The organism is Variovorax sp. WS11, assembly GCF_010499245.1.
In the GTDB taxonomy this organism is placed as follows: Bacteria; Pseudomonadota; Gammaproteobacteria; order Burkholderiales; family Burkholderiaceae_C; genus Variovorax.
The window spans coordinates 564919-619714 of record NZ_JAAGOW010000005.1 but is presented as its reverse complement, the minus strand read 5'-3'; the positions used below and the strand labels follow the sequence as shown (position 1 = coordinate 619714).

Here is a 54796-nt window from a genome sequence, read left to right as displayed (position 1 = left end):
TGCCCGACGCGCCGCGACGCGGCTGTTCTTCGGCGATCTCGGCCATCTGCCATCCTCGCTGAGCGCAAAGCTGCTCGGCAAGACGGCGCGAAATGCCGGTGTACGAGTAGACGACAACCAGGACCCTGCTCATAGAACTCCTCCGGCGGTACGGTGTGTACGGAAGAATGGGGCTTGCGCTCGATCAAATGCTCGCGGGGAACCCGAAATGCTGGCGAGTTGCCCTGGCGCAAGTGCGCCAGAGTCAGAATCGCGTGGGGTCGCCGCTGAATCGGCTCTGTGCGAGGTGCCGTTTCGCTGGTGCACCTACGGGATTCACCGTGCCACTGCTTCTAGCGGCCACCGGGAGAAGCGTGTCATCGGCGGTGCCAACGACGCTCGCCCCATCGGTCAGTCGCGCGTGAGCCATAGGATCAAGACCTTGAACCCGAGCCACAGCAAGGCGGCTCCAAGAAGTGCCAGCGATGCGATGACTATCCAGAGTTTCTGCATGACGCGCTCAAGCCTTCTTCTGACACGTGCTGATCCCGAAGAGCCTGTAGGCCGGGCATGCGCCGAACACGCCAGTCAGCAATGGGACGATCCCAATGTAGCCCCAGGCGTCGACCACACCAGCCAGGGCCAGCGCGACGAACGTCGCGCCTGCGGCCACTCGGATCATCCTGTCGATGGTTCCCACATTGCGCACCATGATCAGCTCCTTGGGGCGTTGAACACACACTCATGATGTCACCCGCAAAGCGACACGCTATTGCGGCGGATCAAACTTCGGCTCGATGGGAGCGATCTGCCGGGTTGCGTACCAAGCTTGATGCAGGTCAACCGTCGCCCGGCCGAAATGCCTACCATCATCCTGGCCACGCAGGAGAAACCAGATGGAACGCAAAGTGATTCTTCGGGAAGTCGTGCTGATGCGGGGCGCCTGCCCCTCACCGTCCACGCGCGAACAAACCGGGATGATCGTGGGCGATATCACGGGTCGAGAGAGAGCGATGGAAGCCGGTGAGTGCAAGGCTGAAGCGGGGCGGAGTTGACCATGAACTTGTCTCTGGCCTGCTGCAGATTCGCGACGGTGCTCGCGGTGCTGGCATCGTCTTCTCCGGTCCTGGCCCAGTCGCGCGGCTCCTTGCTGTACCAAACGCACTGCATCGCTTGCCACACCGAGCAGGTTCACTGGCGCCAGAGACGACTCGCCACGGATTGGACCAGCCTCAGGGCCCAGGTCTGGCGCTGGCAGGCGGATGCGGCGCTCGGTTGGGGCGACGATGATGTGGCGGAAGTCGCGAGGTATCTCAACGAGGAGTTCTATCGCTTTCCTGGTGAAGCTGCGCCGGCAGGCCGGGGCGGATATGCATTTCGCCGGGAAGGCCCAAGCGAACGGTGGGTGCCTGTGGGCGAAAGCCTGCAGCCGCCAGCGCGCAGCGCAGGCGGGAGCTTTCTGCCCTGATGTGGGTGCGCCTTCGATGGCTAGGCCGGATGCGGGCCAGGGCCGCCGTTGGCTGACTCACGTGGGCGGGTTCCTCCGGCTGCGGCCTGGATGCGGTCTCCGGCGCCCGCACGAGCAGAACCGGGGAACCGGTGCATTCCGCAGGATGTGCTCCGCGCTACTGCCCATGACAACGCGTCCTACGCCGCGGCGGCCGTGCGTTCCGAGGACGATCAGATCCGCGGGCCACTTGGCGGCTTCGGCGGTGACCAGTTCGTGAACTTGTCCGGAACGCCTGTCGTACAGGACCGTGTCGGCTTCGACCCCGGCCGCCTTCGCGAGAGCCTTGGCTTGTGCGAGGACCCGCTCGCCGTCTTCGCGCAGCACACTCAGCCAGTCGCCCGCGTGGCCGGCATAAGCGTCCATGGCAAGAGCGAACGAGAGCTCGTCGATCACGTGGATGACCCGCAGTCGACCCTGCAACAGTTTCGCCAGGCGGATAGCCTCGTCCAGCCCGCGTCGCGCCGTCGAACTGCCGTCGGCGGGCACAAGAATTCTTTGGTACATGACAGCATCCCTTCAATCTCAGATTGAGAAACTGTCAGTATCGGAACGCTGGCGCGCCGTGCCTTGATGTGGCGCAAGGCAGGTTGGAGGCGTTGCGCAGAACATCATGGCGCATGGTTCGAGGTGAAGTTCGCCCAAGGAAATGCTGACAACTCTCTATGGCCGACCTCATGTTGCCATTTACCCGCGCCCAGTTCTTTGCTCTCTTTGGCGCGTACAACGATGCCGTTTGGCCGATTCAGATCCTTGGCTACCTGTTCGGCATGGTCATGGTTGCCATGGTCGTTCGACCGTCAAGCGCAGGCAACCGCTTCATTGGACTGGGCCTGGCGCTGATGTGGACCTGGACCGGAATCGCGTATCACGGGCTATTCTTCTCGACCATCAACAAGGCGGCATTGCTTTTCGGTGTCCTGTTCATCGTGCAGGGCGGGTTGCTGTTCTACATGGCCGTCTTGCGAGGCCGCATGGACTTCGGCACCAGCGGCAGGGCGGCCGCATGGTTGGGATGGGCGTTTGTCATCTATGCAGTGGTTCTCTATCCGCTGCTGGGGATGTGGACCGGCCATCGCTATCCCGAGATGCCGATGTTCGGCATCACGCCCTGCCCGGTCACGATCTTCACGTTCGGCTTGCTGTCGCTCACGACGACCCCCGTGTCGCGCTGGCTGCTCATCATCCCGCTCTTCTGGTCGCTGCTCGGCGGCAGCGCCGCCGCCTTGCTTGGCGTGACGCAGGACTGGCTCCTGCTCCTGAGCGGAATTGCTGTCCCGCTCATTGTCCTGCGCGATCGATACCCCCCTCCCGCCTCGACGGCGGCCGGACGCTCCGCATGATCACCGGGGTCGACATCTCTGGTTGGGGCCAGGTTGCACGGAAGACGGCTTTGCTCGCCCGGCCGGCGCATCGCGCGTTGATCTGCCGCAAGTCAGCACCACGGCCAAGAGAGGAGTATCAGCTTTGCTTACAGCTCGCGAGGCGCAGATGAAATCTCAATCGACCGGCCGGCATGCCGGCAAGGACCTTTCCGTTCTCGACGCCTGGTGGCGAGCAGCGAACTATCTCTCTGTCGGGCAGATCTACCTCATGGACAACCCGCTGCTTCGCGAGCCGCTGGTTCTGGAGCACATCAAGCCGCGCCTGCTCGGCCACTGGGGTACGACGCCGGGCCTGAACTTCATCTATGCGCATATGAACCGCGCCATCAGGGCGAGAGATCTGCAGGCCATCTTCATCGCCGGCCCCGGCCATGGCGGTCCAGGTATCGTGGCGAACGCGTGGCTCGAAGGCACCTACAGCGAGGTCTACCCGAACGTGGGGCAGGACGCCGAAGGAATCAAGCGCCTCTTCAAGCAGTTCTCCTTTCCCGGGGGCATATCGAGTCACGTGGGTGCCGAGACCCCCGGCTCGATCCACGAGGGTGGGGAACTCGGCTACTCGTTGCTGCACGCCTACGGCGCCGTCTTCGACAACCCGGACCTGCTGGCCTGTTGCGTGGTCGGCGACGGTGAAGCGGAAACCGCAGCGCTGGCGGCCAGCTGGCATTCGAACAAGTTCCTGAATCCCGCATCTGACGGCGCGGTCTTGCCGATCCTGCATCTCAACGGCTACAAGATCGCAGGCCCCACAGTACTCGCGCGGATCAGCGACGAGGAGTTGACCCAGCTGATGCGCGGCTATGGCTACGAGCCGCATTTTGTTTCGGGGCACGAGCCCGAGGCCATGCACCGGATGATGGCCACCGCACTTGACACGTCGCTGGATGTGATCAGCGCCATCCAGACGGAGGCTCGCGTGGACGGCTTCAGCCGGCGCCGACGCTGGCCGATGATCATCCTGCGCTCCCCCAAAGGCTGGACCGGTCCCAGGATCGTGGACGGAGTGCCGATCGAGGGCACCCAGCGGGCGCACCAGGTGCCTTTGACCGGCTTCCTGGACAGTCCTGCGCACGTTGGGCTGCTCGAGGATTGGTTGCGCAGCTACCGGCCGGAGCAGCTCTTTGACGAGGACGGCGCCTTGCGCGCGGACATCGCCGATCTCGCCCCCCTGGGGGAGCGACGCATGAGCGCCAATCCGCACGCCAACGGTGGCCTGCTTCTCAGGGACCTCCGGATGCCGGAGTTTCGCGACTATGCGGTCGCCGTCTCCACGCCGGGCGCGGTGAAAGCGGAAGCCACGCGCGTGGCCGGCGAGTTCCTGCGTGACGTGATGCGGCTCAATGCCCGCAACTTTCGCATGGTGGCCCCCGACGAAACCACCTCGAATCGCCTGGGCGCGGTGTTCGAGGTCAGCAAGCGGACCTCGACCGCCGAGATTCTCCCCGGCGACGACCATGTCGCGGCGGACGGCCGCGTGATGGAAGTCCTGAGCGAACACCTGTGCCAGGGCTGGCTCGAAGGCCATCTGCTTTCGGGGCGGCACGGCTTCTTCTCATGCTACGAAGCCTTCATCCACATCATCGACTCAATGTTCAACCAGCACGCGAAGTGGCTCAAGGTGTCCAGCCGGATTCCGTGGCACCGACCGATCGCGTCATTGAACTATCTGCTGACCAGCCACGTCTGGCGACAGGATCACAACGGCTTCAGCCATCAGGATCCGGGCTTCATCGATCACGTCGCCAGCAAGACGGGCCAGGTGGTGCGTGTCTACCTGCCGCCCGACGCGAACACATTGCTTTCCGTGGTCGATCACTGCTTGCGCAGTCGCAGTTATGTGAACGTGATCGTGGCCGGCAAGCAAGCGGAGCACCAGTGGCTGGACATGGAGTCCGCCGTGCGGCACTGCAGCGTCGGCGTGGGCATCTGGACCTGGGCCAGCAACGACGAGGGCGCAGCACCCGACGTGGTCATGGCTTGCGCCGGGGAGGTGCCGACGCTCGAAACGCTCGCTGCGGTCGATCTGCTGCGGCGCCAGGTACCGGACCTCAAGGTCCGCGTGGTCAATGTGGTCGACCTGATGAGCTTGCAGTCCCCGTCGGAACACTCGCACGGGCTGGCGGATGCGGAGTTCGATTCGATTTTTACCGCAGATAGGCCGGTGATTTTTGCGTTCCACGGATACCCTTCGTTGATTCACCGGCTGACATACAAACGCACCAACCATGGCAACTTTCATGTGCACGGGTATCGAGAAGAGGGCACGACCACGACGCCGTTCGACATGACCGTGCTGAATCGGCTGGACCGCTTCCATCTCGCGGCCGCTGCCATCGACCGCGTGCCGCGTATCCGTGAAGCCGCCGGCCACGTCGAACAGCACCTGCGCGACCAGCTGTTGGCGCATCGGGCATGGATCAGGTCGCGCGGCGAGGATATGCCCGAGATCCTGAACTGGCGCTGGGAAAGCCGGAGCGACCGTTGAATGCAGGGTGCATATGACCGTCTTGTTCGAGGGCTTCCTCCAAGAGCCGCGCATCGCATACTTTTCGATGGAGATCGCACTTCACGAAGAGACCGACCAGCCACCGGATGATGCGCCGCTATGCCAATGAGTCCTACTTGCGATGAGCCATGAAGGTCCGTGCGTCTCTGGCGGCGGGCCAATAGAGGGTGGCCTGCGTGGCTGCCTTGCCCACGCGAATGGTCTTGGAGCGCGTGAGTCCCGCGTAGCTCGCGACGACGCGGTAGACGCCGGGGCTCAGCGCGACGTGGAACAGGGGACCGCAGTCCGTGAACGGACCCAATGGGGCGCTCTTGTCCGCGGGCTCGATCGTGACGGTCACGCCCGCGAGATAGGCGCCTGTCTGGGCCTCGGCGAAGGTCAGGCGCAGGTTGTACAACTCCTGGTTCGCCTGCATTTCCTGCTGGCCCTCGTAACTGACGCCTCCGCTGGCATGCGCGCCCGGTGCGAGCACGGGTAACGGGATGGGGAGCGCGGGTCCCGATGCGCCTTGCAGGGCAAGCAGCGCGGCGGCGCGCCGAGGACTGGACGTTCCCCTCGGTGTGCCTTGATCAAACGCAAGGCATCGCGCTCGGCGCCGCGCCTGCAAGGGCCCTCTACGACACACCGGCCAAGTCGAGGTCTGCGAGCATCGAAATCGCGGCGCTGGTCGAGAGCGATAGGTCGACGATCAGATCGCGGCGGCGACGAGGTCAAGGCCGTTGCGGGCGCAGGTAGATCGTCCAATAGACCAGGGCGACCAGCACACTGCCGCCCACCAGGTTGCCGGCGATCACCGGCCCCAGGTTGCGCAGCAGATCCAGCGTGGACAGCGGTGCGCCCAGCAGCATCGCAAGCGGGAAGAAGTACATGTTGGCAATGGAGTGCTCGAAGCCGGCGGCGACGAACGCAGTGATCGGAAAGACGATCGCAACCGCCTTGTCGGCGACGCTGCGGCCGGCCATCGCCATCCACGCCGCCATGCAAACGAGAACGTTGCACAGCACGCCGCGAAAGAACAACTCGACGATTGGCGTCTCGGCCTTGGCAGTGGCGATTCGAACCGCGGCGGCGGCCACTGCACCGCCGTTCATCGAAGCGTGGCCGGACCAGAACACTAGCAACGCGAGCCCGGCCGCCCCAACCAGGTTGGCCAGGCAGACCACCACCCAGTTGCGCAGCAGCTCCGCGCTGCCGACGGCGCCGCTTGCCCACGCCATCGCTATCAGGTGGTTGCCGGTGAACAGCTCCGCGCCGGCCACCATCACCAGCAGCAGCCCGAGCGAAAAGGCGAGCCCGCCGAGGAGCCGCGAGACGGCGAAGCCGAGGGATGCGTCGCTGGCCACCAGCGTGAACATCAGCGCGCCGAAGCCGATGAAGGCGCCGGCCAGAACGCCCAGCATCGCCTGCGTCGCCCATGGCAGGCGCGCCTTGGTCACGCCGAGGTCGCGTACGCGCGCGGCGATCTCCGTGGGGGCATAGGCATCGGCACCGAACGTGGCATGACGATGGACTGTCTGCGTTCTCTGCGCCGCCGTGTCGGGAGTTGCGCCGTCGACGTGAGGGGCAGGGGTCAGGAGTGCGGTCATCGCAGGTCTTTCGTTCCGAGGCGCTGCGCCCATTCCTTTGCCTTGGCGATGCCGATCCGGATCGCCTTGCCGTCGTCGCAGCCCTCGGCGAGCAGTGCATTCGCGATCTCGATCGCCTTGAGACGCACCTCGACGGCCAGCCCGCGCATCGACACAGGGCAATGATCGGTTGTCCAAGGCATCGAAGGCGCCGGTTGATGTTCAGACCAGGTTGAATTGATCAATACAGATCGGGCTCAAGACCCGGGCGGGCGTCTGCCGGCGCCGATCTGGGGCGCGCCGTAGTCGCTGTCCATGATCACGGTGCGTCCCCGGGGGCCGAGGGTGACCTTGACCGCGTCGGCGAGCGTATCGACGCCGCGGCGGATCTTCTCGCGCGCGTCTTCCCGGAAGAGCAACTTCTTGGTTGTCATGGTGGCGAATCTCCTTTGGCTGCGACGAAAGCATCGCTCTGGGAGCAACACAGTAGACGGGAGGACGGTGGCGCCGTTTGATGGTGCGCAAACCCAGAGCACACCGAAGCGCTTCTTGCGATGAATCGTGGTCGGTTGCGCTGGATCAAGGTACCGGCAGCGGCAGACGGCGCAGGCCGGCACGCGCAGGCGAAGCTCGCCCGCGTCCGGTTCCGGCAGCGGACGGCTTTCCATCCGCAGCGCTTGGCCTGGGCCGGGGAGCACCATCGCCTGCATCATGGCGTCACCATGCGATCGCCGTCAGCCCTCCACGAGCAGGTTGTTCACCACGTTGGCGACGCCAGGAGCGGACCACGCGGCGCCCTGAGCGGCCTTGCGTTCCGCCCAGGAATGCACCTTGCCCTTCAGGGTCACATCACCGCCGTTGACGAGGACCTGGATCTGGCGGGTCTCCCGGTCAGCCTGCCGGTCCAGGGCTTCCCGAATCCGTTCTTCGACGTCGGCAGGCGTGAATTTAGGCTTCACGATGACCCGGTTCGTGACGCCGGTAACGCCGAGCAGGCCGCGCACGGCGACTTCCGCTGCCCTGCCCTGGTACTCCCATTCGACCTCGCCGTTCAGCGTGATCCAGCCTTTTTCGACCATCGGGCGGATCTTGTCGTCGGGGACGAGCACGTTCCACTCGAGGGCCCGCTCGGCTGCCAGGGCGATGTCGGCATCGGTGCGCTCATGGCCGGAGGGAAGCTTCACCTGCATCTCGATTGCCAGCGCCTTCACGCCCCTGACGCGCTGCACGGCACGCTCGATGGCGTGCTTCTCGGCGTGACTGCGGGGATGGCCGGTCAGGGTGACCACCCCGTCCTTGACGATCACGCCGACGTCGGTGGCCGTGATGACCGGATCGAAGTTCAGTTCGGCGACGATATCGCTGCGCAGCATGGCATCTGGTTTCATGAGCTGTCCTTGATAGGTCGATTGAGGTGAGATCGCCATCGCGTGCGGCTCCCAGCCCGCGATGCCGATGGGCTTACTGTATGGGCCGCGGGGAGCTTGCAACTTGCGTTGGATCAAACGGTGATCTTGAAGGACCAGTAGGGTGGCAGAAGCCTTTATGAACACGCGCAGAGTGGAGAGCTCAGTGCGCCCCGATCCGGAATTCCCATGCACAAGTCCGACGAAGTTGCCGCGAAGCTTTTTGGCGTCTCCTACGAGGCCCTCGATGACGTGGCCAAGAAGGTTGCTCGGCACATTTCGGAACGAACTCACATAGCGCGCAACCTTTCGAAGGAATTCGACGCCGAACCCAACTTCGGGCAGCGGGCAGCAGATGCGGTCGCCTCGTTCGGCGGATCCTGGACCTTCGTAGGGCTCTTTGCCGCCACCATGCTCCTTTGGATGGCGCTCAACACCGTGCTTCTGGCCAGAGGCGGCAGCACGTTCGACCCCTATCCCTATATCCTGCTCAATCTCTTTCTCTCCATGCTTGCGGCTATCCAGGCCCCCATCATCCTGATGTCGCAGAAGCGGCAGGCCGAAAAGGACCGCATCAGCGCGGAACACGATTACGAGGTCAACCTGAAGGCCGAGTTGGAGATCATGTTGCTCCACGAAAAGGTCGATCTGCTGCGGAACAAGCAATGGGGGGAGTTGCTGGAAATCCAGAAGGAGCAGTTGAAGCTGCTTTCGGTACTGATGCCCGAGAGGCCAATGGGCGAGCGCTGCCCGGTATGCGCTTCGGCGTCGCGAACGGCGAACGTGATTTAGTGCGGCGGGTCGTGCATGGCCCGACCCGCACGTCGTGCGAGCCGCCGGCCTCTGCGTCACTCGATTCTTCGCGATTGCCTGGCCGTACGGGTTCTGCGGCGTGCCAGGTTTCCCAGGTCATCGAATGCCGGAATCATCGCAAGCACGAGCAATACGAGGGCGAGAGGAACGGTCGATACGTATCCGACATGCTTGAAGCCGACCGCGCCGAGCAGGCCGCCGAGAAAGAAGGAGACAACGAGGAGTGCGAGAACGCGAAGCCGCTCGCGGTTGGCCACTACGCGCAAATGTGAAGGCGGGCCGGCAGCATTCCGATAGAGCAGCTTCCCAAGCTCGATGCCGATGTCAGTCACGATGCCGGTCAAGTGCGTGGTTCGAATCTCGGCGTGCGACAGCTTGGTGATCACCGCGTTCTGCAATCCCATGATGAAGCAAAGGAGCATGACTGTTGCCGGCACAAAGAGACCTTGGATGCTGGAAAGCCGGGCGCCCAGGACTCCGAAGCAGATCAGCAGAGAGGCCTCCACCAACAGTGGCAGCGCGTACTCGCTGTGCATCCGTCGCCGGCGTGCGTAGTTGACAAGCATCGCGGAGCTTGCCGCACCCGCCACGAACGACACAAGTCCACCGGCCCCGCCAAGCACCACGTCATAGGCGCCCAACACGAGACTGTCGGCCATCGACGAGACGATGCCCGTCATGTGAGAGGTGTACTGCTGGACAGCCAGAAACCCGCCGGCGTTGATGGCCCCGGCCACGAATGCCAACGCAAATCCAAGGTGGCGATTCGCACTCGCGGTTCGCTTTCGGCCTGTAAGACGCCTGACGTAGTTGATGGGCATGGGCACGGTGGTGAAGAGATCCGAATGCTACGCGTCTGGAATGGTCCGTGCTGGCGGATCCCTCTGCCTTGACGAACATCAAGGCCCGCGGCTTCGTTCGCCGTGAAGATCGGTGTACCGTGCCATCCGGCCGGTGCATACACGAAGAGGCTCGAGCCATGAACATCAAGACCATTCTTGTTCACCTGCACCACACGGACAGGTGCAACGCCCGTGTGGACCTCGCTAACCGTATCGCGAGAACGCAGGGTGCCCATCTGATCGGGCTGCTGCCCAGCGGCCTGCTCGAGGGCACGATCCCGGCGGACGTGCTTCCCACCGGCATGACCGACTACATCGCCGAATCCGCCCGCTACCTGCGGCAACGCGCGGACGCGATCGGCAAAAGCTTCAGGGCCAGGCTGGGCGACGGGGGCGCAGCGGGCAGGGTATCCAGCGAGGTCCGCGAAACCGACGGCACGTCGATCGACGCGCTCGTGGCGCACGGCCGCTCCAGCGACCTCATCGTCGTGGGCCAGGAGGACAGCGCAGGCGAATGGGATGCGCCGGCCCGCGGCCTCGTTGCCGAGGTGATGCTCAACGGGGGCCGGCCGGTGCTGGTTGTGCCCTACGCCGGCGAGTTCAAGGATGTGGGGCAGAACGTGCTTCTGGCATGGGACGGGTCCCGCGCAGCGGCCGTGGCGATGCGGGAAGCCTTGCCGCTGCTGGCCCAGGCACAGCGGGTCACGCTTGCTTCCTTTCGACGCTCGAAGGCCGCCGAAGACCAGACCCTTCTGATCCCGGAGATGACCCGCTGGCTGCAGCGCCACGGCGTGCGGGCGACGTGCGAGGAGGACATCACGGAGATCGACACGTCGGACGCGTTGCTATCGCGTGTCTCCGACCTGGGAGCCGACCTGATCGTGATGGGCGGATACGGGCACTCTCGGCTGCGCGAGAGGGTGATGGGAGGAGTCACTCGAGGGGTTCTCTCGCACATGACGGTGCCGGTGCTGATCGCGCATTGAAGTCCGTCCCGCCAGGGGTATCCCCTGGCGGATTTCGCTGTCTCACTTCTTCTCGGGCGGAGGTTGGCCGGGCCGCGCTCGAACACCGCGGTCAAGGCGTGATGGCGACCTGCCGCGCCATGCCCAGGCATGATGTCAGGGCACATCAGCACCTGTCGGGCCGACGGCTGGGATCGGTTTGTCCTCCAGGACGATGCGTCCGGGTTCGACGAAGACGGCGGCTTTCATCCTGGGCAAGAGGGTCTCCTGAAGTCGACCGGCTGCAAGTTTCGGTCGAGGTCGCGCTGTCTGGTTTGCGCAAGATCAAGGCAAGTAAGCGGCGGTGTCGGCGGGCTTCTGCATAATCAACCGCGCCAGATTGGACGACTCCGAGATCCCCATGCGCATCCTGATCGTGGAAGACGACACCCTGCTGGGCGACGCGGTCGCGACGGGCTTGCGCCAGCTCGGGCACGTGGTGGACTGGTTCGGCGATGGTGTTCTCGCCGATGCGGCCCTGTCGACCGCGTCCTTCGACGCGATGGTGCTGGATCTGGGCCTGCCTGGCGGCGACGGCATGCAGTGGCTGTCCCGCTGGCGCGGCCGTGGCCTCAAGCTTCCCGTGCTGATCCTGACGGCGCGCGATGCCATCGAGCAGCGCATCGCCGGCCTCGACGCAGGGGCGGACGACTACCTGGTCAAGCCGATCACCATCGACGAGCTCGCGGCGCGGCTTCGCGCCATGGTGCGCCGCTCGTCGGGCCAGGCGCAATCGGTGTGGCAGCACGGTGCGCTCGAATACGACCCGGCCGCCAAGCTGGTGCGCTGGAACGGAGAACAGGTGGACCTGACGGGACGCGAGATGGCGTTGCTGGAAGCGCTGCTTGCGGATTCCCAGCGGGTATTGTCCAAGGCCTACTTGCAGGAAAAGCTGTACGACTGGAGCGGCGGCGAACCGGAAAGCAATACGCTGGAGGTACACGTCCATCGCCTGAGGCGCAAGATCGATCCCATGATCGTGCGCACCGTCCGCGGCGTCGGTTATGCCCTCGGCTCCGGTGAGCCTTCCTCATGAGCGAGCCGACGGGGCGAGAGCCGCGCAGCCTTCAGCGCCGGCTGGTGCTTTACCTGCTGATCTGCGCACCGCTCGTGTGGGCGGTCGCGCTGATCGTGTCGGTCGATCGGGCCCGCCACGAGGTCAACGAGCTCTTCGACACGGAACTGATCCGCCTCGCTCGCCAGGTGCAGGTGACGCTCAAGGACTCCAGCGCCACGGGCACGACTGCGGCGCCGGCGCTGCCGGCGCCGCCGAGGCCAGGCAGCCCGGCGGCCGGTGAATCCGACGTGCGCGACCTGGCCGTGGCGGCCTGGGACCGCCAGGGCCGCTTGATGCTCGCCGATCGCGAAGGTGCGGAGTTGCCCCGCCTGCCGGATCGCTCGGGCTTCGTCGACGAAGAGATCGATGGACAATCCTGGCGCGTGTACTACCTCCAGTCTGTCAGCGGCGAGTGGCTGGTGGCCGCCGGGCAGAAGACTTACGAGCGCGACGAGGTGGTCTACAGCCTGACGGCGAGCCAGGTTGTCCCCTGGCTGCTTGTGTTGCCCGTTCTGCTGCTCACCATGAACTGGGCAGCGCGCCGGGCCCTGGAGCCGCTTCGCCAGTTGACCGCCGACCTCCAGGGCCGTGGCGCCGACGACCTGGCACCGGTCCCCGGCCATTCGGCGCCGGCCGAACTGAAGCCCCTGGTGGGCGCCATGAACGGACTATTCGAGCGTATCGAGGCCTTGCTCGCGCGTGAGCGCCGTTTCACGGCCGACGCTGCCCATGAGTTGCGCACGCCGCTCGCGATCCTGCGAGTGCAGTGGGATGTGGTGCGCCGTGCGGCCGCTGGGCCGGAGCGCGACGATGCCGAAGCCAAGTTCACGGCCGGCTTGGAGCGGATGGGGCGGCTCGTCGCGCAGATGCTGGCGCTCTCGCGGCTGGAAGCGGGCAACGTGCCGGCGCCGAAGACGGAGGTCCGTTGGCCGACCGTGGTCGAGGAGGCGGTGAACGAATGCCTGGCGCTGGCCGAACGTCGCCGGATCGACCTGGCCTGCGATTGGCCTCCCGATGGCAGGCACCCGATGCCCTTGCTGGGTGACGAGCACCTGCTTGTCGCTCTGCTGCGCAATCTGCTCGACAACGCCGTGCGCTACGCCCCGCCGGGAAGCACGGTCACGTTGCGCATCGGCGAGGAGCAACTCGAGGTGGAGAACGAAGGTCCGCCCCTGAGCGCCGAGCAGCTGGCACGCCTGGGGGAGCGCTACTTCCGTCCAGCCGGTCAGCCCGAGAGCGGCAGCGGCCTGGGCATTTCGATTGCCCGGCGCGTCGCCGAGTTGCACGGGCTGGAGCTGGCCTTCGAAACATGCGCGGCGGGGCAGGGCGTGCGCGTGGCGGTGCGCTTCGCCGCCGAGCGGCGCTGAGGGCCTACCTGAGCTTCGTCTTCTCGAGCAGCGCCCGTGCCTCCTCGCGGCGTCCGGTGTCAGCCACCTGGCGCCCCGGCCGCGGCGGGGCCTGGATCGCGCGCTCCAGGTAGACCACGGCCTGCTCGGGCTGCTTGCTTTCGAGCAGGTACTCGCCATAGAAGTAGTTCGGGTCGATGCCCTTGGGATTGAGCGTGAGCGCCTTTTGCAGGAGCTCCCTGGCCTTTGCCTTGTCGCCGAACCCGACCGGCCAGCCCGGCACCTTGTAGTAGAGAACGCCGAGGCTGTTGTAGGCCGAGCCATCGAGCACGTCGCCGTTGATGCGAATGGCTTCCTCGTACAACGCCTTGGCCTGCTTGACCAGGCCCAGCGCACCCAGCCCGCCCTTCTCGCCCGCCCTTAGGGCGACGATGATGCCCTCCCACCAGGGGGTTCGCTGCGGTCCGGATGCGCTTCGCTGACCTTGTGCGCCCTGGCGGCGAGGGCCTCGAAGCGCTTCTCGCGTTCTGCAGGCGGCGTCTGGTAGCGGATGACCTCCCAGTCCCGCTGCAGTTCGGTGACCGACTCCTCCACGCCGGCGGCGCTGGCGAGGTGCGGCAGCAGGCCGGAAAGTGCTGCGGCGGCGAGCAGGGCGCCCGCCCAGCGTCGACGGGGCAGTGCAGGGGACGATGGGTGTTCGGATCGGGTCGTCATGGCAGAAACCTCAGTGAATCGTGGTGAAGGAACTGGCGCGGGCTGCGGAGTCTCCGGCCCGCTCGGCGGGCTCCTGCGGCAATGCTGGCAGGCTGCGGCGATGCCTGGCGAAGGCGCCATCGAGCAGCGCCGGAGCGATGCCGTTGATGCGCACCGCAAGCTTCTCGGGGTAGCCCAGGAAGCGCTCCGGCGTCTCTGCTTCGAGCATCCTCAGCATCGCGCGCGCCACCAGGGCCGGATCGTCCATCGCGCTTCCGGTGGCCCGGTTGTAGGCTTCCACCTCCTGGCTGTTGAAGGCGGTTCGCGTGCCGCGTGGGCCGAGGTACTGCACCTGCACCCTGCTTTCCGCGAGCTCGCGGCGCAGTGCCTGCGCGAAACCGCGCAGGCCGAATTTGCTCGCGCTGTAGATGCTGTAGCCGGGCAGCCCGATGCCCCCCAGCGCGGAGCCGACGTAGATCACCTGGGCGCGCGGCAGGCTGCGCAGATGGGGCAGCAACGCCCGGGTCAGCAGCATCGGCGCCAGCAGGTTGGTCTGCAGTACGCGCGCCATGCCTTCCGGGGTGGAGGACTCGAGATGCCCGAAGCTGGCAACGCCGGCCCCGTGGACGATCACGTTGCATCCCCACAGGCGCGCGGCCTCGCCGAGGCTGGCCAGCGCCACCGTGCTGTTGAGGTCCGCGCAATGCCACTCGACACGCGGAGAATGGCCGGCCGTGCTGTGCAACAGCGTCCGCGCCTGGGCAGCCAGCCTGGCCGGCGAGCGCCCCGACAGCATCAGTGCGGCACCGGCCCGCATGAAGGCCGCTGCGGCAGCTTCGCCGATGCCGCCATAGGCGCCCGTCAGCAGGATGCGTGCTTCGGCGGCCTTCACGAAGCGGCTCCCGTGCTTGCCTGGTCCGCAGTTCCGTCGCTCGTCAGCGGCAAGGGCAGGTCGCGGAACACGTCGCCGTAGAGCCTGAAGAAGGCGCGGGCAGCATGGACGATGTCCGCCTGGTCTTCAGGATCTTCGATGAGGTCCATGAGCATCGCGAAATGGGCCGTGTGCTCCTGGTCAAGCGTGCCGTGCGAGCGCAGGTAGCTGAAGGCACTGTCGGGAAGGGCCAGCGACATCTGGATCTGGTCGGCAGCCAGCAGTGCCAGCGAGACGCTGGTCCCTTCCAGCACGTGCACCATGCCGAAAAATCCCAGTGGGTTGCGCCGCGCGATCGTGTCGTACGCGTAGGCCACCATCACTTCCGCAGCATGGCCCGGCAGCCCTTCGCGAACGGCGTCGGCGTCACCGCCACAGGCGCGGATGTCGTCGAGGATCCAGCCGTCGTGGCCCTGCTCCTCCTCGACGTACTCATCGAGCGGCGCGTGCAGCCAGGCCTGGCGTTCCGGCAGCGCCGCCTTGCAGGCCTTCAGCAGGGGCACCGTATGGCGCACGTGGTGGTAAGCCTCGCGCAGGAAAGCGACATAGCTGGAGAGCGAGACTTCGCCCCGCAGGCAGCCCTGGATGATGGGGGCGGACAGCAGGCCCATCCGGGCGTCGGCGGTTTGCTTGAGCAGGTTTTCGTAGAAACTCATGGGAACTCCGGGCGGGAAGATTCAAGTGGTGGGAATGTCCAGCGCATCGGCATGCGCTGCGAGGATGGCTGCGCGTTGCGGGCGGCCGTTGGTCGTGGCCATGCCGGATGCGGCATCGAAGGGGGCACGCCCGCGCGTCCAGCGATGCACGCGCGCATAGTCGGGAAGGCGCGCATTCGCGGCGTCGATGGCGGCCTGCAGATCGGCATCCCTGACCTCTGCCTGCAGCGGCCAGAGCACGGCACTGAGCGTGGCTTGCCCGTCGCCGAAGACCACGGCCTGCCCGATGGCGGACTCGTCACGCAGCAGGCCCTCGATCCACTCCGGCGACACATTGCGTCCGAAGGAGGTGATGAGCACCAGCTTCTTGCGCCCCCGCACGTACACGAATCCATCCTCGTCGATGCTGCCGAGGTCGCCGGTGGGCCACCAGGCGGGTGGGGGCATCGAGTCGCCGAGGTAGCCCGAGAACAGGCTGCCGGCCACCTCGATCTCTCCGTCCGCTGCGATGCGCAGCCGGGCGTGCGGCAGCACGCGCCCGGCGCTTCCGTCGCGCTCGGCGCCCGGGAGGTTGAGCGTTTGCACCGACGCGCCTTCGGACAATCCGTAGCCTTCGCAGGCAGGCAGCCCGACCGAGCGCGCGGCCGCCAGCAGCCGCACGCCGACGGCGGCGCCGCCGACGGCCACCATCCGGAGTGACGCCGGGGCGCGCGCGCCGGCCCCGAGCAGATGATGGACCCAGGCCCGCAGCATCTGCGGCAAGAGGATGACGCTGTTGGGCTGGTGCCGCTCCACCACCGCATGGAAACGCGCCGCGTCGAAGCTGGACGAGCCCTCGAGGCCGAGTTCCTTCAGCGGCAGGACGATGCAGGTCGCACCGCGCGCAAGCGGCGCCATCAGCCCGGCAATGTTCTCGAGCAGCACCGCGAATGGCAGTGCGCAGAGATGGCGCCGGATGTCGAGAGGTGCCATGGCCTGCACCAGGCCGCTCGCGACGCGCTCCATGCTGTCTGCCCCGAGGCAGACCCCCTTCGGAGCCCCCGTGGTGCCTGAGGTGAAGGTGATCTTGGTGGTGCCGGGCGGCATCGGCGCCGCCGGGAAAGGTAGCCGTACCATCGCGAGCGGCTCGTCTGCGATCTCGCAGGCGATCGCAGGGGCGTCGGGCCAGCGAGCCGCCAACGCGCCCGGCGTCAGCAGCGTGTCGACGCCCGCAGCGCTCAGCACGTGGGAAAGCTGCTCGGAGCTGAAGAAAAGCGGCAGCGGCACGTGCACCACCTGCGCCTGTTTGCAAGCGAGGTCGGTCACCACCCAGGCGGGGGTGTTGTCCATCAGGGTGGCCAGCACTCGCGTGCGCTGCGCCGCGAGCCGGCCTGCCAGCGCGCTCGCCGCTGCGTCGAGCTCGGCAGCGCCCCAGCTGCGCCGGCCGTTGTCCAGCGCCGTCATGCGGTGCGCCTGACCAGTTGGCGCAGCGCGTCGGGAAGATGCCCTGCCAGTACCAGCGGCCCATGCTCGTAGTAGCTGCCCCAATGCATGGCATCGGGGCCGAGCGCGGCAGGGTCCGCCGGCCCGAGCTCCAGCGGCGTGACGCCGATCCGAACGAACAGCTGCCGCAGTTCCTGTGTCAGGGTCCCAACCACCCATTGGAAGCCGTGCGCGGCCAGGTGCGGACCCAGCAGGTAGACCAGCCGGCGCCCTTCGCCGGCACGCCCGGCGGCCAGATGGCCGACTTCGACGATGTTCGCGCGCTCGGGCTGCAGATGGGCATGCCGTGCGAGAACGCGTTCCACGGGTGCATCGAGATAGTGCTCGAGGAACAAAGGGCCCTGCGCGGCATGACGGTAGCCGGCCGCTGCAACCAGCGTGCCGGCACGGTCGCGCAGGCTCACCAGCACGGGTGCGAAGTGCGTGATCCGCGCGTTGAAACGTCTCGCGTAGACCTGTCTGATGAATTCCTCGACTTCCGGTCGTCGAGGGTCGCTGTCGGGATGTATCCCGAACGGTGGTTGCGCGGGCGCGGAGTTGGCGCGCGCCGAGGGCAGACCACCATCTTCCTTGCGGAAGGACGAGGCCATGAACATGTTTGCTCCAGATCCAGGCCCGCTGAAGCGGGCTAAAGGAAGCATGTTCGAGGCGCCCGATGAACGGCGCCTTAAGCCGCTTGTCTGGAAGCCAATGCTCTCTGAACCACCGACCAGACGGATCAAGCGCTCGGATCGGGCCGCCACGCCATGTCGATGCGGCCGTCGACGATGCCGATACACCGATCTGCGGCCGAGGCGAAGTCGGCATCGTGCGTGACGGCCACCACGCTCTTACCGAAGTCGCGGGTCAGGTCCCGAAGCATGTCGCGCACGTTGGCGCTGGCCGCCGAGTCGAGATTGCCCGTCGGCTCGTCGGCGAGGATCACGAGGGGGTCGTTCGCCAATGCGCGGGCGATGGCGACGCGCTGGCGCTGTCCGCCGGACAGCTGGCTCGGCTTCTTGCGGTGATGCCCTTCCAGCCCGAACTGATCCAGCAGTTCGGCAGCGCGAGCCTCGGCCGCCTGATCCGGGAGGCGGCCGAGTTTGCGGATCGGGAGGGAGACGTTGTCGAGCGCGCTGAACTCCGGCAGCAGGAAATGGAACTGGAACACGTAGCCCAGCCGGGCCAGCCGAAAATCGGTGAGCCGATCGTCGTCGAAGTCGCCCGTGTCCTCCCCATCGATCCAGATGCGCCCCTGCGTGGGCCCATCGAGGAGGCCCAGCAGGTACAGCAGAGAGGACTTGCCCGAGCCCGAAGGCCCCATCACGCAGACGAACTCGCCGCGTTCGATCTGAAGACTCACGTCCTTCACCAGCGTGACGGGCACCTCGCCCTCGAGTGTCCGGGTCACGTGTTCGACGCGGATCACCGGGCCGGCTGGCGGGCTGGCGGCACTCACGCTGCGCCCCGCAGGATATCGACCGGTCGCACGCGACCGGCACGCCGCGCGGGAAGATAGGAGGCCGCCACGCACGACAGCATCGCGAACGCGGCCGCCATCGCATATTGCTCGGCGCCCCAGAACATCGGCAGGCGCACGATCTCCGTGACGCCGGGTGGCCGGATCTCGACCTGGCCGAGCAGCTGCATCAGCGCCAGGCCGAGCAACTCGCCCAGCACGCTGCCGACGAGTCCGACGATCAGCCCTTCGAGAAGAAAAATGCGCCGCAGGTCGCGCGAATGAAAGCCCATGGACTTCATGATCGCGATGTCGCGCGTCTTCTCCATCACGATGGTGGAGATCGTGTTGTAGATGCCGAAGGAGGCCACGACGAGGATCGCCGCCACGACGCTGTACATGATGATGTTGCGCACCAGCAGCAGGCTCAGGAGGTCCTCGGACGCCTCGATCCACGACACGGCCTTGTAGCCCGTGGTTGCCTCGATGGTCTGCGCCACGTTCTGGGCCGCGTACGGGTCAGCAAGCTGGATGATCAGCCGGTTGACCCGGTTCTCGCGCCCCAGCAGCGACTGCGCGCGCTTGAGCAACACGAAGGCCTGGGCTTCGTCATAGGCAGCGTTGCCGGTGCGGAAGATGCCAACCACGCGCAGGGAGCGGCTGGTGCCGTCGACAGCCAGGACAACCAGCGTGCTGCCTAGGCGCAGGCTGAACTTGTCGGCCAGTCCACGGCCGATCACGACGCCATTGGGGTCGGCGGCCAGCGCATCGAGCGAGCCGCTCAGCATCTTCTCTTCGATGGTCGTCACGTGTTTCATCTTGTCGGGCACCACCCCGGACAGGGTGACTCCCTGCTGGCGTCCGGCGAAGGTGAGCACCGCGGCGTCGGCGAGCACGGGCGCGGCGCGCACGCCCGGCAGCGTCTCGATGAAGGCCAGCCGTTGCGGCCAGCCGCGGATGCCCCGTGTCTCGCGCAGCGGCCGGACGTTGCGCACGCGGACGGCGCCATCGGGCCAGCGCAGCGCTGCGGGTTGGGCACGGCCCTGGCGCACATCGTCGAAGACGGTGATATGCGGACTGCTGTCGACCAGGCGCTTGAGGAAATCGGTTTCCGAGCCGCGCATCAGGCCCGAGACGGCCAGGAAGAACGCGACGCCGAGCACCACGCCCGTGAGCGAGACCAGCGTCTGCCGCTTGCGGCTCGTCAGATGCGCCAGCGCAATGTCGAGGGCGATCGCCACGTGTCACCGCCTGGCCAGCGCGGCCTGAAACGGCAGGTCGATCGTCGCGGGGATCCCCCGCGCGCGCCGCCCGTCACGCAGCGCGTCCGTCGGCGAGAGCACCACGGTCTCGCCATCGGCCAGCCCGGAGACGACCTCGGTGCGTTCGGCACCGACCGTTCCCTTGACCACCGGTCGTCGATGCAGCCGGCCTTTGGCCAGCAGCCATACGGCATCACCCTTGATCGCGCGGTTCGGCAGCAGCAGCGCTCCCTCCCGGCGCGAGACGATCAGGTTGGCATCCATGGTCATGCCGCTTCGCATGGGGCCGGCATCGATGGGCGGAGCGTCCGCCAGCCGGATGCGCACGCGGTAGCTGCGCGAGATCGGGTCACCCTTGGGCGTGATCTCCGCCACTGTGCCCTCGTAGAGGCGATGGGGCAGGGCATCGCTGCGCATCGTGACGGTCTGGCCAATCAGGACGCGGGCGATGTCCTCTTCGTCCACTTCGGCCGTCACGCGCAACGGCGCGCAGCAGGCCAAGATGAATACCGCCTGGCCGGCAGGAACGAACTGGCCGGCTTCGCCATCGCGGCGCAGCACGATTCCGTCGGCAGGAGCCACGAGCTGATTGTAGTCCCGCTGGACCTGGGCCCGCCTGGCCGCCGCCTGCGCCATCTGCAACTCGCTGCGCGTGCGATCGAGCTCGGCCGGCGCCACGAAGCGCTGCTCCACCAGCGAGCGGGTGCGCTCGAACTGCGCGCGGGCCAGTTGTTCGCGTGCACGCATCTCCTGGATGGTCTGGTCAAGGTCGTTCGATTCGATGCGTGCCAGCACCTGCCCGCGCTTGACCTGCTGGCCTTCTTCGGCATCGATCGCGACCAGCCGGCCGCCGGCGCGAGGCGCGACGGGCACCATCACGGTCGGTTCCACCGTGCCGGTGGCGTACACCGCCTCGATGGCCGGCCCACGCGTGGGCTGCGCGGTCTCCACGCGCACGGGCCACTGCCGCCAGGCGACGCCGGCCGCCAGCAGGACCAGGACACCGAGGCCGGCGACGATGCCGTTTCTGCGCTTCAAACGCGTTTCTCTCCACATAGGTGCCGTCTTTATCCATGAGCCAACTACCGGGTCGGTTGATCCATGTCAAGCTTCGGTGCCATGGCCGCTCCTCATGGCCACCGTGGCCATCTCGCTATGGGACCGCCGCAAGGACAGCTTCGACACTTTCGGTCTCAGTGAACAGGGACTCCATCAACCGGCGTCAATTTCGGCCGGCTTCGCCTCGGAGCTTCTCGGATCCGGACTGCACGGTCAACGCGTTCACTAGGGATCCTATGCCTTGAACTCGTTGCGCTGCACATTCGACGGCATGTCGCACTGCCGGACTGGACACCTGGCCGGTCAGTGTGACGACGCGGTTTTCGACACGCACATCGACACCGGCGCCGCAAGCTGCCGGATCCCAGTTCGAGGCTGCAAAAACTTCGTGTCTCAGTTCCATATCGGGATTCATGGTGATCCTTTTTAGCCCTGCCAGATGCATCACTCTAGTCGCTGCGTTGGACGACTTGTTTGCGATGTGTCAAGGCCCAGGCCGGTCCCTGCGCCCGATGCGCGGCATCGCCGCCCTGGAGAAGCTACTCGAACACCAGCGCCTGCCCGGGCGGTACGCCGGCATTCGCTCTCGTCAAACCGGGCCGAGTCAACTACTCGATCGTGTCGGCAGTGATGGTGAACTTGGTCCTCGTTTGGAGCCATCGCGACCGATCGCTCAATCGTTGAGTCATGTCAAAACTGCATTCGTCGCGCGTCGATAGCCCTGAGTCATCATCAAAAGGAGATCACATGGCTGCCTTGGATCGCTCGGAAGCACTTTCGCTCGGCCTGCCTTTTGGAGCGCGCGCGCGAGAAGTTCATCGGCTCCTCACAAGTGTCGACGATGCTGACAACGCCAGATTGCCCTCAGCCTGGCAGGACCTGGCCCTCTGCGCCGCCGAGAACTTTGCGCGCGAGGACGTCTGGATGCGGGCAACCGGCCATGCATCGCAGAAGGACCACGAGATCCAACATCGCGTGGTGCTGGGGGTCATGCGCGAAGGTGCGTTGCAGGCCGGCGAAGGAAAGCTCTTGCAGGTGCGCGAGATGGCGCGTCAACGCAGGGACTGGTATGAAAGCATGTCCAGACCATGGATGCAGCGCAGGCGCTCCATCTGCGCGGCGCCGGCTTCGAACCCGCGAACGCCGAGGTGCAGGCGAAGCCTTCGCCTCCCGTGTGGTCCGCGCTGCGTGAAGCCCGTTTCCTCGGATTGAGCCTCAGCTGGGCGCGCCTGGCGGCTGCAATCCACCGCGGCCGACAAGGCGAGCGGTAATGGCTGCCTTCAGCGGCGGCAGATGCTGAGCTCCGCGAAGGATCAGCCGTCGGGAAAAGCGCTGTGGCGCGCCGATGCATCGCGTAAAGGGCTTCGCGGCGTGTGCCCCAGCTCGGAGACGTAGCGCTCGATCGCGGGCCGCGCCGAGCCCGCCTTGTAGGCCCGCTCGTGCCGAGGCTGATGAAGCACAGCGGCTCCTCGTGCTGGTCCAGGGCGAACAATGCGCGCAGTCCTAAAGACTGCAGCGACTTGCCTGTGGTCAGCGCCGACTCATAGCCCAGGACTGTCGCGGTCAGAAGGACGTTCTGGATGGCGCAGCCGGCCGACAGGATCCTCTCGGTGGCCGGAATGTCTCCGCCGTCGGGGCCCAGCCGCATGATCGCCAGCATCAGGACCGGGGCCTGGAATGCCTTCTCGCGCGCTCTTCCGTGCTCGTCCGGCGTGGCTGCGGGATCGCGTTCCTGCAGGGACTGCGCGAAGACGGCGGCCAGCCGCCCTCTTTCACGCGGTGGAACGATGACGAAGCGCCACGGCACCAGCCCGCCATGGTCGGGCGCCGCGGCTGCGGCGGCCAGGATCTGATCGAGTTCGGGTCGCGCGGGTCCCGGCGCACCCAGCCGCTTGGGCAGCACGGTACGACGCGCGTGCAGGAGCTGAGCCACTTGCCGTCCGGTGATGGGCGGGTCGGCCGGCTCGACGGTCGAGGCGCAAGGGGCCGTATCAGTAGACATGTCGAGTTCCCTCGTCGAGATTCAGCAGACGCTGCGGGTGTGCCTGTTCCTGCGCCAGCCGCAGCAGGTCTTCGAAGCTTGAGATCATGGCGGGTGTTCGTTGTCCGGCAGATAGGTGAGGCGCTGGCTTTGCGCGGCCGGTTGCCCCGGGTGCAAGAGAATCGTGACCAGCAGCGACGCGTCTGTCAACGCGCGGACCGCGTGCGGCTCGCCACCCTCGCCACCAAGCGGCCGGCAGCGAGATGGCACGCACGTGACGGCGTCGTGACCGTCGCCTCGCATCTGGAAACCGAGCAGTAACAGACGAGTTTGACTCGTCACAGAAATCCTACTCATGAGTCAGTAATTTAGCGGACGATTGTGAAACTTGCTCGGCCTCATAGAGTCCAATGGCTGATGAAACGAGACGGTCGCACTCTGGCCCACAACACGCTTGAGGAAATGCGTGTTGTGGCTGTTCAGCGCATGAACGAGGGAGAGCACCCCGCGGCTGTGGCCGCATCCTTTGGCATGAACCGATCGTGGGCGTACAAGTGCAAAGCGGCGGCGCGCGGACGTGGCCGTGGACTGAAGGCTCTGCGGTCGACCAAAGGGACGGGGCGGCCTCGAAAGCTCACCAGCGCCCAGGAGCGGCAAGTCTTTCGATGGGTCAATGGCAAGCGCCCCGATCAGTACGGCTTTGACTTTGGACTGTGGACCCGGCAGATCGTCCAAGAACTTCTGCTCGCGCGCTTTGAAGTGAGCCTGTCGCTCGCCTCGATTGGCGCGCTGCTTGCACGCTTGGGGCTGACCACGCAAAAGCCACTGCAACGCGCCTATCAGCGCGACCCCGCTGCGGTTGCTCGATGGAAAAGCGAGATCTTTCCCGCGATTGCCACCGAGGCGCAAGCCAGTGAGGCGGAAATCTTGTTCTGGGATGAATCCGGATTCCGAGCCGACTCGGTGCATGGCAAGACGTGGGCCAAGAAAGGACAGACCCCCGTCATTGATCGGCCGGGGCAGCGTCAGAGCATCAGCGCGGCGTCCGCCGTCACCGCAAAGGGCGCTTTCTGGTTTGCGACTTATTCCGGCGCGTTGACTGGTGAGTTGTTTGTCGAATTGCTCAAACAGTTGATGCGAAAGCGCAGAAAGCCGGTGCGCCTGATTGTGGATGGACTTCCCGCGCACAAGAAGGCCATCGTGAAGGAATACGTAGCCAGCACCGCCGGCAAACTCACGCTGCACTTCTTGCCCGGCTATGCGCCTGACCTGAATCCCGACGAGTTGGTCTGGAGCCATGCCAAGCGCACAGGAGTTGCTCGCTCGCCTTTGAAAGCGGGCGAGAAGCTGCAGTGCCGAGTTGACGGTCAACTGCAGGCCATCGCCGAAGACAGCGCCTTGGTTCGTTCCTTTTTCAGGCATCCATCTGTCTCCTATATTTCTGACCTATGAGTAATGCGGGCGCAACGGCCTTCGTCCTGGTCGAGATGCGCTCGTCGCCGGTTCTCTTCGTCGGCGCGGGAACTAGCACCACGGGAATGGTCGAACTTCGCAGAATGCGCTCTGCATCGCTGCCGATCATCACCCGCCCGCCACCGCGACGCCCGTGCGAGCCAAGCACGATGAGTTCGGCCGGCCACATCCGTGCTTCGGTTGCGATCGCTTCGCACAGCGGCGTCGTAAGGTCACCGTACAGAACTGCATCGGCGCGTATGCCTCGAGCCTCGGCAGCTGTTCTTGCCGCTTCGAGGATCTGTTGACCACCATGACGCAACGCGTCCAGCCAGGTGTCTGTATCGGCGAGCCTGCGCGGCAGCGAGAGATCGTCCAGCACGTGGACGAGGCGCAGCAGGCCATGCGTGCTCCTCGCGATGTCGATAGCCGCGTCCAGCCCCCGACTGGAGCCTGCGCTGCCATCGATGGGAACCAGAATCCGTCCGTACATGGCGATTTCCCTTCCTGAGACAGTCAATGGGGAGGTGAGAACGCCGGTATTGCGGCGCCCGCGAAGGCCTCGAGTGCCAAGCCGAAACTGCCCGAGTTCTGCAGTGCGCTGACGATCTTCCGGAAAAGCGGCCGGTACACCTCGTCGGCCTCGCAGCCCGCCAGCGCGTCGCGGTTCGTCAGGAACGCTGCGTCGAGTTCCGCCCATTCGTCGACACTGAGCACCGCCTGGGCCAGCGGCAGGATCTCGGTTTCCTCGACGCGCATGTGATCGAGATAGAAGTCGGCATATTGCTTCATCAAGGCCTCGAAATGGCGCCGCCGGGCTTCTCCGTGGGCGGCCTCGCTCATCATCCGGAATCCGAGCAGCGCGTGTTCGAGCTCGCGGATGGCCTTCTCGCCATGTGCATGGTCGCGGTCGAGGCGGTCGAGCACCGCGTCGGTGTGTGCATCGCGCCCGCGCAGCTTGGGGAAGAGCAGCCGGCTTTCTTTGGGATGGTGCAGCTTCTCCGGGAACTCGTCGACGTAAAACAGCATGGCCTGCAGCGCATCGAAGTCGGGCAGGGTGTTTCGCCGCCGATGCTCGCCCAGCAGCAGGGTGATCGCGCGCAGCATGGCCGACAGCGCCCGATGTTCCTGGCAGATGGTGGTCAGGCTGGGGTGCGTCATGGCCTGATCTTTCTTGTGCCAGACCGTTGCCCCATGTTCAGGCGTCTGCCCGCCGCCGACTGGCGCGCCATGCCGCGCCTGGTAGCCATACCAGAGACTGCCGGCAATGCGATGCGCGAGATCGTCGGCGCGCTGCCGCAGCGCAGCGTTGCCCAATGCCTGGGTGGTCTCCCGGAAGAGGGCGAGCCAGCGGTGGAACAGCTCGGCCGTGAGCCCCGGCAATGCCACATGCTTTGGGATGGGCGCTCCTTTGTAGCGGGCCGTGCCTCTGAGGGCAGACGACCAGAAGTCGACCAGCTTTGCCAGGTGCAGCTCCCAGTCGGCGACCTGCGATTCAAAGATCGGGGCGAGCACCGGGTCCTTGCGCACCTTTGAATAGAAGGCATGGACCAGGCGCACGACCTCCTCTTCGGTACAAAGCTCAGGATCTGGCATGAGCGAACTTGCAAGCCGCGCGCCCGTGGCTTTTTGCTCCGCGACCATCCTACATCTCCTTTTGTCTCCTGTCGTTGCGCTCCGTTTGGAACCGCCATGGAAGCCTAGCGCGGATCGGCCGCCGCTTCTTTGATCTGAAGCAAGCTCGTTGCGCATCGACCGCTACCTGCAGGCCGACCAGAACCGCGCGCGCTTCTCGCGCGTCGTCCGAGCATCGATCGCCTGGAATGGGGCACCCGGCTCGCAGGCGGGCAGCTCGCCGCGAAGGGGCCATGCCGCGTCGGCGATCAGTCAGCGTGATCCACAGGATCAGCGCCCGAAACAGCAGCCACAGTCCCTGCCACAACAAGCAGCATCAAGGAAGCGATGATCAACCACATGGCATGTTCTCTGGCGGGCTCGGATGCGCCGTCAGCCGCATCCTGCGCCCGCCAGACTTCGTCCTTCTTGCGCATCAACGATCGCAAACGGAGCTGTCCAGCGTCTTGACCACGCGTCGCAGGCCCGAAGCGGCCGGCTCTGCCGGGTCGGTCTCGAAGCCCAGCGCGCGGGCGAGCTTCAGCATCCGAGTGTTCTCGCGCAGCACGATGCCCACGAGGCGGCCGATGCCGTGGCTGCGGGCGTGCTCGATCAGCCGGTCGAGCAGCAGCGTGCCAAGTCCGCCGCCCTTGAGGTCCGAGCGCACGATGATGGCGAACTCGGCTTCGACGTGGTCCGGGTCGCTCACGGTGCGTGCGACGCCCAGTGTCTCCGGCACGCCCTGCGCGTCCACGGCTTCCGCGATGAGCGCCATTTCGCGGTCGTAGTCGATCTGGGTGAGCCGGGCGAGTTCGCTGCGGGGCAGCTCGCGCCGCGTCTGGAAGATGCGCATGCGGATGTCCTCCGGGTCGAGCTTCTCGAGGAATCTCCGGTGCTGCGCTTCGTCTTCGGGACGGATGGGCCGTACCGTGATCTCGCGGCCGTTCCAGGCCTGGATTCGCACCCATTGCGAAGGGTACGGAAGGATCGCGAAGCGCTCGGCCCCGGCGACCGGCCGGCTGGAGACCCTGATGCGTGCATCGAGGGCGATGGCGCCGGCTTCGTCGACATACAGCGGGTTGATGTCGAGCTCGGCCAGCTGCGGCAGGTCGGCCAGCATCTGCGACACGGCGATCAGCACGTCGTAGAGGGCGTCGACCTTGGCAGGCGGGTGGTCGCGATAGCCGGCCAGCAGGCGCGAGACGCGGGTGCGCGAGACCAGTTCACGCGCCAGGCTGCGGTTGAGAGGGGGCAGGGCGACCGCGCTGTCGGCGGTGATTTCCACCGCGGTGCCGCCCTGGCCGCACAGGATCACCGGCCCGAACACGCTGTCGATGCTGGCGCCCACGATGACTTCCTGGGCATGGGGCCGGCGCACCATCGATTGCACGGTGAATCCGTCGATGCGCGCGTCGCGCTTGGCGGTCCTCACGGCGCGCAGCATCTCGCTCACGGCCATGTCCAGCGATGCCTGGTCGCGCAGATCCAGCTTGACGCCGCCGACGTCGGACTTGTGCGTGATGTCGGGCGACACGATCTTCAGCGCGACCGGATAGCCCACCTCGCGCGCGGCCGCGAAGATCGCCTCGGCCGATGCGGGGACCGCGCGCGTGGGGACCACGGGTACGCCATAGGCCTCGAGGACGGCCTTCGCCTCATGCTCGCCGAGCCACTCGCGCCCTTCGGCGAGCACCGCGTCCAGTCGGCGGCGTGCCGAGGCGACATCGGGCACCGGGTTCTCGCTGGCGCTGGGGGCCTCGATCAGGATCTCCTGATTCCGCCGATAGGTCTGGAGCATCGCGAAGGCTCGGACGGCTTCCTCCGGCGTGGGGTAGTCGGGCACGCCGGCCTGCTCGAACAACTGACGCGCCTGGGAGACCGCGCCATCGCCGAGCCAGGCGCTCATCACGCGTGGCCCGCTTGCGCGAATCAGCGGCAGGCAGGCGCGGGCGATGTCGTCGCTGCGCACGATCGCCGTCGGCGCATGGATGAACAGCACGGCGCCCGCGGCCGGATCGGCGAGCAGGGCCGAGAGCGTATCGGTGTAGCGCTCGACCGGGGCGTCCCCGATGATATCGACCGGGTTGGCGTGCGACCAGTTGGCGGGCAGAGCCGCGTTCAGGCGCTCCAGCAAGGCACCGCCGGGCTCGGCCAGCGTGACGCCGGCCTGCGCGGCCGCGTCGGCCGCCATCACGCCGGCACCGCCGCCGTTGGTCATGATGGTCAGGCTGTCGCTGCGGTTGCCCCGGAAGCGCGCCAGGGTCTCGGCCGCGATGAACAGCTCCTGCAGCGTGTCGACGCGCAGCATGCCGGCGCGCCGGATGGCCGCATCGTAGACGGTGTCCGAGCCGGCCAGTGCCCCAGTGTGCGAGGCGGCGGCGTGCACGCCGTTGCCGAAGCGGCCGGCTTTCACCACGATCACCGGCTTGTTGCGCGCGGCGGCCCGCGCGGCGGACATGAACTTGCGTGGCGATTCCACCGATTCGATGTACAGCAGAATCGAACGGGTGCGTGCATCGTTCGCCAGGTGGTCGAGCAGGTCGCCGAAGTCGACGTCGCAATGATCTCCCAGCGAAACAAGGTGGGACAGGCCAATGGCGCGGCTCCTGGCCCAATCGAGCACGGCGGTGACCAGCGCGCCCGATTGCGACACGAAGGCCAGGTCCCCAGGCAAGGCGTCGGTGTGGGCGAAGCTGGCATTCAGGCCGATGTGCGGACTCAGCACGCCGATGCAGTTGGGGCCCAGCAGGCGCAAGAGGTGGGGCTTGGCCGCGTCGAGCGCAGCCTGCTTCTGCGCCGGGGTCAACCCCGCCGTCACGATGACGACGGCGCGGGTGCCGAGCGCCCCGAGCTCGGCGACCAGCGGCGCCACCGTGTGCGCCGGCGTGCACAGGAGGGCCAGGTCCGGCGCTGCCGGCAACTGGCCGGCCGAGGCGTACACCGGGACGCCGTCCAGGGTGCTGTGCTTGGGGTTGACGGCGTAGACAGGGCCGGCGAAATGTCCGGCGCGCAGGTTGCGCCAGACGGTGGCGCCCACGCTGCCTTGTCGGTTCGAGGCGCCGAAGACGGCCACCGAGCCCGGTGTGAGCAGGCGATCGAGATGGCGGATGGTCACGATGCAACGACTCCCGAACGCAACGGCTCAGCCGAGAAGATGCGGCTTGCGGCGAGCGACTCGCGCGTTGACGCGCGCGGAAAGAGGATGGACAGGCAGGGCTTCATATCCACCAAGATAGGGCCTGTCTCGACCAGGGCCTTGACCCCTATCAACAATTCGCCATATCGCCATGTCGCCAGCCGCCGGCGCGGGTACCTGGCAAGTTCAACGGTGTCCGTGCACAGGCCCTTGATCCCGGTCAAGGCCGTAACGCCCTCGGTGATCTCCGTCCTTGGCTACTCCAAAGGCTTCGGCCATACGGATCTCGTCGTTTGCCGATGCGCAATCGGCTGCTTCCTCAGTCCACCTTCAGCGTGCGCAGCCGCAAGGCGTTCGTGATGACGCTCACCGATGAGAGCGCCATGGCAGCGGCGGCCACCACGGGCGAAAGCAGCAGCCCGAAGAACGGGTACAGAACGCCGGCGGCAAGGGGGATGCCTGCGACGTTGTAAGCAAAGCTCAGGAACAGGTTCTGCCGAATGTTCCGCATCGTTGCCCTTGACAGCATCCTCGCGCGAACGATGCCCATCAGGTCTCCCTTGAGCAGCGTGATGCCCGCGCTTTCCATCGCGACGTCGGTGCCGGTCCCCATGGCCACGCCCACGTCCGCCGCCGAGAGACCGGGTGCGTCATTGACCCCATCCCCTCCCATGGCGACGACGCGCCCCTCGTCGCGCAGTCGCTTGACCACCGCTGCCTTGTCCTCGGGAAACACCTCGGCGATCACCTCGTCGATATGGAGCTGACGCCCCACGGCCTCGGCCGTGGTCCTGCCGTCGCCCGTGAGCATGACGATGCGGATGCCTGCCGCCTTCAACGCATCGATGGCCTGGGCCGATGTGGCCTTGATGGGGTCGGCAATCGCAACGAATCCGGCCAGCTTGCCGCCCACAGCCACGAAGATGACTGTGGCTGCCTTCTGCCGTTGAACCTCTGCCGACGCAGCCAGGCTTGATGCGTCGACGGCGTGCTCCGCTAGAAACTTGGCGCTGCCGGAGACGATGAGCTGCCCGTCCACGGTGCCGACCACTCCCTTGCCGACGGGCGAGTCGAAATCCGTGACCGGCGACAGCGGGAGCTTCCGGGCCTGGGCGTCCATGACGATGGCCATGGCCAGCGGATGCTCGCTGGCACGCTCGACGCTGGCGAGCTTCTGCAGCACCTCCTCGCCCTTGAAGCCGTTCGCCGGTTCGATGTGGACGACCTTCGGCCGCCCCTCGGTCAGCGTGCCGGTCTTGTCCAGCACCAGCGTGTCGACCTTCTCCATTCGCTCGAGCGCCTCTGCATCGCGAATGAGCACACCTTGCTGTGCGCCCTTGCCGACCCCCACCATGATAGACATCGGCGTGGCCAGGCCCAGCGCACAAGGGCAGGCAATGATGAGCACGGCTACCGCGGTGATGAGTGCGTAGCTGAATGCCGGGGAGGGCCCCCAAGCCAGCCATGCCACAAACGTCAGCGCTGCAATCAGCATGACCACCGGCACGAACCAGCCCGCGACTTGGTCGGCCATCCGCTGGATCGGTGCGCGACTGCGCTGCGCTGCGGCCACCATGTGAACGATCTGGGAGAGCAGGGTGTCGGCACCGACCTTCTCGGCGCGCATCACGAAGCCGCCGGTCTGGTTGATGGTCCCCGCCGTCAGCTTCGAGCCCGCCGCCTTGGCGACCGGAACGGGTTCGCCCGTGACCATGGACTCGTCGACGTTGCCGCTGCCTTCGGTGAGCACGCCGTCGACCGGAACCTTTTCGCCGGGACGAACGCGCAGCAGGTCTCCGACCTGGATGGTGTCGACCTGCACGGTTTCGTCGGTACCATCCGGTTCGACCCTGACCGAAGTCTTCGGTGCGAGCCCAAGAAGCGCCTTAATGGCGCCTGACGTCTTCTCGCGTGCTCGGAGCTCAAGGACCTGGCCGAGCAGCACGAGCACCGTGATGACCGCGGCGGCCTCGAAGTAGACGGCAACCGAGCGATCCTCGCTGCGCAGCGCGTCCGGGAAGAGCCCGGGAGCGAGCGTCGCGACCATGCTGTAGAGCCAGGCAGCACCGGTGCCAAGGGCAATCAGCGTGAACATGTTCAGGCTGCGGTTCTTCACGGAGGCAACAGCCCGGGTGAAGAACGGCCAACCGGCCCAGAGCACGACCGGCGTGCCGAGGATCAGTTGAATCCAGTTCGAGGCCTGCTGGGCGACCAGGTGGTGGATGTCGACGACGTGGCCGCCCATCTCCAGCGCGAAAACCGGCGCGGTCAGTGCCGTCCCGATCCAGAAACGGCGCGTCATGTTGCGAAGTTCGGGGCTCTCGCCGGTGTCCTCGGTCGCAAGCACCGGCTCCAGTGCCATGCCGCAGATGGGGCAACTGCCCGGCCCCATCTGGCGGATTTGCGGGTGCATGGGGCAGGTGTACTCGACCTGCCTGCCCGGCGGAACCGCCGCGGTTGGCTTCGTCGCAGCTGGCCGATGGTGACGCGGATCACCCCCAGGTTCGTGGTGTGCCCCCTCCATGACTGAACCGTCGGGCATCACGTGTGTGCCTTGGCGAGCGTGAAGCTGCGCGTGCCTGTCGTGCCCCGCACAGCCCCCGTCCGGCGCCGGGCCGGAAAGATCGTAGCGTTCGGTGCTGGAAGATGGCATGGTGCTCTCCTGTTCTTGCTCGAAGTTTCAACCCTGCCGACGTAGGAAATTCAGGTGATGCTTGAGCACCCTTACTGCGGAATAGACCGCGCAGCCCCTGCTCGTGGCCGCCATGGTGGTGCCCGCGGTGCATGAACATGTGCATCAGCGGGCGTGCCAGCACGAACAGGTACGGCAGCAGGCCCAGGACGTGCGCGGTGTGTTCAGTCAGCAGGTAAAAGCCACCTACCGCGATCGCGACCACCAAGCCAGGCCAGCTGGCGAGCGCCAGAACGGCGGGGGCCCTTGATGTTCGTGGTCCATCTCCCTCTCCTTCGAATCATTTGACAGGCGTGCGGGCCGCTTCGCGGTCCATCATCATCTGCATCATGATTTCCATCATGTCCATGCGCTCGCCCATCATCTGGGAATCCATAGACATGCCGCCCTTGCCGTGGCCCCCCTTCATCTGGCCCATCATCGACATGCCGTCCCTCATGACCTTCATGTGCTCGGCCATCAGGGCCTGGCGCGCCTCGGGCGTCTTGGCGGCCGTCATCTTCTGGTGCATGTCACGCATCGTGTTCATCTGCTGCTCGTGCGCTGAGGTCGAAGATGCAGCGCGGTGCGCAGTGTGATCATGGCTCACCGGGGCAGATTGCGACGCGCATCCACCGAGGGCGATGGCCGTTACGAGAAGAATGGCTAGCTTCATTTCCGGACTCCTTTTCTCACATACCAGTATGAGGACTCTGAAAGGGAGGCGTTTGACGCACATCAAAAAATGGAGAAGCCTTGACGATCGTGTCCAGCAGCACGGCCTGCATCACGCAGCGGTGGTTCTCCGCACGCCGGGCCTCGTCGAGCGGCAGGGCGGATGCCAGCAGTTTCCAGTGTGCCGAGTGCCTGGCGTCGACCAGGAAGGTCGCGTCTTTCGATGCCGGCTGCCCGCCGCCCACAAGCACATCAAACCCGGCCGCGCGGGCGGCTGAGACGAAGTGGCTGCCGCGCGGCGCCTTCGGGTCGCCGAGGAACAGGATCGACGCGCCGGGCGGCGATCGATGCTCGCGCAGTGTCATGAGATCCGCCAGAACGCGGGCCGGATGCTCGTCCAGGCACAGGCCGTGATAGACCGGCACGCCGGCATCCTGCTCGATCCGGCGCGCGGTGGCCGGTGCCAGGGCCTCGCAATCGACGGCGTCGTACATGCGCCCCAGCATCCGCGCCAGCGCGTGAACATCGTCTCGCCCCGGCGCCGGCTTTGCCGGCTCGGTGAACCTGACCTCGGCCACGCGTGCGCCCAGGTCCTGCGCGGCGCGGCGCAGCGCCGAGATGTCGGCGCCGGGCGAAGGCCCGAGCAGAAGGGCCAGGTTCTTGCCGCGCAAGGATTGGCCGGCCGTGCCGGCACGTGCCTGCGTGCGCAGGCGCTCGGCCGCGGCCAGGGTCGCCAGGACATTCCTCGCGGCCAGCGGCTCGCGCTGAGGGGAAATGGAGATGCCGGATGTCACAACCGCAAAGGTAGGACCTGCCGCGATCCGAGACTTGACCGGCATCAACAATTCATCATGTCGCCGGCGCCAAAACCGGCCTGACACAGATCATTCACCCAGTGTTACCGAAGCCTGCCTTGCATTGGCGCTCGTGTTGCAGTGGCTTTCTAAGCTCTCACCATCGATCCACGAGGGGCAAGAAATGACTGAAACGATCCGCCTTCCCAAGTCCGCGCCGTCGGGCGTCCAGCGCATCGGGGACATGCTGCGGCTGCTGGAGGGCACGCTGCCGGTCCAGCGGCGCATCGTGCGCACCGGCGACTCGGTCTACCAGGCAGGGCAGGCGTTCGGCTGCCTCTACGTCGTCAACTCCGGGTTCTTCAAGATGGTCAACCTGTCCGACGAGGGACGCGAACAGGTGGTCGGCGTCCATTTCAAGGGCGACTGGCTGGGTTTGGACGGCATCGCAGCGGGACACTACGGCTGTGACGCGATCGCGATGGACACCGGCGAGGTCTGGGCCATCCGCTATGACGCCTTGCTCAAGGCGGCCCCCACGGCCCCCGCGCTGCTGACGGCACTGCACGAGGCCATGAGCCGCGAGCTCGTGCGCGACCACGATTCCCTGCTCTCGCTGTGCACCTTGCCGGCCGACGCCCGCGTGGCCGGCTTCCTGCGCTACTGGACCGAGGCACTCGCGCAGCGCGGGCTGCGCACCGACCAGATCACCCTGCACATGACCCGGGCCGAGATCGGCAACTACCTCGGCATGACGCTGGAGTCCGTGAGCCGCGGGCTGTCCCGGCTGGCCCGTTGCGACGTGATCCATTTCATCGAGAAGGGGCGCCGCGACATCCGCATCCCCAGGGTGGAGGCGCTGACGAGCTTCATCCAGCACCTGATGGCGCCCATGGAGGCCGCCGCGCTTCACTGAGCCGCGTTCAGGACCTTCGCCATGGCACGCTCGAGTTCGGCACGTGTGTAGGGCTTGCGCAGCAGCTCCCAGGGCTGGGGCTCGTCGAGCAGTCCGCTTGAATAGCCGGACATCAGCAGCACGGGAAGGCCGGGCCAGCGCGTTTGCACTGCTGCCGCCAGCTCGGTGCCGCGCATGCCGGTGCCCAACAGGATGTCGGTGAGCAGAAGCCCGATGCCCGTATCGGAAGCGAGCACGTCCAAGGCCTCCTCGGCGTGGGCGCAGTCGACGACCTCGCAGGCCATCGAGGCGAGAAACTTCTGTACCACGCTCCGAACCTCGGCATCGTCTTCGACCAGCAGCACGCGCAGCCCAGGCGGCACGCCCTGTTGCGCGGCGGCGTCGGATTCCTCGTCGGCGGCAAGGTCAGCGTCGATGCGCGGCAGGTACAGCGTCACCGTGGTGCCCGCACCCGGCGCGCTGTGGAGAGCGACGGCGCCGTGCGACTGTCTGGCAAAGCCGTAGACGGTCGACAGGCCGAGCCCCGTGCCGCGGCCGGTTTCCTTGGTGGTGAAGAAGGGCTCGAAGGCGCGCTCCTTCACGGCCTCGGACATGCCCTCGCCGGTGTCTGCGATCGAGATCGCCACGTAGCCTTCCGTCTCGGCCCGGCCGCCCTCGACGTCAAGTTCTGGCGGCAGCCGCGGTACCGCGCGGCAGGTGAAGCCGAGCGTGCCGCCCTGGGGCATGGCGTCGCGGGCATTGATCGCCACGTTCAGCAGGGCGGATTCCAGCTGCCCTGGGTCCGCCATGCAAAGCACTTCCTCGGCGTCCAGTGTGATGACGATGCGCTGGTCGAGCGTGCGCCGCAGCATGTCGGTCAGCGAATGCAGCAGCGCGGCGGTGTCGACAACGGTGGGCTGCAGCACCTGGCGCCGCGAGAACGCGAGCAGCTTGCCCGTCAGTTCCGTGCCGCGCCGGGTGGCGCGCACGGCGGCGCCGACCAGCTGCTGCACGAACGGATCGCCGGTGTAGGCGGGCGTGTCCTCGAGGACCTGCAGGTTGCCCGAGATGACCGTGAGCAGGTTGTTGAAGTCGTGCGCGACGCCACCGGTCAGCTGGCCGACGCTCTCCAGGCGCTGTGCGTGGTTGAGCGCCTCCTCGCTGCTCGTGCGCTGCAGCACGGTGGCCAGCATGCTGGACAGGGAATCCAGGAAGCGGATCTCGTCCTCACCGAAGCGCTTCGGCGTTCGGGAGCGAACGACCAGGGTTCCGATGGTGCGGCCGCGGTCCGCCAGGGGGACGGAGAGTTCGCACACCAGTCCGGCCCGCACGTAGTGCGACGGGATGGCGAAGCGTCGATCTTGTGCACCATCCTCGTTCACGAGAACCGGCTTGCCCTCTGCCACGACGGTGCCGGAGGGCAAGCCGGGCTCGTTGGGCAGCCGATGGCCGATCGGCTCCTCGGGCACCAGGCCCACGCCGGCAGCGACCCGGAACTCGAGGCCGCTCGGCTCGAGCAGCAGGATCTTCGCCATCTCGACCTGCAGGGTTTCCGCGGCGATGGCCGGAACCAGTTCGAGCAGGTTCTGCGACTCGCGCGCTTCCACGGCAAGGCGCCCGAACTGCGCCAGGCATTCGGCATAGCGGGCCCGCTGCAGGGCCTGCTTCACGCGCGGGTAGGCGCCCACGCCGCGGATCGCCGCGACCACGTAGGGCAGACTGTGGTCCTGCAAGGGGCTCAGGGCGATCTCGACTCTGACTTCGCTGCCGTCGCGCCGCTTGGCCACCAGGTCCATCTGCATGCCCATCGGCCGTGCGCGCGGCTGGTCAGAGTAGGTCTTGCGATAGGCCGCGTGGCGCGGGCGGATGGCGTCGGGCACCAGCGCGTCGACCGTGAGGCCGACCAGTTCGTCGGCGCAATAGCCGAACAGTTCGAGCGCGGCCGGGTTCGCCAAGCTGATCACGCCCTGGAGATCGACGAGTAGCAGTGCGTCCGGATACGCAGCGAAGAGGGAACGGAATACCGCGCCATCGTCGACACCGGGGACGCTGGGGCCGGCCACGTTTCAGCCCCTCCCCGCTTCGACCTTGGGAACCAGGATGTAGCCCGCTCCGCGCACCGACTTGATGATCTGCGGATTGTTCGGATCGTCCTCCAGCTTGCGGCGCAGGCGCCCGATCTGGACATCGATGGTGCGGTCGAAGGGCCCGCCGTCGCGGCCTCGGGTGGCTTCGAGGAGGAAGTCGCGCGACAACACGCGGCCCGGGTGGGTGGCCAGCGTGCTGAGCAGGTCGAACTCGCCCGTGGTCAGCGCGACTTCCCTGCGGTGCGGGTCCAGGAGGCGGCGCGCGGCCGTGTCCAGCTCCCACTGGGCAAAGCGGAGCAGGTTCGCCTCTTCGGCGCCTGGCCTGGCCTCCCCAGGCTCCGAAGGGACGAGGCGGCGCAGCACGGCCTTGATACGCGCCACCAGCTCACGCAGGTCGAAGGGCTTTGTTACATAGTCGTCGGCGCCGACCTCCAGGCCGACCACCTTGTCGACTGCATCCCCCCGCCCGGTGACGATCACCAGTCCGCAGCGCCAGTGCTCGCGCAGCTGGCGCGCGATGGCAAAGCCGTCCTCGCCGGGCAGGCCCAGGTCCAGCAGGACCAGCGCTGGCGCGTCGTTGGCCATGAGTTCCAGAAGCGACCGGCCGGAATGCAGCTGGCTCACGCGGAATCCATGTCCCTGCAGATAGCCGGCCAGCAGGGTGGTGATCTCGACTTCATCGTCGAGGACGGCGAGATGGGTGGGGGTGGTCACCCGGGGATGTTAGCCCGTCGACGACAAATCGAGAATGTCCATCCCCGAGCCGCTTCAAAACAACAGCGCTTTGATCTGGATCAAGGGTTTGCGCAATATCGGCTCAAGCTGAGGAGCGCCGGAGATCGGTGACGCGGACCATGATTGGCCAAGCCGACAAGCCTCGGCTTGAGCCATGTCAAGAAGTCCGCACTGCCGCCGTGCGAAGCTGAGGGCTGACCTTTCCGGAGCACCGTCATGACCCCTGAAACCTCCCCTGTCCCGTCGCTTCGCGATGGACATGTTCGCTTGGTCCTCGAATGGCAGGCAGCGACCGTCGGGACGCTGCTGCAGGCGCAGCAGCGCCAGGCTCAAATACTCCTGGCGTGGCAGAAGTCGATGGCCGGGATCGGCCAAGACCTGTGGGATCGCTGGGCCTGCCGTTTCGGCGGTGGCGTGCCGCTCGACGGCTGAGCGCCGGCCTCAGCGGCGATGCCCGGCCTCGAACGCGGCCTGGCATGCCGCGCAGCGGACGGCGATAGGTTGCGCCACCAAGCGCTCGCGCGGAATGTCCTCGCCGCAATCGACGCAGATGCCGTAGCGGCCTTCGGCCATGCGCTGTTGCGCCTCTTCGACGTCCTTGAGCCTGGCGCGGTCGATCTCGATCTCGGCGCAGTGCAGGCCGGCGAACCGGAACGCCTCGGCCTCATCAGCGTGGCTGCGAACCTCGTGATCCTGGGGGTCCCGTGAGGTCTCGTCGACACCAGCGGTCCGGCGAAGTTCTTCCAGGACGCTGCGCTTGATGACTCGAAGCCGATCGGTCAGTGCCTCGCGATCGGCGGCGGTGAGATGTTTCATGTGAAGTCCTTCGTCGTGATGCGGGACTACGCCTCGTCCGTCAGGCGCATGACGACCCGGCCCTCGATCTGGCCGCGGCGCAGCCGGTCGAAGACCTGGTTGATGTTGTCCAGGCGGTCCTCGCTGCACACCGTACGCACCTTGCCTTCGGCTGCGAATTCCAGGGCTTCCTGCAGGTCCTTGCGGGTCCCGACGATCGAGCCTCGCACGGTCTTGGCATTGAGCACCATGTCGAAGATCGGCAGGGCGAAGTCGCCCGGCGGCAGGCCCACCATCGACATGGTGCCGCGCTTGTGCAGCATGCCCAGCGCCTGCGCGAAGGCCGCGCGGGACACGGCCGTCACCAGCACGCCGTGCGCACCGCGCAGGGCCTTCTGCATCGCCTGCGCCGGGTCCTGTTTCGAGGCATCGATCAGCATGTCGGCGCCGACCTCCTTGGCGAGTTGCAGCTTTTCTTCGTCGATGTCGACCGCGACGACATGAAAGCCCATCGCCTTGGCATACTGCACGGCCAGGTGGCCCAGGCCGCCGACACCGGAGATCGCCACCCAGTCGCCGGGCTTGCAGTCCAGCACCTTGAGGCCCTTGTAGACGGTCAGCCCCGCACACAGGATCGGCGCGATCTCCGTGAAGCCGACATTCGCCGGCAAATGCCCCACGTAGCCCGGATCGGCAAGCACGTACTCGGCGTAGCCGCCGTTGACCGTGTAGCCCGTCATCTGCTGGTGGTCGCACAGCGTCTCCCAGCCGGTGATGCAGTGCTCGCAATGGCCGCAGGCGGTGTGCAGCCAGGGCACGCCCACGCGGTCGCCTTCCCTGAGGTGCTTCACGCCGGCGCCGACGGCCGCGACGTGGCCGACGCCCTCATGGCCCGGTATGAAGGGCAGGGCGGGCTTGACCGGCCAGTCGCCGTCGGCGGCGTGCAGGTCGGTGTGGCAGACGCCGGAGGCCGCGATCTTGACCAGCACCTGGCCGGGGGGCACGTCGGGCACGGGCACTTCTTCGATCTCAAGCGCCTGTCCGAAAGCGTGGACGACGGCGGCCTTCATCTTTTGCATGGAGAACTCCTGGGGAAGAAATGTGGAGCTGGTCGGCGGCGGCGCTCAGGCTCTCAGGCCATGTACTTGCCGCCGTTGATCGGCAGCGTGATACCGGTGATGAAGGCGGCTTCGTCCGCGACGAGAAAGACGACGCCGCGGGCGATTTCGTCCGGTGTTGCCAGCCGGCCCGCGGGGACGGCCTTGAGGATCTGTGCCAGCACGTCCGGAGGCACTGCACCGACCATGGCCGTTTCGGTGTAGCCGGGCGCGACCAGGTTGACGGTGATGTTGCGCGAGGCACCCTCGAGCGCAAGCGACTTGGTCAAGCCGATGAGCCCGGCCTTGGTTGCAGCGTAGTTGCATTGCCCCGCCTGGCCTGAGAGCCCGTTGACGGAGCCCATGTTGACGATCCGTCCGAAGCGCCGCTCGCGCATGCCCTCGATCACGGCACGGCACATGTTGAAGCATCCGCCCAGGTTGACGTCGAGCACCTCGCGCCACTGCTCGAAGCTCATCTTGTGCAGCATCGCATCGCGCGTGATCCCGGCGTTGTTGACGAGAATCTCGACCGGTCCGAGCTCGGCTTGCACGCGAGCCGCGCCGTCGCGGCATGCGGCCGCGTCTGCCACGTTCCAGGCGAAGGCGGGAATGCCCGTGCGGGCAGAAAAGGCATGCGCGACCGTCTCGTTGGTGCCGTAGTTGACGGCGACCCGATAGCCGGCGGCCTGCAGGGCTTCGGCTGTGGCTGCTCCGATGCCGGCGGTTCCGCCGGTGACCAGTGCGACGCGCATTGCTCAGGCCTCCAAGCGCAGCTTATTGATGTCGCTTGTCGATTGGGCATCGGATTTCATGAGGGTCCTTTCGCGTGTCGGGTGGCTGTGACGGCACTGTAGGAAGCGCACTGGGTGAAGGCATTGCGCTGGATCAAGGGACCCGCATGGCGCGGTCATCGCACGAGGACATAGGTGCCCGGCGCGTCGCAGATCGGCAGGTAGCCCTGACGCGCATGGCCCTTGCGCGGCGGCTTGCGACGAGGCCCGGAACGATCCGCCAGCCAGCGCTGCAGTGCGGGCCACCACGAGCCTTCGACCCGCTCGGCACGTGCCACGTAGGTGTCCGGCGGCACATACGCGGCATCTCCTGCGCGCTGGAGGACCCGGTAGTGGCGATGCGCATGTCCGGGCTCGCTGAGGATGCCGCCGTTGTGGCCGCCGTCCGTCAGGACGAAGCAAATCTCCGTGTCGCAAAGCAGGTTCAGCTTGTACACCGAGCGCCAAGGGGCGACATTGTCCGTCCAGGTTCCCACGGCGAAGATCGGCACGTCGATGTCGCGCAGTGAGACCGATCGCCCATTCACGCAATAGCGCCCGCGCGCGAGTTCGTTGTCGTGGAACAGGCTGCGCAGATAGTCCGCATGCATGCGGTAGGGCATGCGCGTGCCATCGGCGTTCCACGCCATCAGGTCGGTGAACGGCCCTCGCTCGCCGAGCAGGTAGTTCTGCACCATGGGCGACCAGATGCGGTCGACGGCACGCAGGAGGTTGAAAGCGCCGGCCATCTGTTCCGCCTTCAGGAAGCCTTGGCGGGCCATCATGTCTTCGATGAAAGAGAGCTGACTCTCGTCCATGAAGAGGCCGAGCTCGCCCGGCTCGGTGAAATCGGTCTGCGCAGCCAGCAAGGTGACCGTGGCCAGGCGATCGTCATGGTCGCGCGCCATGGCCGCCGCCCCGATGGCGAGCAGCGTCCCGCCCAGGCAATAGCCCAGTGCGTGCACGCGCTGCCCGCCCGAGATGGCCGAAACCGCATCGAGGCTGGCCATCAGCCCCTGCGCCAGGTAGTCGTTCATTCCAAGGTCCCGGTCTTCCGCGTCCGGGTTCTTCCACGAGATGACGGATACCGTGTGGCCTTGGTCGACCAGATAGCGGATCAGCGAATTGCGCTGCGACAGGTCGAGGATGTAGTACTTCATGATCCAGGCGCTCACCATGAGCACCGGCTCGGGGTGGACCGTGGCCGTCGTGGGCGTGTACTGGATCAGCTCCATCAGGCGATTGCGCAGGACGACCTTGCCGGGCGTGAGCGCCACCTCGCGTCCGGGCACGAAGGCCTCGGCGCCTTTGGGCGGCAGGTGGTCACGGCTGCGCTGAAGGTCCTCCATCCAGTTCCACGCGCCTTGCAACAGGTTCATTCCGCCGGAGGCGAGCGTTCGCTGAAGCACCAGCGGATGCGTGGCGGGCGAGTTCGCCGGCGAGCACATGCCGTGCAACTGCCGCGCCGAAATCGACACGACCTGCTCGTGATGGCGCTCGACGCCGGGCACGGCTTCGGTCAGCTCGCGCAGCCACTGCCCCCCGGCACGGAAGGCCTGCCGGTAGACGCTGAACGGCCATGCGTCCCAGGATGGATCGGCGAGGCGTGGATCGTCTTCGTGCGGATCGGGTGTCCGGGGGCCATGAGAAGGCAGGGGCTGAAAGGCCTGGAGTGCGGCTTCCGCCGCTCGCATCAGGGGGCGCACCATCAGAAGCTGTGCGCTCCGGGCGGGCTGCGCCGCCAGGTGGAGGGCCCAGTCCGACCAGGCCTGAATCAGCGCCGCGGGAGAAATGCCTTTGGTCAGCTCCGCCAGTTGGGCGTGCAGCATGCGGTCCAAGGTGGTGTCCGAGTTGCTGTCCATCTCCGAGATTCGTTGTGTCGATGAGGCGATGCTCAGCCACGGCAGGGCGCAGACTGTTGCGCTGGATCAATGAACGCACGCTCATTCGGATTGATCTGCGAGCAGGCAGCAGCAACCGTTGTTGCATTGATGCGCATCAAGCCCGGCGCGCGCCGAGGCGTCGAAACTGGCAAGGAGTCCTTCTTGACTCGAGGAGTCAGCCATGTATCGACGCATTCTTGTTCCCATCGACGGCAGCACCACCTCGCTGCGAGGCCTGGACGAGGCGCTTCGCCTGGCCAAGCTCACCGGCGCAAAGCTCCGGCTCATCCACGTGGTGGACGAGCTGAAATACGTGACCGGCTTCGAGACCTTCGCCACCTACAGCGGTGATTTGGTTCCACTGATGGCGGAAGCGGGCAGGCAGATCCTCGAACAGGGGAGGGAGCGCGCGCGGCGTGCCGGCATCAAGGCGGAAAGCGTGCTCTTCACCTCGCTCGCCGGCCGCGTCTCGGAAATCGTCGTCGAGCAGGCAAGGACCTGGAAGGCCGAGCTCATCGTGATCGGGACGCACGGTCGCCATGGCGTCGCGCGAGCGCTGCTGGGCAGCGATGCCGAGCAGGTGTTGCGCTTAGCGCCGGTTCCGGTGCTGCTCGTCAATACCCGGCCGGACGATGGGCAAGCCAGCGGTGCGGCGGCGTCGCCTGCCGTCGCGCACGCGTGAGGCCAGATCCTCCTCGCGGCGCCATGGGGCGGGATCAGGCCCTGTTGGCCGATGACGCGCACCTGCATCCTGCGCAGGCGCTTGCCGCCCGGTTGGAGGTGGACCCGCAGACCGGCTTGACGTCCGAGCAGGCGCGGCAGCGGCAGGGCCTCTACGGCGAGAACCGCTTGCCCGAGCCGGTCCCGCGAAGCCTGATCCGGCGGGTGTGTGACCAGCTGAGCGACTTCATGGTGCTCGTGCTGATCGCGGCCGCGCTGCTGTCCGGTTTCATCGGAGATGTCGCGGACACCGTGGCCATCGCGGTCATCGTGCTGCTCAACGCGGCGATCGGCCTCACGCAGGAGTGGCGCGCGGAGCGGGCGCTCGACGCGCTGAAGCGGCTGGCCGGCGCCCATGCGACCGTGCGGCGCGATGGTTGCGCGCGGGCCATCGATACGGTCCACCTGGTGCCGGGCGACGTGGTGCTGCTGGAGGCGGGCAATCTCGTGCCCGCGGACCTGCGGCTGCACCAGGCGGCGCAATTGCGCGTGGACGAGTCCATGCTGACCGGTGAATCCGTCACGGTGGAGAAGCACATCGCGCACCTTCCCGCGGGCGACCATCCGCTCGGCGACCGGCTCAACATGGCCTTCAAGGGAACGCTGGTCAGCCACGGCCGTGCGGAAGGCCTGGTGGTCGCCACGGGCTCGAAGACCGAACTGGGGCGCATCGCCGGCTTGTTGCGGGACACCGGCGCGCGAAGCACCCCACTGCAATTGCGTCTGGCTGATTTCGGCAGGCGCCTGTCGCTGGTGGTCCTGTGCATCTGCGGGCTGCTCTTCGGCATCGGCGTGCTGCGCGGCGAGCCGGTGCTGCTGATGGCGCTCACGGCCATCAGCCTGGCGGTGGCGGCGATTCCGGAGGCGCTGCCCGCAGTCGTGACCGTGCTGCTCGCCCTGGGGGCCCGCCGCATGGTGAAGGTCAACGCCCTGGTGCGGCGCCTGCCCTCGGTGGAGACACTGGGATCGGTCAGCGTGATCTGCTCGGACAAGACAGGTACGTTGACGCAGAACCGCATGCGGGTGCAGGTGGTCGAGTATCCCGGCGGTGGGACGCCGCAGCCACTGTGGACCGCGGCTGTGCTGTGCAACGACGCCGGCGCCGACGCCAACGGCGCGTGGGTGGGCGACCCGACCGAGACGGCGCTGGTCGAAGCGGCCCAGGCCAGCGGCGCGGACCCCCATGCAGTGCGCTCTGCGCAGCCTCGTCTGTACGAATGGCCATTCGACGCCGCGCGCAAGCGGATGAGCACCTTGCACCGGGAGGGCCAAGGCTGGGTTGTTGTCGTCAAGGGGGCGCCCGAGACCTTGCTGCCGCGCTGCGCACGCGTCGCGGCGGGGCAGCGGGAAACCGCGCTCGACGTGGCCCAGGCCCTCGGGGTGGCAGCGACGATGGCCGAGCAGGGCTTGCGCGTTCTGGCGCTGGCCCGGCGTTCCTGTGCGCAGGACCCGAGCGGTCAGTCCTCGGATGCGGTCGAGAGCGATCTGGTTCTGCTCGGGCTCGTGGGGCTGGCGGATCCGCCGCGGCCCGAGGCGAAGGCCGCCGTCGCGGACTGCCGGGGCGCGGGCATCACGCCGGTGATGATCACTGGCGACCATCCGGCGACCGCGCTGGCGATCGCGCGCGAACTCGGCATCGCCGAGGCCGGCTCGACGGTCCTGACGGGCCCGCAACTCGCTGCACTGGACGACATTGCGCTGCAACGGCTCGCCGGCGACGTGTGCGTGTACGCGCGGGTCGACCCGGCCCAGAAGATCCGCATCGTACGTGCGCTGCAGTCCCAGGGCCGGTTCGTCGCGATGACGGGGGACGGCGTCAACGATGCGCCGGCGCTCAAGCAGGCCGACATCGGAGTGGCCATGGGCCGCGGCGGGACCGATGTCGCGCGCGAAGCGGCGAGCCTGGTGCTGCTCGACGACAACTTCGCCAGCATCGTGGCTGCGGTGCGCGAGGGCCGGCGCATCTTCGACAACATCCGCAAGTTCGTCCGCTACGCGATCACCGGGAACTCGGCGGAGATCTGGACTCTGGTGCTCGCGCCGCTCATGGGCATGCCGATTCCGTTGCTCCCGTTGCACATCCTGTGGGTGAACCTTGTCACCGACGGCCTGCCTGGCCTGGCGCTCGCCGCAGAGCCGGCCGAACGGGGCGTGATGCAGCGGCCGCCGCGCCCACCCGGCGAAAGCCTGTTCGCCGGTGGCCTCTGGCAGCACGTGCTGTGGGTCGGTCTCCTCATCGCGGCGCTGTGCCTGGGCGTCCAGGCCTGGGCTCTGACGACGGGCATGCATTGGCAGACCATGGTGTTCACGGTTCTCACGCTCTCCCAGATGGCCTACGTGCTGGCCATGCGCTCGGAAAGCGAATCGCTTTTCACGCAAGGGCTGAGCAGCAATTGGCCCTTGGCCGGTGCCGTGCTCTCGACCTTCGCGCTTCAGCTGGCGGTGATCTATGTTCCGCCGTTGCAGAAAGTGTTTCGCACCGAGGCCCTGGCGCCCGGCGAGCTGGCGCTGTGCCTGGCATGCGCGGCCGTGGTCTTCGCGACGGTCGAGGCGGAGAAGTGGCTGCGCCGATCGGCACGCAGGTCCACCGAAGCGGCGAAGCCGCGCCAGGAGACGGTCACCGGGCACTCGACGCGAGTCCCTTGATGCCGGTCGCGATCACGCACACTGTCCAAATGAAGCTGCACATATCGGCCGCCGTTGCCGCGGATCGCACGCTGGCGACGGCGTTGCGCGAACGCCTTCAGTCGGACACCGGTCAGCCCGTCTCGCTGATGGAGACCCACATCTCCTGGGTGCTGCTGACGTCGAAGCTGGCTTACAAGTTGAAAAAGCCCGTCGCCCTGGGTTTCGTCGACTTCCGGTCGCTGGCGGCGCGCAAGCATTTCTGCGAGGAGGAGGTGCGCCTCAACCGGCGGCTCGCGCCGTCGCTCTATGTCGGTGTCGTTCCCGTGTGCGGCACGACGCAGGTGCCGTACCTCGGCGAGGGCGAGCCCATGGACTTCGCCGTCTGCATGCGCCGGTTTCCCGAGGACGCCCTGCTGTGCAGCCTGTTGCCGGCAGGGCGCTTGCAGGAGGGGCAGCTCGAGCAGTTCGCGCAGCGTCTGGCGGTGTTTCATGAGGAAGCGCAGATGGCCGCGCCGGACTCCACATTCGGCGCCCCGGCCCAGGTCGGGCGCCCGGTCGTCGATGCGTTGGCCCGTCTGCGCGCCGGTGGTGGCGTGCGGTGTCCGAGTGACCTACAGGCCTGGGTGTTCGAGCAGAAGAGGGCGTTGCGCACCGCATGGCTGGAACGACAGCGGCACGGAGCGGTGCGCGAATGCCATGGCGATCTTCACCTGGCCAATGTGGTGCTACTCGATGGGCATCTGACCGCCTTCGATTGCATCGAATTCGATCCTTCGTTGCGCTGGATCGACGTGATGAGCGATATCGCCTTTCTCACGATGGACCTGAAGGCGCATGATCGCCCGGATCTTGCGTTTCGCTTTCTGGACGCGTATCTGCAGCACAGCGGCGACTATGCGGGCGTGCCGGTTCTGCGCTTCTACGAGGTGTACAGGGCGCTGGTGCGGGCACTGGTCTGCCGCCTGCGCGCGCGAACCGGCGCGGACGCCTCCCTGCCCAGCGAGCCGGACTACCTCGCCTGCGCAGCCGAGCTTGCGCGCACCGCGGACGGCACGGCACGTCTGATGATCGCGCACGGGTTGTCCGGCTCGGGGAAGTCGACCGTGGCTGCCGCGCTTCTGGCCCCCGCGGGTGCGATCCGCATCCGCTCGGATGTCGAGCGCAAGCGCCTTTTCGGGCTGGGGGCGCAGCAACGTTCAGCCGATCGCCACGCCGAGATCTACAGCCAGGAAGCGACCCGGCGCACGTTCGCGCGCCTGGCCGAGTGCGCCCGCACGGCACTGCAGGCCGGCTATCCCGTGATCGTCGATGCCGCCTTTCTGCGCCGGGACGAACGACTGGCGTTCCGGGCCCTGGCGGCCGAGCTGCGCGTGCCGTTCTCGATTCTCCATTGCCGCGCCGCCGAGGCCCAGCTACGCCGCCGAGTGGCGGCACGCGATGCCGAGGGCAGCGATGCGTCCGAGGCGACCCTGCCCGTGCTCGAGCGGCAGCTTGCCACCCACGAGCCGCTCGGCCGGGACGAGTGCGCCTTCACGCTGGAAGTCGCTACCGATGAGCCTGTGGATGTGGCTTCACTCGGCGCCCGGTGGCTCGCGCGCTCGCACTGAAGCGAGCCGCGCGGCCGGGCCGGGGGCGCACTACTCGAAGGCCAGGGCACCGGTAGGCAGGCTGACACGCGTCGACGTCGCCGCCGCTTCGGCCTTCGTCTCGGCTTCCGGCGCCCGCACCAGAAGGACCGGCACCGAGGCATATCGCAGGACATGCTCCGCGCTGCTGCCCATGACGACGCGCCCGACTCCGCGACGGCCGTGCGTGCCGAGAACGATCAAATCCGCGGGCCACTTGGCCGCTTCGGCGTTCACCATTTGATGGACCGACCCCGAAAAGCTGTCGCAGAGCTGGGCCTCGGCTTCGACGCCGGCGGCCTCGGCGGCGGCCCTGGCTTCATCGAGGATGCGCTTGCCGTTCTCGCGGAGCACCTTGAGCCAGTCGCCGGTATAGCCCGCGTAGGCATCCATCGCGAGAGCGAACGAGAGTTCGTCGATCACATGAAAGACCCGCAGCTGTCCCTGCGTCAGCTTGGCAAGTCGAATGGCCTCATCGAGACCGCGTTTCGACGTGTCGCTGCCGTCGATGGGAACGAGGATTCGTTGATACATGGCCTGCTCCTGCCTGTGAGTTGAGATGCAGCCAGTATCGGCACGCCGACTTCTCGCGACTTGATCTGGCGCAAGAGAGACCGATGAGCCGGCGACGAACATCGGGCAATCCGGAACCTCATCGAAAGACTCATCATGAAGACTCTTCTCGCGGTGGATGGCAGCGACTACACGAAGCGCATGCTGTCCTACCTGACGACGCACAAGGACTGCCTCGGCACGGCTGAGACCTTTACGGTCCTCTACGTGGTCCTGCCGGTGCCGCACCGCGCGGCTGCGTTCGCGGGGCCCGAGATGGTGCACGGCTACTACGAAGACGAGGCACGCGTCGTGCTGGAGCCGATCCAGGCCTTTCTGCGCGAGCAGGACATCGACGCAACCTTCGTCCACAAGGTCGGCCATCCCGCCGATGAAATCGCTTCATATGCGGAAGCTGGCAAGTTCGATCTGCTGGTCATGGGATCGCACGGGGTCGGCGCCTTGAAGAACTTGGTGCTCGGCTCGGTCGCCACCAAGGTGCTGGCGCGTTGCACCGTCCCGGTCCTGCTGGTGCGTTGAAATGTTTGTGCGCCGGTTCGCGCGGACCCTCGCAGCGGTCGTGATCGGTGCACTGGCGTTCGCGGGCGCCACACCTTCGTGGTCGCGCGACCGACCCTGTGCGGACCCGGCGGGTGCTCCGGGGCAGGGCGTCGACTTTGTGACAGCCGTCGCACGCCAGGCTCCGGCGGTCGTGAGCGTCCTGGCGGTCGGACAGGATGCCGACGGGGGTGACAACGACAAACTGGAGATCGCTCCCCGCCCAAGGCTGGGATCGCAGCGCACATCCGCGTCGGGCTTCATCGTCAGCGCCGACGGCTACGTTCTGACCAGCGCTCACGCGGTGTTCGGCGCCCAGGAGCTATCGGTCCTGCTCGGCGGGCAACGTCGCCTGGCGGCCGAAGTCGTCGGACTCGACCGGCGCACCGACGTGGCGGTGCTGAAGATCACGGCAACGAACCTGCCGGTCGCAGCCATCGGCAGCAGCGCACGCCTTTGCGCCGGCGAGTGGGTGGCGGCGCTGGGGTCGCCGTTCGGGTTCGAGCAGAGCGTGACCGCCGGCATGGTCAGCGCCAACCCGCGCTTCCTGCCCGGTGGCAGCGGTGTGCCGCTGATACAGACCGACGTCGCGCTCAATCCCGGCAACTCGGGTGGGCCTCTTTTCAACGAGCGCGGCGAAGTCGTCGGGCTGAACTCGATGGTCTATTCCACGAGCGGCGGGTACATGGGGGTGTCATTCAGCCTGCCGATCGATACCGCCATGCGCCTCGCGGCGCAGCTCCGGTCCACCGGGCGCGTGACGCGCGGGCAGATCGGTGCGCGCACGCAGGCGCTGACATCGGATCTCGCGCCGGCGTTTGGGCTGGACGCGGCCTTGGGTGCCCTGATCGTGCGCGTCGACGCCGGCGGGCCGGCCGCGACTGCGGGGCTGCGCAGCGGCGACGTGGTATTGGGAGTCGATGGCGTCGCGGCGATGGCCTATTCGGAGATCCAGGAGCGCGTGGCGGCTTCACGTCCCGGCAGCGTGCTGACGCTGGGCGTCTGGCGTCGCAAGGCACTGCTGGCGGTGAAGCTTACCGTCGCGGAAAGCACGCCCGATTTTCCTCAGCGCGCTGCCGCGCCCACTGCGCGCGAGGCACGACTGGGGCTCGACCTGGTCGAGCGTACGGCCAAGGCAACGAGCGGTCAGCCCGAGCCCGGGCTCTACGTGAGATCGGCATCGGGATCCGCCCAGCGCGCGGGTCTGCGCTTCGGCGACGTGGTCCTGGCGGTCAACGACGTGAGTGTGGCCGCGCTGACCGATCTGGACAGGGCGCTCGAGCCGATCGGGCGGAGCGAGACCGTGGCCCTGCTGGTCAGGCGCGGCTCGATCACCTCCTTTGTGCCGGTGACGCCGCCTGCCGGCGCCGGCCAAGCATTGCCTTGATCTGCGACAAGGTCGCCGCAGGTCTGCCGTGAGAGCCTAGAGCCTTCCAAAGGGGACCCGCATGACGCATTCCACCACCAGAATCATCCGCGACGAACACTCGGCCCTCTCGGCGATGCTGCGCTCCATCATCCTGCTGCTGGCACAGCATCGTCGCGAAGGCACGCTGCCCGACTTCGGAGCACTGCGGGCGATGCTGTTCTATGTCGATGAGTTTCCAGAAAAGCGGCACCATCGAAAGGAAACTGAACTGCTCTTTCCGAAGCTGCGCGCACGAACCCCGCTGTCACGCGAGCTGCTCGATCGACTGGACGACGATCACGCGCGGGGTGAGCGCCGGATCCGGAACGTGGAGCATGCACTGCTTGCCTTCGAGATGATGGGCGAGTCGCGCCGCAAGGCCTTCGAGCAGGCCGTCGAGCACTACGTCGACTTCTATCTCGCTCACATGGCCATGGAGGAGCGAGAGATCCTGCCCTTGGCCGAGCGGGTGCTGACAGAAGAGGACTGGGCTGAGCTCGACCAGGCTTTCGGCGCGAATCGGGACCCGCTGACCGGGTGTGAGCCGGATGCGGAATACAGGGAGCTTTTCACGCGCATCGTCAACGCAGTGCCTGCGCCGATTGGCTTGGGCGCCGGTGGCTGATGCAGTGAAAGGCACCCGAGTCCTGTTCCCGCCGTTTCCGCGCAGCGCGCGCCTGTTCCATTGATCAATCTCCCATGGCCTTCGACAAAATCTCCCCGGGCAAGGACGCCCCTGAAGCTTTCAACGTCGTCATCGAGATCCCGATGAATGCCGATCCGATCAAGTACGAGGTCGACAAGGAGTCCGGCGCGATCTTCGTCGACCGCTTCATGACGACAGCGATGCACTACCCGACCAACTATGGCTATGTGCCGCAGACGCTTTCGGGCGACGGCGATCCGGTCGACGTGCTGGTCATCACCCCCTGGGCGCTGGTGCCGGGCGTGGTTGTGCCCTGCCGGCCGATCGGCATCCTGATGATGGAAGACGAGGCCGGCGTCGACGGCAAGGTGCTGGCCGTGCCCACCGACAAGGTGCTGCCCATCTACAGCCACTGGAAGAAGGTCGAGGACGTGAACCCGATGCGCCTGAAGGCCATCACGCACTTCTTCGAGCATTACAAGGACCTGGAGCAGGGCAAGTGGGTCAAGGTGCTGGGCTGGGAAGGGATCGATGCCGCCAAGAAGGAAATCATGGATGGCATTTCCCGAAACATCCCGCGCACGCAGGAGAAGTCATGAGACTGATTTTGTTGGGCGCCCCCGGGGCGGGCAAGGGCACGCAGGCTGCCTTCATCTGCCAGAAATACGGCATTCCTCAAATCTCGACCGGCGACATGCTGCGCGCCGCCGTCAAGGCCGGCACGCCGCTGGGCCTACAGGCCAAGGCGGTGATGGCCTCCGGTGCGCTGGTGAGCGACGACCTGATCATCAACCTGGTCAAGGAGCGCCTCGCGCTGCCGGACTGCGCCAACGGCTTCCTCTTCGACGGCTTCCCACGCACCATTGCGCAGGCCGACGCCATGCGCGCGGCCAACGTCAAGCTCGACTACGTGCTCGAGATCGATGTGCCCTTCGCCGACATCATCGAGCGCATGAGCGGCCGCCGCTCGCACCCGGCGTCCGGGCGCATCTACCACGTCAAGTTCAACCCGCCGAAGGCCGAGGGCAAGGACGACGTGACGGGCGAAGACCTGATCCGTCGCGACGACGACAAGGAAGAGACCGTGCGCCACCGGCTCGACGTCTACAGCCAGCAGACCCGGCCGCTGGTCGACTACTGCGCGGCCTGGGCCGAGACGGACCCAGCCACAGCGCCAAGGTATCGGGCCGTCAACGGTCTCGGCAGCGTCGACCGAATCAAATCGCTGGTCCTCGCAGCACTTGCGATCGAGCCTGCAGCTTGAGTTGGGCGGCGTCGCAAACGCGACGTGAACGCCACCGCTCGGAACTCTGTGACCAATCCAGGGCCAAATTGGCCTCATCAGTCTTGAATGCCGGCGTCCGGCCATTTTTGCCATAATGGCTGCCTGACCTCAGGAGCCGCCGCCATGATCCCCGAACTGCTCAGCCTGGATGACCTGCCGCGACAGAACGCGTCCCAAGTCAAGAACAAGTGGGGCGAGGTTGTCCGCCAGGTGCGACAGACGGGCAGCGTCGCGATCACCAACCACTCGGCGGTAGAAATGGTGCTGCTCGACGCCGCCACGTACCAGCAATTGACCTCCGACCTGGAGGCCATCAAGGCACGCGAGCAATCGATCCTGGACGACCTGGCAGGCCGGTTCGACGCCCGCCTGGCGGTGCTGCAGGAGCCCGGCGCCCGGCAGCGGGCGACGGCGCTGTTCGAATCCCGAGGCAAGCTCGCTCGGCCACCCAAGGCCGGTGCTTCGTTCTGATGCCTGCGGCCACCGTTGCCCGGCCCTTCATTTTTGTCCTGGCCGGCGTCAATGGTGCCGGCAAGAGCTCGGTGGGCGGTGCCATGCTGGCCGAGCACGGGCTGGCGTGGTTCAACCCCGACAGCTTTGCACGCGAACTGACGGCGCAGCTGGGCCTGGCGGTCGAAGAGGCCAATGCCCGTGCCTGGACGCACGGGCGCTCACAGCTCGAGGCCGCGATCGCCAACGGGACGAACTACGCCTTCGAGACCACGCTGGGTGCCAGGACCATTCCGGCCTTGCTTGCCGAGGCCGCGGCAACGCACGACGTCGTGATGCTGTTCTGCGGGCTGCGATCCCCGGAAATGCACATCCAGCGCGTCCGCGCGCGCGTTGCCTGCGGCGGCCACGACATCCCGGAGGACAAGATCCGCGAGCGTTGGGTTGCCTCCCGCATCAACCTGATCCGGCTGATGCCGCAGCTGGCCCGTCTCCAGGTCTTCGACAACAGCACGGAGGCCGACCCGGGGCAGGACATCCCGGATCCGGTGCTCGTCCTCGAGATGGTCGAGGGACGGGTGACCTACCCGGCCCCGGACGACACGGAGGTATTGGAGACCATCCCCGAATGGGCGAGACCGATCGTTCAGGCCGCGATGGAGACACAAGCCGGCTCCGCCGCATGACCTCAAGGAATGCCGAGGCGCCAGGACACAATCGCTTGGAAACGACACACCGGGTAGAGGAAGGAGCATGCTGAAAATCCTGATCGCTTTTGTCTTCGCGGCAAGTTTTCTGCTTGGCCTGGAAAGCTACCGCAGCGCGCAACTGCAGGCCAGGCGCACCGCCGAACAGACGGAGCTGCTTCAAGCCTTGAGCTCGCTGGATGATCCGGTGGTCTCGCAGCTGGTGGCCGATTGGCGACTGGCCTATCCCGAACCCGACGAAGTCCGCCTTCAAGAACTCCGCGACCTCGCCCAACAGTTGCGCGCCGACCCGAACGCACTGCGTGTCCCGGGTGCGGAGAACGCGCGATCGAACGCGCCACCGCCGGCAGGCGCCATGCCGGCTGTCGATTTGCCTTCGGCCATCAAGGCCGGCGCGTGAACCAAGTCGAGCGAACTCGAGCCTGGGCCGCAAGGCAGACAGCATGGGCCGGCCAGCAACCCGAGCGCTTGCCGTTGGCAATGCAGTGCGCTGGGTGCAAGCTTCAATCCGTGGCGCCGGACGGGCACAGCAACAACTCTCCTGGCCGTCTTCGCATGGGCGCGGCCCATCGGATGGCTCGGCGCCTGCTGCAGTGGCAGTGCCCATTAGTGCCCCGTCCCGCTACGATCTCGCATTTCGATGCCGAGCCTCCGGGGAAGGCCACGGGGCGCCTGCCCGGTCGTCCAAATCGCTGTTCACTCTTCATCTCGGCACGCCTGAGCTGAGATAGAAGACGGCAGAGACCGCACGGGCGCAGCCGCAGACGACACCATCCGTTCGCTCCGTCCGTTCCTCGAGAAGGATCGATGTTCGGTCGATGAAAGCCGTTCCAGCGCCTGCCGCAGGCTGATCGACCTCGACCATGATGGCCTGCTGTGCCGCCGCTCAGATGGTGCCCCCCGGGCGGGCCGCGAGTTCGCGGTCATCGTTCAGTTTTTTGCCGGGCAGGAAAGCGAATGGAAGGCTCTGCCAACGCCGGGGCAGTTGGCCGACCTCGACGACGAAGAGCTCGCGCGCCTGGCCACCGCTTGGCGAGCCCAGGCCGCGCGGGGGTGACCGAAATGCTTTCGGCTTGGCGCCTGCGCTAGAGTCGAGCGCCGCTGGCGCCAGCGTAACAGCCAGTTCGCGACGCTGTCGCCAGAACCTGCATCGCCTGCGCATCCTTGGTGGAAGTTCCGGTGACTGCCTCCTCGTTGAGCGGGGCCGAGCCCCGGGAACGCCCATGGAGTGCAAGCAGCTTCGCGATTCCGCGATTCCGCGCTTTCTTTCCGTGCTGCCGCCGGGATAACAAGGCTGTGGAAGCTGCGCCTGACCGATATCCCAAAGAGAAAACGTCTCGAGCGACGGCATTGACCGCCGCGATGCCCGCAGCGGACGCGAAGACGAAGGGGAATCGTCGTGCGCGCGTGCTGTGCGACGCGCTCGCAGCGCAGCAGCGCGCCGCCGAGGGTCGACGACGATCTTGCATGGCAAGCAACAGCGACGAGCCATGGCCTTGCCCGTTCGCTGGCAAATCAGGCCTGTGCGCGCCGACGCGGTGAGGAGGTATTTTGCGCACCGAGCAGGAGTTGATTCGGCGCGTTGTCGAAGAAAGACTTGGGCTCCGTTTCTCAACTTCTCTGCCATGCCCTTCCTCCTTTTTCGATCCCCGGCCGCGCGCCTGTTGTGTCTTTTTGGCGCGCTTGCCTGCGCCGGCGTCGCCTCCGCGCAATCGCCCGGTGCGCGACACATCGATCTCAGCGAACCGGGCACCTCGCGCACCGGGATCGCGGATCTGAACTGGCCGACGCGGCCGCTGCGGCTCATCGTCGGCTTTGGCGGCGGCTCATCGCCGGACTTCGTGGCACGCGCCCTGGCGGTCCCCATGGCGAGGGCGCTGGGCCAGCCGGTGGTCGTCGAGAATCATCCGGGCGCCAGCGGCAACATCGCGGCGGACATCGTCGCGAAGTCCACCGACAGGCACACGGTCGGCATCCTCATCAACGGCAACATGACGATTGCCAAGATCCTCAATCCGGCCACCCCCTACGATCCGCAAAAGGACCTCGTGCCGCTCAGCATCATCTGCACGGCCCCCCTGGTGCTCGCCACGACGCCGGCGGTCTCGAAGGCCGACGCGCGCGGGTTCCTCGACGCCGCGCGCGCTGCCGGCGGCAGGTGGAGCTATGGCACGCCCGGCATCGGCACGATCGGCCATCTCGGCATGGAGCTTCTCAAGGCCCGCACCGGGATCGGCGCCGTGCACGTGCCCTACCAGGGCAATCCGCAGGTCATCACCGGCCTGGTCGGCGCCCAGTTGCAGCTGGCGCTCCTTCCGCCGGGCCTCGCCGAAGTCCAGGTCAAGGCCGGAAAGTTGCGCGCGATCGGCGTGACCTCGGCGCGCCGATCCGCACTCGTACCGGACTACCCAAGCCTGCAGGAAGCTGGGCTGAAGGATTTCGAGCTCGAGATCTGGACCGCTGCGGCCGCCCCCGCCAGTCTGCCCGCCCCCATCGTCCAGCGCCTGACCCAGGTTCTTTCGGAAGTCATCCGCTCGCCCGAGGTTCGGCAGAAGCTCTTCCAGCATGGCTACGAGGCAGCCGGCATATCGGGCGAGATGCTGGTCCGCCGGATGAAGGCGGACACGGCGGCACTCACCCAGATCATCGAGAGCCAGGGCATCAAGCTCGAGTAGGAAGAAACAGCATGAACTCGGAA

At 66.6% G+C, this 54796-nt stretch carries 57 protein-coding genes and 4 pseudogenes (2 of these 61 running past the window's edge); 25 read left to right on the top strand and 36 right to left on the bottom strand.

Annotated features, from left to right (window positions below):
- Together GXN78_RS37495 and GXN78_RS37490 are read right to left on the bottom strand one after the other, a co-directional pair.
- On the bottom strand, positions 1-46 hold the beginning of the coding sequence (locus tag GXN78_RS37495) for a flavodoxin (protein ID WP_239143138.1). Its footprint begins 395 nt before the window's first position; the window shows 46 of its 441 coding nt (coding positions 1-46); its start codon is at positions 44-46; its stop codon lies off the left edge, out of view.
- Positions 47-499: 453 nt separating this feature from the next.
- Positions 500-691, bottom strand: a complete 192-nt coding sequence (locus GXN78_RS37490) for a DUF2892 domain-containing protein (RefSeq protein WP_106555339.1) — start codon at positions 689-691, stop codon at positions 500-502.
- 184 nt (positions 692-875) lie between these two features.
- On the opposite strand from GXN78_RS37490, the gene GXN78_RS37485 reads away from it, so the two are divergent.
- Positions 876-1034 (top strand): hypothetical protein, encoded by a 159-nt coding sequence (locus GXN78_RS37485; protein WP_164256283.1) that lies wholly within the window; start codon positions 876-878, stop codon positions 1032-1034.
- Positions 1031-1447, top strand: coding sequence for a cytochrome C (locus GXN78_RS41740; protein WP_239143165.1), 417 nt, complete (start codon positions 1031-1033; stop codon positions 1445-1447). Before GXN78_RS37485 ends, GXN78_RS41740 begins: the two co-directional genes overlap by 4 nt.
- A gap of 57 nt (positions 1448-1504) precedes the next feature.
- Here the strand turns inward: GXN78_RS41740 and GXN78_RS37475 are convergent, their stop codons facing one another.
- Positions 1505-1993 (bottom strand): universal stress protein, encoded by a 489-nt coding sequence (locus GXN78_RS37475; protein WP_308812393.1) that lies wholly within the window; start codon positions 1991-1993, stop codon positions 1505-1507.
- A 158-nt stretch (positions 1994-2151) separates the two neighbouring features.
- Between GXN78_RS37475 and GXN78_RS37470 the strand changes: the two genes are divergently transcribed.
- Both GXN78_RS37470 and GXN78_RS37465 read left to right on the top strand, forming a co-directional pair.
- A complete protein-coding gene (locus GXN78_RS37470; RefSeq protein ID WP_239143137.1) occupies positions 2152-2829 on the top strand; it encodes a DUF6064 family protein in 678 nt (225 codons plus the stop codon).
- A gap of 148 nt (positions 2830-2977) precedes the next feature.
- Positions 2978-5356, top strand: coding sequence for a phosphoketolase family protein (locus tag GXN78_RS37465; protein ID WP_106555338.1), 2379 nt, complete (start codon positions 2978-2980; stop codon positions 5354-5356).
- 133 nt (positions 5357-5489) lie between these two features.
- Here the strand turns inward: GXN78_RS37465 and GXN78_RS37460 are convergent, their stop codons facing one another.
- From GXN78_RS37460 to GXN78_RS37440, 5 genes are all read right to left on the bottom strand, one after another.
- The gene (locus GXN78_RS37460; RefSeq protein ID WP_106555337.1) at positions 5490-5849 is read right to left on the bottom strand and encodes a hypothetical protein; all 360 of its coding nucleotides are present in this window, start codon (positions 5847-5849) and stop codon (positions 5490-5492) included.
- Between the two features lie 238 nt (positions 5850-6087).
- The gene (locus tag GXN78_RS37455; RefSeq protein ID WP_106555336.1) at positions 6088-6963 is read right to left on the bottom strand and encodes a formate/nitrite transporter family protein; all 876 of its coding nucleotides are present in this window, start codon (positions 6961-6963) and stop codon (positions 6088-6090) included.
- On the bottom strand, positions 6960-7145 hold the full coding sequence (locus GXN78_RS37450) for a hypothetical protein (RefSeq protein ID WP_106555335.1): 186 nt from the start codon (positions 7143-7145) through the stop codon (positions 6960-6962). The genes GXN78_RS37455 and GXN78_RS37450 overlap by 4 nt, the downstream gene beginning before the upstream one ends.
- Positions 7146-7199: 54 nt before the next feature.
- Positions 7200-7376: a hypothetical protein gene (locus tag GXN78_RS37445; protein ID WP_164256194.1), complete on the bottom strand. Its 177-nt coding sequence runs from the start codon at positions 7374-7376 to the stop codon at positions 7200-7202.
- Positions 7377-7676: 300 nt separating this feature from the next.
- On the bottom strand, positions 7677-8330 hold the full coding sequence (locus GXN78_RS37440; RefSeq protein ID WP_106555334.1) for a BON domain-containing protein: 654 nt from the start codon (positions 8328-8330) through the stop codon (positions 7677-7679).
- A 207-nt stretch (positions 8331-8537) separates the two neighbouring features.
- On the opposite strand from GXN78_RS37440, the gene GXN78_RS37435 reads away from it, so the two are divergent.
- The gene (locus tag GXN78_RS37435; RefSeq protein WP_106555333.1) at positions 8538-9140 is read left to right on the top strand and encodes a DUF1003 domain-containing protein; all 603 of its coding nucleotides are present in this window, start codon (positions 8538-8540) and stop codon (positions 9138-9140) included.
- A gap of 56 nt (positions 9141-9196) precedes the next feature.
- On the opposite strand, the gene GXN78_RS37430 is transcribed toward GXN78_RS37435, so the two are convergent.
- Positions 9197-9982: a YoaK family protein gene (locus tag GXN78_RS37430; RefSeq protein WP_106555332.1), complete on the bottom strand. Its 786-nt coding sequence runs from the start codon at positions 9980-9982 to the stop codon at positions 9197-9199.
- 158 nt (positions 9983-10140) lie between these two features.
- Here GXN78_RS37430 and GXN78_RS37425 point away from each other — a divergent pair, with 158 nt between their 5' ends.
- The 3 genes from GXN78_RS37425 to GXN78_RS37415 all read left to right on the top strand — a co-directional run bounded on the left by GXN78_RS37425 (position 10141) and on the right by GXN78_RS37415 (position 13431).
- Entirely contained in the window at positions 10141-10989 is an 849-nt protein-coding gene (locus tag GXN78_RS37425) for a universal stress protein (protein WP_106555331.1), read from the top strand.
- A gap of 379 nt (positions 10990-11368) precedes the next feature.
- On the top strand, positions 11369-12043 hold the full coding sequence (locus GXN78_RS37420; protein ID WP_106555330.1) for a response regulator: 675 nt from the start codon (positions 11369-11371) through the stop codon (positions 12041-12043).
- Complete coding sequence (locus GXN78_RS37415; RefSeq protein ID WP_106555329.1) at positions 12040-13431, top strand: ATP-binding protein; 1392 nt, start codon at positions 12040-12042, stop codon at positions 13429-13431. The genes GXN78_RS37420 and GXN78_RS37415 overlap by 4 nt, the downstream gene beginning before the upstream one ends.
- Before the next feature lie 4 nt (positions 13432-13435).
- On the opposite strand, the gene GXN78_RS42325 is transcribed toward GXN78_RS37415, so the two are convergent.
- The 10 genes from GXN78_RS42325 to GXN78_RS37370 form a co-directional block, all read right to left on the bottom strand.
- Entirely contained in the window at positions 13436-13774 is a 339-nt protein-coding gene (locus GXN78_RS42325) for a tetratricopeptide repeat protein (protein ID WP_343231049.1), read from the bottom strand.
- A gap of 56 nt (positions 13775-13830) precedes the next feature.
- Entirely contained in the window at positions 13831-14124 is a 294-nt protein-coding gene (locus tag GXN78_RS42320) for a hypothetical protein (protein ID WP_343231048.1), read from the bottom strand.
- A 10-nt stretch (positions 14125-14134) separates the two neighbouring features.
- Entirely contained in the window at positions 14135-14995 is an 861-nt protein-coding gene (locus tag GXN78_RS37405) for an SDR family oxidoreductase (RefSeq protein ID WP_106555327.1), read from the bottom strand.
- Positions 14992-15690, bottom strand: coding sequence for an iron-containing redox enzyme family protein (locus GXN78_RS37400; RefSeq protein ID WP_106555326.1), 699 nt, complete (start codon positions 15688-15690; stop codon positions 14992-14994). The genes GXN78_RS37405 and GXN78_RS37400 overlap by 4 nt, the downstream gene beginning before the upstream one ends.
- 21 nt (positions 15691-15711) lie before the next feature.
- Positions 15712-17133: an AMP-binding protein gene (locus tag GXN78_RS37395; protein ID WP_106555325.1), complete on the bottom strand. Its 1422-nt coding sequence runs from the start codon at positions 17131-17133 to the stop codon at positions 15712-15714.
- Complete coding sequence (locus GXN78_RS37390; protein ID WP_239143136.1) at positions 17130-17768, bottom strand: thermostable hemolysin; 639 nt, start codon at positions 17766-17768, stop codon at positions 17130-17132. Before GXN78_RS37390 ends, GXN78_RS37395 begins: the two co-directional genes overlap by 4 nt.
- Before the next feature lie 122 nt (positions 17769-17890).
- Positions 17891-18610, bottom strand: a complete 720-nt coding sequence (locus GXN78_RS37385) for an ABC transporter ATP-binding protein (RefSeq protein ID WP_106555324.1) — start codon at positions 18608-18610, stop codon at positions 17891-17893.
- The gene (locus GXN78_RS37380) at positions 18607-19851 is read right to left on the bottom strand and encodes an ABC transporter permease (protein WP_106555323.1); all 1245 of its coding nucleotides are present in this window, start codon (positions 19849-19851) and stop codon (positions 18607-18609) included. The genes GXN78_RS37385 and GXN78_RS37380 overlap by 4 nt, the downstream gene beginning before the upstream one ends.
- Before the next feature lie 3 nt (positions 19852-19854).
- Complete coding sequence (locus GXN78_RS37375) at positions 19855-20910, bottom strand: efflux RND transporter periplasmic adaptor subunit (RefSeq protein ID WP_164256281.1); 1056 nt, start codon at positions 20908-20910, stop codon at positions 19855-19857.
- 184 nt (positions 20911-21094) lie between these two features.
- Complete coding sequence (locus GXN78_RS37370) at positions 21095-21334, bottom strand: BON domain-containing protein (protein ID WP_239143147.1); 240 nt, start codon at positions 21332-21334, stop codon at positions 21095-21097.
- A gap of 284 nt (positions 21335-21618) precedes the next feature.
- On the opposite strand from GXN78_RS37370, the gene GXN78_RS37365 reads away from it, so the two are divergent.
- Positions 21619-22143 (top strand): hemerythrin, encoded by a 525-nt coding sequence (locus GXN78_RS37365; RefSeq protein WP_146162987.1) that lies wholly within the window; start codon positions 21619-21621, stop codon positions 22141-22143.
- A 289-nt stretch (positions 22144-22432) separates the two neighbouring features.
- On the opposite strand, the pseudogene GXN78_RS37360 reads toward GXN78_RS37365, so the two are convergent.
- Positions 22433-22933: pseudogene (locus GXN78_RS37360) on the bottom strand (nitroreductase family protein); the annotation flags it as partial.
- A 396-nt stretch (positions 22934-23329) separates the two neighbouring features.
- Here GXN78_RS37360 and GXN78_RS37355 point away from each other — a divergent pair.
- A complete protein-coding gene (locus tag GXN78_RS37355) occupies positions 23330-24364 on the top strand; it encodes an IS630 family transposase (protein WP_106561525.1) in 1035 nt (344 codons plus the stop codon).
- Here GXN78_RS37355 and GXN78_RS37350 read toward each other — a convergent pair.
- The 9 genes and pseudogenes from GXN78_RS37350 to GXN78_RS37305 all read right to left on the bottom strand — a co-directional run bounded on the left by GXN78_RS37350 (position 24327) and on the right by GXN78_RS37305 (position 33299).
- Entirely contained in the window at positions 24327-24857 is a 531-nt protein-coding gene (locus GXN78_RS37350) for a universal stress protein (RefSeq protein WP_106558846.1), read from the bottom strand. The genes GXN78_RS37355 and GXN78_RS37350 overlap by 38 nt on opposite strands.
- Positions 24858-24880: 23 nt before the next feature.
- Positions 24881-25441: pseudogene (locus GXN78_RS37345) on the bottom strand (hemerythrin domain-containing protein); the annotation flags it as partial.
- A 144-nt stretch (positions 25442-25585) separates the two neighbouring features.
- Positions 25586-25960: pseudogene (locus tag GXN78_RS37340) on the bottom strand (group III truncated hemoglobin); the annotation flags it as partial.
- Between the two features lie 287 nt (positions 25961-26247).
- The gene (locus tag GXN78_RS37335; protein ID WP_164256279.1) at positions 26248-26415 is read right to left on the bottom strand and encodes a hypothetical protein; all 168 of its coding nucleotides are present in this window, start codon (positions 26413-26415) and stop codon (positions 26248-26250) included.
- On the bottom strand, positions 26415-29093 hold the full coding sequence (locus GXN78_RS37330; protein ID WP_106558845.1) for an acetate--CoA ligase family protein: 2679 nt from the start codon (positions 29091-29093) through the stop codon (positions 26415-26417). Before GXN78_RS37330 ends, GXN78_RS37335 begins: the two co-directional genes overlap by 1 nt.
- Positions 29094-29433: 340 nt before the next feature.
- Positions 29434-31656 carry a copper-translocating P-type ATPase gene (locus GXN78_RS37320; protein WP_106558844.1) on the bottom strand — a complete coding sequence of 741 codons (2223 nt, stop codon included), beginning with the start codon at positions 31654-31656 and terminating at the stop codon, positions 29434-29436.
- A 211-nt stretch (positions 31657-31867) separates the two neighbouring features.
- Positions 31868-32070 (bottom strand): annotated as a pseudogene (locus GXN78_RS41735) (DUF2933 domain-containing protein); the annotation flags it as partial.
- Between the two features lie 16 nt (positions 32071-32086).
- Positions 32087-32461: a hypothetical protein gene (locus tag GXN78_RS37310; protein WP_181360621.1), complete on the bottom strand. Its 375-nt coding sequence runs from the start codon at positions 32459-32461 to the stop codon at positions 32087-32089.
- Between the two features lie 16 nt (positions 32462-32477).
- Positions 32478-33299, bottom strand: coding sequence for a hypothetical protein (locus GXN78_RS37305; protein ID WP_106558843.1), 822 nt, complete (start codon positions 33297-33299; stop codon positions 32478-32480).
- Positions 33300-33438: 139 nt separating this feature from the next.
- On the opposite strand from GXN78_RS37305, the gene GXN78_RS37300 reads away from it, so the two are divergent.
- Positions 33439-34170 carry a cyclic nucleotide-binding domain-containing protein gene (locus GXN78_RS37300; RefSeq protein WP_106558842.1) on the top strand — a complete coding sequence of 244 codons (732 nt, stop codon included), beginning with the start codon at positions 33439-33441 and terminating at the stop codon, positions 34168-34170.
- On the opposite strand, the gene GXN78_RS37295 is transcribed toward GXN78_RS37300, so the two are convergent.
- A complete protein-coding gene (locus GXN78_RS37295) occupies positions 34164-36212 on the bottom strand; it encodes a PAS domain S-box protein (protein WP_106558841.1) in 2049 nt (682 codons plus the stop codon). The two genes, GXN78_RS37300 and GXN78_RS37295, sit on opposite strands and share 7 nt — an antisense overlap.
- A gap of 3 nt (positions 36213-36215) precedes the next feature.
- Complete coding sequence (locus GXN78_RS37290) at positions 36216-36950, bottom strand: response regulator transcription factor (protein ID WP_106558840.1); 735 nt, start codon at positions 36948-36950, stop codon at positions 36216-36218.
- A gap of 237 nt (positions 36951-37187) precedes the next feature.
- On the opposite strand from GXN78_RS37290, the gene GXN78_RS37285 reads away from it, so the two are divergent.
- On the top strand, positions 37188-37403 hold the full coding sequence (locus GXN78_RS37285) for a hypothetical protein (protein ID WP_106558839.1): 216 nt from the start codon (positions 37188-37190) through the stop codon (positions 37401-37403).
- Between the two features lie 9 nt (positions 37404-37412).
- Here the strand turns inward: GXN78_RS37285 and GXN78_RS37280 are convergent, their stop codons facing one another.
- From GXN78_RS37280 to GXN78_RS37265, 4 genes are all read right to left on the bottom strand, one after another.
- Complete coding sequence (locus GXN78_RS37280; RefSeq protein ID WP_106558838.1) at positions 37413-37787, bottom strand: TraR/DksA family transcriptional regulator; 375 nt, start codon at positions 37785-37787, stop codon at positions 37413-37415.
- Positions 37788-37813: 26 nt separating this feature from the next.
- Complete coding sequence (gene adhP / locus GXN78_RS37275; RefSeq protein ID WP_106558837.1) at positions 37814-38845, bottom strand: alcohol dehydrogenase AdhP; 1032 nt, start codon at positions 38843-38845, stop codon at positions 37814-37816.
- Between the two features lie 53 nt (positions 38846-38898).
- Complete coding sequence (gene phbB / locus GXN78_RS37270) at positions 38899-39618, bottom strand: acetoacetyl-CoA reductase (protein ID WP_106558836.1); 720 nt, start codon at positions 39616-39618, stop codon at positions 38899-38901.
- 155 nt (positions 39619-39773) lie between these two features.
- Positions 39774-41498 (bottom strand): alpha/beta fold hydrolase, encoded by a 1725-nt coding sequence (locus GXN78_RS37265; RefSeq protein WP_106558835.1) that lies wholly within the window; start codon positions 41496-41498, stop codon positions 39774-39776.
- Positions 41499-41700: 202 nt separating this feature from the next.
- On the opposite strand from GXN78_RS37265, the gene GXN78_RS37260 reads away from it, so the two are divergent.
- The 3 genes from GXN78_RS37260 to GXN78_RS37250 are packed head-to-tail and all read left to right on the top strand — an operon-like array spanning position 41701 to position 46474.
- Positions 41701-42201, top strand: a complete 501-nt coding sequence (locus GXN78_RS37260) for a universal stress protein (protein WP_106558834.1) — start codon at positions 41701-41703, stop codon at positions 42199-42201.
- A 23-nt stretch (positions 42202-42224) separates the two neighbouring features.
- The gene (locus GXN78_RS37255; protein WP_106558833.1) at positions 42225-44885 is read left to right on the top strand and encodes a cation-translocating P-type ATPase; all 2661 of its coding nucleotides are present in this window, start codon (positions 42225-42227) and stop codon (positions 44883-44885) included.
- Complete coding sequence (locus GXN78_RS37250; protein ID WP_239143134.1) at positions 44885-46474, top strand: bifunctional aminoglycoside phosphotransferase/ATP-binding protein; 1590 nt, start codon at positions 44885-44887, stop codon at positions 46472-46474. The genes GXN78_RS37255 and GXN78_RS37250 overlap by 1 nt, the downstream gene beginning before the upstream one ends.
- A 30-nt stretch (positions 46475-46504) precedes the next feature.
- Here GXN78_RS37250 and GXN78_RS37245 read toward each other — a convergent pair whose 3' ends face one another.
- Positions 46505-47026, bottom strand: coding sequence for a universal stress protein (locus GXN78_RS37245; RefSeq protein WP_106558832.1), 522 nt, complete (start codon positions 47024-47026; stop codon positions 46505-46507).
- 135 nt (positions 47027-47161) lie between these two features.
- Here GXN78_RS37245 and GXN78_RS37240 point away from each other — a divergent pair, with 135 nt between their 5' ends.
- The 10 genes from GXN78_RS37240 to GXN78_RS37195 all read left to right on the top strand — a co-directional run.
- The gene (locus GXN78_RS37240) at positions 47162-47584 is read left to right on the top strand and encodes a universal stress protein (protein ID WP_106558831.1); all 423 of its coding nucleotides are present in this window, start codon (positions 47162-47164) and stop codon (positions 47582-47584) included.
- A gap of 172 nt (positions 47585-47756) precedes the next feature.
- Complete coding sequence (locus GXN78_RS37235; RefSeq protein WP_239143133.1) at positions 47757-48989, top strand: trypsin-like peptidase domain-containing protein; 1233 nt, start codon at positions 47757-47759, stop codon at positions 48987-48989.
- Positions 48990-49050: 61 nt separating this feature from the next.
- Positions 49051-49635: a hemerythrin domain-containing protein gene (locus tag GXN78_RS37230; protein ID WP_106558829.1), complete on the top strand. Its 585-nt coding sequence runs from the start codon at positions 49051-49053 to the stop codon at positions 49633-49635.
- Between the two features lie 74 nt (positions 49636-49709).
- Positions 49710-50255 (top strand): inorganic diphosphatase, encoded by a 546-nt coding sequence (ppa, locus tag GXN78_RS37225; protein ID WP_106558828.1) that lies wholly within the window; start codon positions 49710-49712, stop codon positions 50253-50255.
- The gene (gene adk / locus GXN78_RS37220; protein WP_106558827.1) at positions 50252-50920 is read left to right on the top strand and encodes an adenylate kinase; all 669 of its coding nucleotides are present in this window, start codon (positions 50252-50254) and stop codon (positions 50918-50920) included. The genes ppa and adk overlap by 4 nt, the downstream gene beginning before the upstream one ends.
- A gap of 144 nt (positions 50921-51064) precedes the next feature.
- Positions 51065-51412: a type II toxin-antitoxin system prevent-host-death family antitoxin gene (locus GXN78_RS37215; protein WP_106558826.1), complete on the top strand. Its 348-nt coding sequence runs from the start codon at positions 51065-51067 to the stop codon at positions 51410-51412.
- Positions 51412-52077 (top strand): AAA family ATPase, encoded by a 666-nt coding sequence (locus GXN78_RS37210; protein ID WP_106558825.1) that lies wholly within the window; start codon positions 51412-51414, stop codon positions 52075-52077. The genes GXN78_RS37215 and GXN78_RS37210 overlap by 1 nt, the downstream gene beginning before the upstream one ends.
- A 67-nt stretch (positions 52078-52144) precedes the next feature.
- Positions 52145-52498: a hypothetical protein gene (locus tag GXN78_RS37205; protein ID WP_106558824.1), complete on the top strand. Its 354-nt coding sequence runs from the start codon at positions 52145-52147 to the stop codon at positions 52496-52498.
- Positions 52499-53621: 1123 nt separating this feature from the next.
- On the top strand, positions 53622-54773 hold the full coding sequence (locus GXN78_RS37200; protein ID WP_239143132.1) for a tripartite tricarboxylate transporter substrate binding protein: 1152 nt from the start codon (positions 53622-53624) through the stop codon (positions 54771-54773).
- Positions 54774-54784: 11 nt separating this feature from the next.
- On the top strand, positions 54785-54796 hold the 5' portion of the coding sequence (locus tag GXN78_RS37195; RefSeq protein WP_106558822.1) for a chorismate mutase family protein. It continues 390 nt past the right edge of the window; only the first 12 of its 402 coding nucleotides appear in the window; it begins with the start codon at positions 54785-54787; its stop codon lies beyond the right edge, outside the window.

Coding starts and splice junctions, on each gene's coding strand:
- GXN78_RS37255 (WP_106558833.1), top strand. CDS start 42,225: ATGGGGCGGGATCAGGCCCTGTTGGCCGATGACGCGCACCTGCATCCT.
- GXN78_RS37240 (WP_106558831.1), top strand. CDS start 47,162: ATGAAGACTCTTCTCGCGGTGGATGGCAGCGACTACACGAAGCGCATG.
- GXN78_RS37300 (WP_106558842.1), top strand. CDS start 33,439: ATGACTGAAACGATCCGCCTTCCCAAGTCCGCGCCGTCGGGCGTCCAG.
- GXN78_RS37215 (WP_106558826.1), top strand. CDS start 51,065: ATGATCCCCGAACTGCTCAGCCTGGATGACCTGCCGCGACAGAACGCG.
- GXN78_RS37440 (WP_106555334.1), bottom strand. CDS start 8,330: ATGAAACCAGATGCCATGCTGCGCAGCGATATCGTCGCCGAACTGAAC.
- GXN78_RS37230 (WP_106558829.1), top strand. CDS start 49,051: ATGACGCATTCCACCACCAGAATCATCCGCGACGAACACTCGGCCCTC.
- GXN78_RS37445 (WP_164256194.1), bottom strand. CDS start 7,376: ATGACAACCAAGAAGTTGCTCTTCCGGGAAGACGCGCGCGAGAAGATC.
- GXN78_RS37265 (WP_106558835.1), bottom strand. CDS start 41,498: ATGGACAGCAACTCGGACACCACCTTGGACCGCATGCTGCACGCCCAA.
- GXN78_RS37250 (WP_239143134.1), top strand. CDS start 44,885: ATGCCGGTCGCGATCACGCACACTGTCCAAATGAAGCTGCACATATCG.
- GXN78_RS37285 (WP_106558839.1), top strand. CDS start 37,188: ATGACCCCTGAAACCTCCCCTGTCCCGTCGCTTCGCGATGGACATGTT.
- GXN78_RS37245 (WP_106558832.1), bottom strand. CDS start 47,026: ATGTATCAACGAATCCTCGTTCCCATCGACGGCAGCGACACGTCGAAA.
- GXN78_RS37490 (WP_106555339.1), bottom strand. CDS start 691: ATGGTGCGCAATGTGGGAACCATCGACAGGATGATCCGAGTGGCCGCA.
- GXN78_RS37335 (WP_164256279.1), bottom strand. CDS start 26,415: ATGCGCAAGAAGGACGAAGTCTGGCGGGCGCAGGATGCGGCTGACGGC.
- GXN78_RS37370 (WP_239143147.1), bottom strand. CDS start 21,334: ATGGAACTGAGACACGAAGTTTTTGCAGCCTCGAACTGGGATCCGGCA.
- GXN78_RS37365 (WP_146162987.1), top strand. CDS start 21,619: ATGTCAAAACTGCATTCGTCGCGCGTCGATAGCCCTGAGTCATCATCA.
- phbB (WP_106558836.1), bottom strand. CDS start 39,618: ATGCGCGTCGCACTGGTCACCGGCGGAACCGCCGGCATCGGAGCAGCC.
- adk (WP_106558827.1), top strand. CDS start 50,252: ATGAGACTGATTTTGTTGGGCGCCCCCGGGGCGGGCAAGGGCACGCAG.
- GXN78_RS37435 (WP_106555333.1), top strand. CDS start 8,538: ATGCACAAGTCCGACGAAGTTGCCGCGAAGCTTTTTGGCGTCTCCTAC.
- GXN78_RS37305 (WP_106558843.1), bottom strand. CDS start 33,299: ATGCCGGTCAAGTCTCGGATCGCGGCAGGTCCTACCTTTGCGGTTGTG.
- GXN78_RS37485 (WP_164256283.1), top strand. CDS start 876: ATGGAACGCAAAGTGATTCTTCGGGAAGTCGTGCTGATGCGGGGCGCC.
- GXN78_RS37390 (WP_239143136.1), bottom strand. CDS start 17,768: ATGTTCATGGCCTCGTCCTTCCGCAAGGAAGATGGTGGTCTGCCCTCG.
- adhP (WP_106558837.1), bottom strand. CDS start 38,845: ATGCAAAAGATGAAGGCCGCCGTCGTCCACGCTTTCGGACAGGCGCTT.
- GXN78_RS37450 (WP_106555335.1), bottom strand. CDS start 7,145: ATGCCTTGGACAACCGATCATTGCCCTGTGTCGATGCGCGGGCTGGCC.
- GXN78_RS37400 (WP_106555326.1), bottom strand. CDS start 15,690: ATGAGTTTCTACGAAAACCTGCTCAAGCAAACCGCCGACGCCCGGATG.
- GXN78_RS37205 (WP_106558824.1), top strand. CDS start 52,145: ATGCTGAAAATCCTGATCGCTTTTGTCTTCGCGGCAAGTTTTCTGCTT.
- GXN78_RS37465 (WP_106555338.1), top strand. CDS start 2,978: ATGAAATCTCAATCGACCGGCCGGCATGCCGGCAAGGACCTTTCCGTT.
- GXN78_RS37475 (WP_308812393.1), bottom strand. CDS start 1,993: ATGTACCAAAGAATTCTTGTGCCCGCCGACGGCAGTTCGACGGCGCGA.
- GXN78_RS37320 (WP_106558844.1), bottom strand. CDS start 31,656: ATGCCCGACGGTTCAGTCATGGAGGGGGCACACCACGAACCTGGGGGT.
- GXN78_RS37425 (WP_106555331.1), top strand. CDS start 10,141: ATGAACATCAAGACCATTCTTGTTCACCTGCACCACACGGACAGGTGC.
- GXN78_RS37395 (WP_106555325.1), bottom strand. CDS start 17,133: ATGACGGCGCTGGACAACGGCCGGCGCAGCTGGGGCGCTGCCGAGCTC.
- GXN78_RS37350 (WP_106558846.1), bottom strand. CDS start 24,857: ATGTACGGACGGATTCTGGTTCCCATCGATGGCAGCGCAGGCTCCAGT.
- GXN78_RS37415 (WP_106555329.1), top strand. CDS start 12,040: ATGAGCGAGCCGACGGGGCGAGAGCCGCGCAGCCTTCAGCGCCGGCTG.
- GXN78_RS37420 (WP_106555330.1), top strand. CDS start 11,369: ATGCGCATCCTGATCGTGGAAGACGACACCCTGCTGGGCGACGCGGTC.
- ppa (WP_106558828.1), top strand. CDS start 49,710: ATGGCCTTCGACAAAATCTCCCCGGGCAAGGACGCCCCTGAAGCTTTC.
- GXN78_RS42320 (WP_343231048.1), bottom strand. CDS start 14,124: ATGACGACCCGATCCGAACACCCATCGTCCCCTGCACTGCCCCGTCGA.
- GXN78_RS37210 (WP_106558825.1), top strand. CDS start 51,412: ATGCCTGCGGCCACCGTTGCCCGGCCCTTCATTTTTGTCCTGGCCGGC.
- GXN78_RS37470 (WP_239143137.1), top strand. CDS start 2,152: ATGGCCGACCTCATGTTGCCATTTACCCGCGCCCAGTTCTTTGCTCTC.
- GXN78_RS37455 (WP_106555336.1), bottom strand. CDS start 6,963: ATGACCGCACTCCTGACCCCTGCCCCTCACGTCGACGGCGCAACTCCC.
- GXN78_RS37355 (WP_106561525.1), top strand. CDS start 23,330: ATGAAACGAGACGGTCGCACTCTGGCCCACAACACGCTTGAGGAAATG.
- GXN78_RS37310 (WP_181360621.1), bottom strand. CDS start 32,461: ATGAAGCTAGCCATTCTTCTCGTAACGGCCATCGCCCTCGGTGGATGC.
- GXN78_RS37430 (WP_106555332.1), bottom strand. CDS start 9,982: ATGCCCATCAACTACGTCAGGCGTCTTACAGGCCGAAAGCGAACCGCG.
- GXN78_RS37280 (WP_106558838.1), bottom strand. CDS start 37,787: ATGAAACATCTCACCGCCGCCGATCGCGAGGCACTGACCGATCGGCTT.
- GXN78_RS37260 (WP_106558834.1), top strand. CDS start 41,701: ATGTATCGACGCATTCTTGTTCCCATCGACGGCAGCACCACCTCGCTG.